Origin of the sequence: Pseudomonas sp. S31 (assembly GCF_016648105.1) — a bacterium.
Classification (GTDB): Bacteria; Pseudomonadota; Gammaproteobacteria; order Pseudomonadales; family Pseudomonadaceae; genus Aquipseudomonas.
In genome coordinates, this window is sequence record NZ_JACVVE010000001.1 from 56871 (window position 1) to 113647 (window position 56777).

49 protein-coding genes and 1 pseudogene (2 of these 50 cut by a window edge) are annotated in these 56777 nt (G+C 66.0%); 24 read left to right on the top strand and 26 right to left on the bottom strand.

Annotated features, from left to right (window positions below):
• From IAE37_RS00250 to IAE37_RS00265, 4 genes are all read left to right on the top strand, one after another.
• Positions 1-518, top strand: the 3' end of a protein-coding gene (locus IAE37_RS00250) for a lipopolysaccharide biosynthesis protein (RefSeq protein WP_201167044.1). It extends 787 nt beyond the left edge of the window; only the last 518 of its 1305 coding nucleotides appear in the window; its start codon lies off the left edge, out of view; its stop codon occupies positions 516-518.
• Positions 519-651: 133 nt separating this feature from the next.
• Positions 652-1341: a GNAT family N-acetyltransferase gene (locus IAE37_RS00255; RefSeq protein ID WP_201167046.1), complete on the top strand. Its 690-nt coding sequence runs from the start codon at positions 652-654 to the stop codon at positions 1339-1341.
• 3 nt (positions 1342-1344) lie between these two features.
• The gene (locus IAE37_RS00260; RefSeq protein ID WP_201167048.1) at positions 1345-2511 is read left to right on the top strand and encodes a GNAT family N-acetyltransferase; all 1167 of its coding nucleotides are present in this window, start codon (positions 1345-1347) and stop codon (positions 2509-2511) included.
• Positions 2483-3253: a ChbG/HpnK family deacetylase gene (locus IAE37_RS00265; RefSeq protein WP_201167051.1), complete on the top strand. Its 771-nt coding sequence runs from the start codon at positions 2483-2485 to the stop codon at positions 3251-3253. The genes IAE37_RS00260 and IAE37_RS00265 overlap by 29 nt, the downstream gene beginning before the upstream one ends.
• Positions 3254-3273: 20 nt before the next feature.
• Here the strand turns inward: IAE37_RS00265 and IAE37_RS00270 are convergent, their stop codons facing one another.
• The 3 genes from IAE37_RS00270 to IAE37_RS00280 form a co-directional block, all read right to left on the bottom strand.
• Positions 3274-3597 carry an HU family DNA-binding protein gene (locus IAE37_RS00270; protein WP_328822684.1) on the bottom strand — a complete coding sequence of 108 codons (324 nt, stop codon included), beginning with the start codon at positions 3595-3597 and terminating at the stop codon, positions 3274-3276.
• A gap of 95 nt (positions 3598-3692) precedes the next feature.
• Positions 3693-5324: a putative bifunctional diguanylate cyclase/phosphodiesterase gene (locus IAE37_RS00275; RefSeq protein ID WP_236409709.1), complete on the bottom strand. Its 1632-nt coding sequence runs from the start codon at positions 5322-5324 to the stop codon at positions 3693-3695.
• Positions 5325-5385: 61 nt separating this feature from the next.
• Positions 5386-5844 carry a hypothetical protein gene (locus tag IAE37_RS00280; RefSeq protein WP_201167058.1) on the bottom strand — a complete coding sequence of 153 codons (459 nt, stop codon included), beginning with the start codon at positions 5842-5844 and terminating at the stop codon, positions 5386-5388.
• Positions 5845-5982: 138 nt separating this feature from the next.
• Between IAE37_RS00280 and IAE37_RS00285 the strand changes: the two genes are divergently transcribed.
• From IAE37_RS00285 to IAE37_RS00295, 3 genes are all read left to right on the top strand, one after another.
• Complete coding sequence (locus IAE37_RS00285; RefSeq protein WP_201167061.1) at positions 5983-7602, top strand: NADP-dependent glyceraldehyde-3-phosphate dehydrogenase; 1620 nt, start codon at positions 5983-5985, stop codon at positions 7600-7602.
• Between the two features lie 137 nt (positions 7603-7739).
• Entirely contained in the window at positions 7740-8210 is a 471-nt protein-coding gene (locus tag IAE37_RS00290) for a VOC family protein (protein WP_201167064.1), read from the top strand.
• Between the two features lie 103 nt (positions 8211-8313).
• Positions 8314-9492, top strand: coding sequence for a hypothetical protein (locus IAE37_RS00295; protein WP_201167066.1), 1179 nt, complete (start codon positions 8314-8316; stop codon positions 9490-9492).
• 138 nt (positions 9493-9630) lie between these two features.
• Here IAE37_RS00295 and ilvA read toward each other — a convergent pair whose 3' ends face one another.
• Both ilvA and IAE37_RS00305 read right to left on the bottom strand, forming a co-directional pair.
• Positions 9631-11193, bottom strand: a complete 1563-nt coding sequence (ilvA, locus tag IAE37_RS00300; protein WP_201167068.1) for a threonine ammonia-lyase, biosynthetic — start codon at positions 11191-11193, stop codon at positions 9631-9633.
• A gap of 181 nt (positions 11194-11374) precedes the next feature.
• The gene (locus tag IAE37_RS00305) at positions 11375-11806 is read right to left on the bottom strand and encodes a PACE efflux transporter (RefSeq protein ID WP_201167084.1); all 432 of its coding nucleotides are present in this window, start codon (positions 11804-11806) and stop codon (positions 11375-11377) included.
• Positions 11807-11997: 191 nt separating this feature from the next.
• On the opposite strand from IAE37_RS00305, the gene wecB reads away from it, so the two are divergent.
• The 5 genes from wecB to IAE37_RS00330 are packed head-to-tail and all read left to right on the top strand — an operon-like array spanning position 11998 to position 20254.
• Entirely contained in the window at positions 11998-13152 is a 1155-nt protein-coding gene (gene wecB, locus IAE37_RS00310) for a non-hydrolyzing UDP-N-acetylglucosamine 2-epimerase (RefSeq protein WP_201167087.1), read from the top strand.
• Positions 13149-15323, top strand: coding sequence for a cyclic di-3',5'-guanylate-activated glycosyltransferase NfrB (gene nfrB / locus IAE37_RS00315; RefSeq protein ID WP_201167090.1), 2175 nt, complete (start codon positions 13149-13151; stop codon positions 15321-15323). Before wecB ends, nfrB begins: the two co-directional genes overlap by 4 nt.
• The gene (locus IAE37_RS00320; protein WP_201167094.1) at positions 15320-18322 is read left to right on the top strand and encodes a phage receptor; all 3003 of its coding nucleotides are present in this window, start codon (positions 15320-15322) and stop codon (positions 18320-18322) included. The genes nfrB and IAE37_RS00320 overlap by 4 nt, the downstream gene beginning before the upstream one ends.
• Positions 18322-19161 carry a DUF4434 family protein gene (locus IAE37_RS00325; RefSeq protein ID WP_201167096.1) on the top strand — a complete coding sequence of 280 codons (840 nt, stop codon included), beginning with the start codon at positions 18322-18324 and terminating at the stop codon, positions 19159-19161. The genes IAE37_RS00320 and IAE37_RS00325 overlap by 1 nt, the downstream gene beginning before the upstream one ends.
• A 16-nt stretch (positions 19162-19177) precedes the next feature.
• Complete coding sequence (locus IAE37_RS00330) at positions 19178-20254, top strand: GGDEF domain-containing protein (protein WP_201167099.1); 1077 nt, start codon at positions 19178-19180, stop codon at positions 20252-20254.
• Here the strand turns inward: IAE37_RS00330 and IAE37_RS00335 are convergent.
• Positions 20251-21549: an ATP-binding protein gene (locus IAE37_RS00335; RefSeq protein WP_201167102.1), complete on the bottom strand. Its 1299-nt coding sequence runs from the start codon at positions 21547-21549 to the stop codon at positions 20251-20253. The two genes, IAE37_RS00330 and IAE37_RS00335, sit on opposite strands and share 4 nt — an antisense overlap.
• Before the next feature lie 6 nt (positions 21550-21555).
• A complete protein-coding gene (locus IAE37_RS00340) occupies positions 21556-22257 on the bottom strand; it encodes a response regulator transcription factor (protein WP_201167105.1) in 702 nt (233 codons plus the stop codon).
• Between the two features lie 186 nt (positions 22258-22443).
• On the opposite strand from IAE37_RS00340, the gene IAE37_RS00345 reads away from it, so the two are divergent.
• The 5 genes and pseudogenes from IAE37_RS00345 (at position 22444) to mobA (ending at position 28375) form a co-directional block, all read left to right on the top strand.
• On the top strand, positions 22444-23616 hold the full coding sequence (locus IAE37_RS00345; RefSeq protein ID WP_201167108.1) for an efflux RND transporter periplasmic adaptor subunit: 1173 nt from the start codon (positions 22444-22446) through the stop codon (positions 23614-23616).
• Between the two features lie 10 nt (positions 23617-23626).
• Positions 23627-26752 (top strand): efflux RND transporter permease subunit, encoded by a 3126-nt coding sequence (locus IAE37_RS00350; RefSeq protein WP_201167111.1) that lies wholly within the window; start codon positions 23627-23629, stop codon positions 26750-26752.
• 64 nt (positions 26753-26816) lie between these two features.
• Positions 26817-27086, top strand: a complete 270-nt coding sequence (locus IAE37_RS00355) for a hypothetical protein (RefSeq protein ID WP_201167113.1) — start codon at positions 26817-26819, stop codon at positions 27084-27086.
• Between the two features lie 83 nt (positions 27087-27169).
• Positions 27170-27523: pseudogene (locus tag IAE37_RS28975) on the top strand (Fic family protein); the annotation flags it as partial.
• A 282-nt stretch (positions 27524-27805) separates the two neighbouring features.
• Positions 27806-28375 carry a molybdenum cofactor guanylyltransferase MobA gene (gene mobA / locus IAE37_RS00365; protein WP_201168473.1) on the top strand — a complete coding sequence of 190 codons (570 nt, stop codon included), beginning with the start codon at positions 27806-27808 and terminating at the stop codon, positions 28373-28375.
• 106 nt (positions 28376-28481) lie between these two features.
• Here mobA and IAE37_RS00370 read toward each other — a convergent pair whose 3' ends face one another.
• From IAE37_RS00370 to peaA, 5 genes are all read right to left on the bottom strand, one after another.
• Positions 28482-30158 carry a fatty acid CoA ligase family protein gene (locus IAE37_RS00370; RefSeq protein WP_201167116.1) on the bottom strand — a complete coding sequence of 559 codons (1677 nt, stop codon included), beginning with the start codon at positions 30156-30158 and terminating at the stop codon, positions 28482-28484.
• 118 nt (positions 30159-30276) lie between these two features.
• Positions 30277-31398: a quinohemoprotein amine dehydrogenase subunit beta gene (gene peaD, locus IAE37_RS00375; RefSeq protein WP_201167119.1), complete on the bottom strand. Its 1122-nt coding sequence runs from the start codon at positions 31396-31398 to the stop codon at positions 30277-30279.
• Between the two features lie 32 nt (positions 31399-31430).
• Positions 31431-31754: a quinohemoprotein amine dehydrogenase subunit gamma gene (gene qhpC, locus IAE37_RS00380; RefSeq protein WP_201167128.1), complete on the bottom strand. Its 324-nt coding sequence runs from the start codon at positions 31752-31754 to the stop codon at positions 31431-31433.
• A 1-nt stretch (position 31755) separates the two neighbouring features.
• Positions 31756-33186, bottom strand: coding sequence for a quinohemoprotein amine dehydrogenase maturation protein (peaB, locus tag IAE37_RS00385; RefSeq protein ID WP_201167130.1), 1431 nt, complete (start codon positions 33184-33186; stop codon positions 31756-31758).
• Positions 33187-33235: 49 nt separating this feature from the next.
• Entirely contained in the window at positions 33236-34861 is a 1626-nt protein-coding gene (peaA, locus tag IAE37_RS00390; protein WP_201167145.1) for a quinohemoprotein amine dehydrogenase subunit alpha, read from the bottom strand.
• A gap of 443 nt (positions 34862-35304) precedes the next feature.
• Here peaA and IAE37_RS00395 point away from each other — a divergent pair, with 443 nt between their 5' ends.
• Positions 35305-36798 carry an aldehyde dehydrogenase family protein gene (locus tag IAE37_RS00395; protein ID WP_201167147.1) on the top strand — a complete coding sequence of 498 codons (1494 nt, stop codon included), beginning with the start codon at positions 35305-35307 and terminating at the stop codon, positions 36796-36798.
• 159 nt (positions 36799-36957) lie between these two features.
• Positions 36958-38271, top strand: a complete 1314-nt coding sequence (locus IAE37_RS00400; RefSeq protein ID WP_201167149.1) for a hypothetical protein — start codon at positions 36958-36960, stop codon at positions 38269-38271.
• 39 nt (positions 38272-38310) lie between these two features.
• Here IAE37_RS00400 and qhpG read toward each other — a convergent pair whose 3' ends face one another.
• Genes qhpG through IAE37_RS00420 form a run of 4 tightly spaced genes read right to left on the bottom strand, consistent with a single transcriptional unit; the run spans position 38311 to position 43908 of the window.
• Positions 38311-39603, bottom strand: coding sequence for a flavin-dependent monooxygenase QhpG (gene qhpG, locus IAE37_RS00405; RefSeq protein WP_201167151.1), 1293 nt, complete (start codon positions 39601-39603; stop codon positions 38311-38313).
• Positions 39596-40273, bottom strand: coding sequence for a subtilisin-like serine protease QhpE (gene qhpE / locus IAE37_RS00410; RefSeq protein WP_201167153.1), 678 nt, complete (start codon positions 40271-40273; stop codon positions 39596-39598). The genes qhpG and qhpE overlap by 8 nt, the downstream gene beginning before the upstream one ends.
• Entirely contained in the window at positions 40263-41996 is a 1734-nt protein-coding gene (locus tag IAE37_RS00415; protein WP_201167155.1) for an ABC transporter ATP-binding protein, read from the bottom strand. Before IAE37_RS00415 ends, qhpE begins: the two co-directional genes overlap by 11 nt.
• A gap of 1 nt (position 41997) precedes the next feature.
• Positions 41998-43908: a sigma-54-dependent Fis family transcriptional regulator gene (locus IAE37_RS00420; RefSeq protein WP_201167157.1), complete on the bottom strand. Its 1911-nt coding sequence runs from the start codon at positions 43906-43908 to the stop codon at positions 41998-42000.
• A gap of 340 nt (positions 43909-44248) precedes the next feature.
• On the opposite strand from IAE37_RS00420, the gene IAE37_RS00425 reads away from it, so the two are divergent.
• The 5 genes from IAE37_RS00425 to alkB all read left to right on the top strand — a co-directional run bounded on the left by IAE37_RS00425 (position 44249) and on the right by alkB (position 50591).
• The gene (locus IAE37_RS00425) at positions 44249-45577 is read left to right on the top strand and encodes a hypothetical protein (protein WP_201167168.1); all 1329 of its coding nucleotides are present in this window, start codon (positions 44249-44251) and stop codon (positions 45575-45577) included.
• 32 nt (positions 45578-45609) lie between these two features.
• Positions 45610-47847, top strand: a complete 2238-nt coding sequence (locus IAE37_RS00430) for an Ig-like domain-containing protein (RefSeq protein ID WP_201167171.1) — start codon at positions 45610-45612, stop codon at positions 47845-47847.
• Positions 47848-47862: 15 nt separating this feature from the next.
• Positions 47863-48333, top strand: a complete 471-nt coding sequence (locus tag IAE37_RS00435) for a curlin (RefSeq protein ID WP_201167173.1) — start codon at positions 47863-47865, stop codon at positions 48331-48333.
• Positions 48334-48349: 16 nt separating this feature from the next.
• Positions 48350-49795, top strand: a complete 1446-nt coding sequence (locus tag IAE37_RS00440) for a curlin (RefSeq protein WP_201167176.1) — start codon at positions 48350-48352, stop codon at positions 49793-49795.
• Positions 49796-49946: 151 nt separating this feature from the next.
• Positions 49947-50591, top strand: coding sequence for a DNA oxidative demethylase AlkB (gene alkB / locus IAE37_RS00445; protein WP_201167179.1), 645 nt, complete (start codon positions 49947-49949; stop codon positions 50589-50591).
• Between the two features lie 111 nt (positions 50592-50702).
• Here alkB and IAE37_RS00450 read toward each other — a convergent pair whose 3' ends face one another.
• The 10 genes in view from IAE37_RS00450 to IAE37_RS00495 are tightly spaced (at most 34 nt apart) and all read right to left on the bottom strand, a layout consistent with a single transcriptional unit that may run on beyond the window.
• Complete coding sequence (locus tag IAE37_RS00450) at positions 50703-51545, bottom strand: CsgG/HfaB family protein (RefSeq protein WP_201167182.1); 843 nt, start codon at positions 51543-51545, stop codon at positions 50703-50705.
• Between the two features lie 34 nt (positions 51546-51579).
• Positions 51580-51993: a curli assembly protein CsgF gene (locus IAE37_RS00455; protein WP_201167186.1), complete on the bottom strand. Its 414-nt coding sequence runs from the start codon at positions 51991-51993 to the stop codon at positions 51580-51582.
• Positions 51990-52391, bottom strand: a complete 402-nt coding sequence (gene csgE / locus IAE37_RS00460; RefSeq protein ID WP_201167201.1) for a curli production assembly/transport protein CsgE — start codon at positions 52389-52391, stop codon at positions 51990-51992. Before csgE ends, IAE37_RS00455 begins: the two co-directional genes overlap by 4 nt.
• On the bottom strand, positions 52388-52915 hold the full coding sequence (locus IAE37_RS00465) for a type II secretion system protein (RefSeq protein ID WP_201167204.1): 528 nt from the start codon (positions 52913-52915) through the stop codon (positions 52388-52390). The genes csgE and IAE37_RS00465 overlap by 4 nt, the downstream gene beginning before the upstream one ends.
• Positions 52890-53264 carry a type II secretion system protein gene (locus IAE37_RS00470; RefSeq protein WP_201167207.1) on the bottom strand — a complete coding sequence of 125 codons (375 nt, stop codon included), beginning with the start codon at positions 53262-53264 and terminating at the stop codon, positions 52890-52892. Before IAE37_RS00470 ends, IAE37_RS00465 begins: the two co-directional genes overlap by 26 nt.
• A gap of 5 nt (positions 53265-53269) precedes the next feature.
• A complete protein-coding gene (locus IAE37_RS00475; protein ID WP_201167210.1) occupies positions 53270-53743 on the bottom strand; it encodes a type II secretion system protein in 474 nt (157 codons plus the stop codon).
• On the bottom strand, positions 53740-55602 hold the full coding sequence (locus tag IAE37_RS00480; RefSeq protein WP_201167213.1) for a secretin N-terminal domain-containing protein: 1863 nt from the start codon (positions 55600-55602) through the stop codon (positions 53740-53742). The genes IAE37_RS00475 and IAE37_RS00480 overlap by 4 nt, the downstream gene beginning before the upstream one ends.
• Positions 55599-56099, bottom strand: a complete 501-nt coding sequence (locus IAE37_RS00485) for a hypothetical protein (protein ID WP_201167216.1) — start codon at positions 56097-56099, stop codon at positions 55599-55601. The genes IAE37_RS00480 and IAE37_RS00485 overlap by 4 nt, the downstream gene beginning before the upstream one ends.
• Complete coding sequence (locus IAE37_RS00490) at positions 56099-56662, bottom strand: GspMb/PilO family protein (protein WP_201167219.1); 564 nt, start codon at positions 56660-56662, stop codon at positions 56099-56101. Before IAE37_RS00490 ends, IAE37_RS00485 begins: the two co-directional genes overlap by 1 nt.
• Positions 56649-56777, bottom strand: partial view of a pilus assembly protein gene (locus IAE37_RS00495; RefSeq protein ID WP_201167222.1) — the 3' end only. It continues 414 nt past the right edge of the window; the window shows 129 of its 543 coding nt (coding positions 415-543); its start codon lies beyond the right edge, outside the window; the stop codon is at positions 56649-56651. Before IAE37_RS00495 ends, IAE37_RS00490 begins: the two co-directional genes overlap by 14 nt.

The window sequence follows — 56777 nt, forward strand, 5'->3', positions numbered from 1 at the left end:
TCGTCCCCGAAGCCGTCACCACGCCCCTGATGAAGCGCCTGCTGCAACAGGACGAAGGCATGGACAGGCTCACCCCGCTGGCGTTGCGCCTGACCGCCACGGTGATGCTCGGCGCCTGCCTGGGCATGGCACTGATCGGCGAGTGGCTGATCGTGACCCTGTTCGGCGCGGCCTACCAACCGGCCTACCCAGCGCTGCTGGCGCTGCTGCCCGGCCTGCTCGGGCTGTGCTACGCGAGCATCCTGCGCCTCGACCTGCTGGGCAAGAACCGCCCCGGCACGGTGTCGCTGATGATGGGGGCCGGCGCTGCCCTGAACCTGCTGCTCAACGTACTGATGATCCCCGCCTGGGGCATCGTCGGCGCGGCACTGGCCTCGTCCATCGCCTACCTGGTGGTGACCGTGGCGATGCTGGTGCTGTATTGCCGGCTCAGCGGCGTGCCGCTGGGCCAGACCCTGATCATGCTGCCCAGCGACTTCACGCCGTTGCGCCAGATGCTGCAGCGCAGGCCAGCATGAGCATACCTTCACCGGCCCCGGCGCACGCGCGCAAGGCCTACCGCTTACTCAACCCCCGCCAGGGCGCACGACGTTGCCCTGACATGGACCGCGTCATGAGACGCACCGCGACCTGCCGTAAACAGGAGGCACCATGCGCGTATTGAGCAAGATCAACGACCGTATCAAGCGCAAAGGACTGCGCAATACCTTCAACGCCGCGTTCAAGCGTTTCGTCTTCTATCACTGGGAGCTCGTGTGGATGGAGCGCGATCTGGTCAGCCCGGTCCCGCCCCACCGGCTCAAACCCTACCCGCCGCTGCGTGTCGAGGCGATCACGGTGAACAATGTCAAAGCCTTCGCCCGGCATTTCGGCGACCGCGTCGAGACCATGCGCGAGCTGGCCGCCGAGGGCCACACCGGGCTGATGTTCCTCGACGACGCAGGCGACGTGGTGGCGTTCATCTGGGGCAGCGCCCGGCACTACCACGACCGCCACTTCTATGGCTGCTGGTTCCCGGTGGGGCCTGGCGAGTTCTTCGAGTTTGGCGGCGAGCTGACCCGCAAGTACTGGGGCACCGAGCTGTCCGTCGACCTGCAGCTGGCGCTGTGGAAAGCCATGGCGGCCCAGGGCTGCACCAAGGTGGTGGACGTGTGCGAGCAGCACAATATCCCGGCGCTCAAGCTGCACCTGCGCATGGGCTACCAGGAGCAGGGACGCATCATGAACGTGTACTGCCTGTTCGGCCGCTGGAAATTCTTCCGCGAGTCTCGCTACAGCGACTCACGCCTGGAACCGTTGCGCAAGCCCACGGCGGAAACCGCCCCGGCCGCGGCCTCCTGAACCATGGCCTTGCGCTTGAGCTGGTGCGCCTCGCTGCGCACCCCCGACTTCCCCGCTGCCGACTATGAGGCGCTGCGCCAGCGCCTGCCCGGCAGCACCCCGTTCAACCACCTGGCCTGGCTGCAGGCTGCCGAGGCGGCCCTGGGCCCAGGCCAGCAACTGCAGGTACTGCTCGGCCACCAGGGCGAACGACTGTGCCTGTGCCTACCCCTGGTCCGCGCCCGCGAGCCTTTCGGCCCGCTGCATGTGCCGGTGGTGCGCCACCTCGGCTACCCACTGGCCGACCGCATCGCGTTGCTCATCGACCTGCCCGTCGCCTACGCCAGCCGGGTGCTGGCCACGATCCGCCAGCAGTTGCCGCACGCCCTGCTGCAACTGAGCGAGGTGCCGGGTGAGGCCGATGGCTGGCTGCGCCAATGGGCGGCGCAGAGTTCGATGTTCGAGCGGCGCCTGACCTGCAAGGTGCCGGTGCACCGCATCAGTGACGCCGACCGCCAGGAAATCAGCGGCGACCCGCGCTACAAGCTGCGCCGCGCGCGCAAGCGGATCAAGGCCTGTGGCGCCCAGGTACGGCGGGTGATAGCCAACCCCGACAACATCCGCGCACTGCTCGACGCGGTCAGCGCGGTCGAGGCGGCCAGCTGGAAAGGCGACGACGAGGTCGGCATCTTTTCCGCTGAACAGCATCGCCAATGGATGTACCAGGCGTTCACCGCGCTGGCCGCCGAGGGCTTGGTGTGCCTGGTGCTGCTCGAACTCGACGGGCGCTGCATCAGTTATCGCCTGGGCCTGCTCGAACGCGGCCGGGTGTACGACTACAACCTCGCCTTCACCCCCGAGTACCGCGACCTGGGCAGTGGCCGGGTGCTGCTCGAAGAATTCATCCATTGGGGCCTGGACGAAGGCTGGAGCTGGGTCGACGCTTCGCGCGTGAGCCTGAGCAATTCCAGCCACCAGCTCCACGAACGCATGACCGACGCCATCGAACAGTGGCGCCTGAGTTGCTACAGCTGGCGTCTCGACGGCTTGCTGCTGGGCCTGGCCCTGCGCACCTGGCAGCGGCTCAAGCCGCACCTTCGCAAGGGCACGCCGGCCAAGCCCGCCGACAGCACTGCCCCCATCCCGCAACAGGAGAGCCCGAATGCCATCCCAGGTCATAGTCAACGCTGACGATTTCGGCCTCAGCGCCCATACCAACGCGGTGATCCTGCGTGCCTTCCAGGCCGGGCTGATCAGCTCGGCGACCATCATGGCCAACATGCCGGCCTTTGCCCCTGCCTGTGTGCTGGCCCACCAACCGGCGCTGCGGGGGCGCATCGGTCTGCATTTCAACCTGACCTACGGCCGTCCGCTGAGCCAGGCGATCCTGGCCGAACCACGTTTCTGCACACCCCATGGCGAGTTCGACCTGCGCCTCAAGCGCCGCGCCCTGCGCCTGAGCCCGCGCGAGCGCGGCGCAGTGCAAGAGGAGCTGCGCGCCCAATGGCAGCATTGCCTGGACCACGGAGTGCTGCCCAGTCACCTAGACTCACACCAGCATGTGCACAATATCTGGCCGATCGGCGACCTGGTGGCCCGCTTCGCCCGCGAGCAAAGCGTGCCGGTGCGCCTGGCACGCAACCTGGGGCACAACATCGGCCCGCTCAAGCGCGCCTTCAAGACCTTGCTCAACCTGCGTCTGCGCCAGCTCAGCGGCGCTACCGCAGATTACGTCTGCACCCCTGCCGACCTCAAGGCTGGGCTGGCCCCTGCAACCGGTGTGCTGGAAGTCGTCGCCCACCCCAGTGCCCTGGGTGGCCGCGACTTCGGCGATGCCTACCTGGATTCCGGTGAGTCCCTGCAGGCGCTGATCGAGCAGCGCTTGCAAGCGGTGGAGCGGATCAGCTACGCGGCGATGCCAGACGTGGTCTGATCCCAGGCCTGATGTCGGGCTCAGGGGTTGATGGAACCTTTGAGCCCCTTCCCCGCCTTGAACTTGGCAGCGCGCACGCCGGGGATCTCCACGATGTCACCGGTCCTCGGGTTGCGCCCCTTGCGCGGAGCCCGCGGCGTGGGCGAGAACGTACCGAAGTTGACCAGCGTGACCGTCTGGCCCTTGGCCAAGGCCTGGGAAATACAGTCGAGGAAGCTGTCAAGCGCTTCCCGGGCGATCTTCTTCTGGATATTGGCTTTCTTCGCGACGTTTTCGACCAGGTCTTTTTTGTTCATTGGGCTGTCCTGTGAGCTGGATGCAAAAGCCCGGCATTCAGCGCGAATGCCGACGCAGCCTGCATTTCAGAGGCTGGGCGTGCAGATCGCAACTGGTAAAAATGTCAGTAGCCAAACGGCTTCAGGACCGTTATGCAGGTGCTTCAACGACTGCCAGAGTGACGCTGCCGGTGGTTGTCCAGCCAGGCTTGCAAGGCCTCGGCAGGCATTGGCCGACCGAGCAGGAAGCCCTGGCCCTGGTCACAACCGGCATTGCGCAGAAAATCGTATTGTTCCTGGGTTTCGATGCCTTCGGCGGTGATGTGGTAGCCCAGGGCATGGCCAAGGTCGATGATCGCCCGGGCGATGGCCACCGCGTCGTCATCGCCCGGCAGGTCCTTGATGAACGCCCGGTCGATCTTCAAGTGGTCGATCGGCAAGGCGCGCAGGTAGGCCAGCGATGAATACCCGGTGCCGAAGTCGTCGACCGCCGTCGCCACACCCATCGCACGCAGTTGCGCCAGGGCGGCACAGGCCTGCTGCTGGCTTTCCATCAGCAGGCTCTCGGTGATTTCCACTTCCAGCAGGCTGGGGCTCAGGCCATGGCGTTCGAGGGCCACGGCCAGGCTCGAGACATAGTCGCTGCGCTCGATCTGCAAGGGCGCCACGTTGATCGCCAGCGGGCCCGGCAGGCAATCCTTGGCGCGCCAGGCGGCCAATTGCGCGCAGGCCAGTTCCAGCACCCGCTCCCCCAAAGGGATGATCAGACCGGTACGCTCGGCCAGCGGGATGAACTCACCAGGCGACACCAGGCCATGGTCCGGGTCGCGCCAGCGCAGCAGCGCCTCGACACCCTCCACGCGGCCACTGAACAGGTCGAGCTTGGGTTGGTACCACAGTTCGAATTCATTGTGCTGCAGCGCCCGGCGCAGGTTGCGTTCCAGCTCCAGGCGCTGCTGCAGGCGCTGGGTCATGTCCGGGTGGTACGGGCGCCAGGCGTTGCGCCCGCTTTCCTTGGCCACGTACATGGCGGTGTCGGCGTGACGCAGGAGGTTGACGACGTCTTCGCCGTGCTGTGGGCACCAGGCCAGGCCGATACTGCCGGTTACCAGCGCGGCGTTGCCGTTGAGGTCGAACGGCCGTCGCAAGCAGCTCAGCAGATGGCGCACCTGGTGGTTGATCTGACCATGGGTGCCCTGGAGCATGAACACGAATTCATCACCCCCCAGCCGACACACCCGGTCCGAGCTGTCGAGTTCCTGCAGGAAGCGCGCCGTGGCCTGCTGCAGCAACAGGTCGCCCATGGCATGGCCAAGGCTGTCGTTGACCTGCTTGAAGCCGTCGATATCGAGCATCAGCACGGCCAGGCCATGGCCGTGGGCGATGGCCTGGGTCAGCTGTTGCTGGAACAGTACCCGGTTCGGCAGGCCGGTGATGGTGTCGTAATGGGCCAGGCGCTCGAAGCGGGCCTGCGAGCGGCGCAGCTCGCGGTTGCCCTGCTGCAATTGGCGCTGCTTGCGGTTGAGCTGGGCGACGAACAGGCTGAACAGCCCAGTGCAGCCCAGGGCAAGCCAGAACAGCGACGAACCGAACAGGCTCAATACCGGCCAGCCGCCGCGCGGCTGCGCCACCATCTGCCAGACACCGCCGGGCACATCGACGCTGACCGTGGCGTGGGGCGATTCGAACAGACGGGGGTCGCCCCAGATCATGCCGCCTTGCGCGCCCTGGCCGTCGAGGCCCCGCACGGCCAACTCGAAATCGGTGTCGGGACGAAGGCCCGTTTCAAGCAACAAGCGGTCTACATCAGCGACAATCGATATGTTTCCCCAATAGAACAGCACGTTTCGCTTGCCGCTAACGAACACCGGCCGGCGACTGTTCCGGCAGTCGGCGATAGTCCAGGCCGATCAGGCCTTCGTTGCCTTGCAGGGGAAAGATATCGCGCACCACATCGTCCGGGGCCAAGGCGATGGTGCGCATGTACGACACCGAGCTCAGTGCATCCTCGGCCATGTTGCGAAAATGCTCGACACTGATCGCACCATCGACGGTGATCAACTGGGCGATCCCCTCCGCCTCGCCGAAGGCGGCGCGCAGCTGCGCCTCCAGGGCGCCACGCACACCCGCCAGACGTGCATCGACCTGGGCCAGCTGTTCGCTGTACCGGCGTTGCGTGTCCAGGTGCCCGAGGGCCAGCGACAAGCCGATGCCGGCCAAGGCGAACGTGACCGGCAGCAGGCGCTGGAACGAACGCCTCAGGCAGCCGGACGCCGCTGGCTGAGGGTCTGAATAGGGGGAATGGGGGCTGGTCATAGGCCTGCAGGTACTTGCGATTGCTCCTGTATCGGCGCAAGGCCAGCAATATTGAGCCAGACTGGTGTTTTTCTGCGGCTGAGCGCATGCTCGAAGCTGAATCGCTTCATCAGCCCACTCCTATGAGGTGCAGTCGCCATGGATCCAATGCTCGATTCGCTGTTTCCCAACGCCGATGCCATTCCTGAGCCCTGGCGCCTGGATGCGCCCATGGAGCAACGCGATTATCTGGTCGACGGCACCTTGCGGCGCTGGGACGGCCCGCTGGCCACGGTACGCAGCCCGGTGTGGCTCAAGCAGGCCGACGGCGAGCGCCAGGTCATCCTCGGCAGCGCCCCGCTGCTGGACGCCGACACCGCCCTGACCGCCCTGGACGCCGCCGTGCAGGCCTACGACAAAGGCCGCGGTGCCTGGCCAACGCTGCGCGTGGCCGAACGCATCCAGCACGTCGAGGCGTTCCTGGCGCGCATGCGCGAACAGCGCCAGGCCGTGGTGAAGCTACTGATGTGGGAGATCGGCAAGAACCTCAAGGACTCGGAAAAGGAATTCGACCGCACCTGCGACTACATCGTCGACACCATCAATGCACTCAAGGACCTCGACCGACGCTCCAGCCGCTTCGAGCTCGAGCAGGGCACCCTCGGCCAGATCCGTCGCGCGCCGCTGGGCGTGGCGCTGTGCATGGGGCCCTACAACTACCCGCTGAACGAGACCTTCACCACCTTGATCCCCGCGTTGATCATGGGCAACACGGTGGTGTTCAAGCCCGCCAAGTTCGGCGTGCTGCTGATCCGCCCGCTGCTCGAAGCGTTCCGCGACAGCTTCCCGCCGGGAGTGATCAACGTCATCTATGGTCGTGGTCGCGAAACCGTGAGCGCACTGATGGCCAGCGGCAAGGTCGATGTGTTCGCCTTCATCGGCACCCACAAGGCCGCCAGCGACCTCAAGAAGCTTCACCCACGCCCCCACCGGCTGCGCGCCGCGCTCGGCCTGGATGCCAAGAATCCAGGCATCGTGCTGCCCCAGGTCGACCTCGACAACGCGGTCGAGGAAGCGGTCACCGGCGCCCTGTCGTTCAATGGCCAGCGCTGCACTGCGTTGAAGATCCTGTTCGTCCATGAACAGGTGGTCGAGGCGTTCCTCGACAAGTTCCAGCGCAAGCTGGCCGCGCTCAAGCCCGGCATGCCCTGGGAGCCTGGCGTGGCGCTGACGCCGTTGCCCGAGGCCGGCAAGATCGACTACCTCGATGGCTTGGTGGCCGACGCCACCGCCAAGGGGGCGCGGGTGCTCAACCCTGGCGGTGGGCAGAGCCGCGGTTCGTTCTTCTACCCCGCCCTGCTCTATCCGGTGACCCGCGACATGCGCGTGTACCACGAGGAGCAGTTCGGCCCGGTGGTGCCGGTGGTGCCATACCGCGACCTGGAAACCGTGGTCGAGTACGTGCTCGACTCCGACTACGGCCAGCAGCTGAGCCTGTTCGGCAACGACCCGGCGACCATCGGCGCGCTGGTCGACACGTTCGCCAACCAGGTCGGCCGTATCAACATCAATGCCCAATGCCAGCGTGGGCCGGACACCTACCCGTTCAACGGGCGCAAGAACAGCGCCGAAGGCACGCTCTCGGTGCACGATGCGCTGCGCGTGTTCTCCATCCGTACCCTGGTCGCCACCCGCTTCCAGGAGGCCAACAAGACGCTGATCAGCGAGATCATCCGCAATCGCCAGTCGAGCTTCCTGACCACCGACTACATCTTCTGAGGACCCACGCGTTATAGGAATTCGTTCTAGCCAGCCTGTCGATTTTCCCGCCAGGCAGACGACTCTAAGCAACAGGGCGCCCTGCTTGCCTGCACCAGCGGGCGCCCCGTCGTATCCACCGCAAAGGAGAGTCGAACATGCCAGTCAAAGCCATCCCCGAAGGCCAGCGCAGCATCACCCCGTACCTGGCCATCCAAGACGCTGCCAAGGCCATCGAGTTCTACAAGCAGGCCTTCGGTGCCAGTGAAATGTTCCGCCTCGAAGGCCCGGACGGCCGGGTCGGCCACGCGGAACTGCGGATCGGCGACTCGTCGCTGATGCTGGCCGACCCTTGCGACAACATGGAAGGCGGCCTGACCGCCAGCCAGAAACTCGCCGGCGCCGCCGTCGGCCTGCATCTGTACGTCGAGGACTGCGACCAGGTCTACGCCCAGGCGCTCGCCGCCGGCGCCACCCAGCTGCGCCCGGTCACCGACCAGTTCTATGGCGATCGCAGCGGTACCTTGAAGGATCCGTTCGGCAACCTGTGGTTCGTCTCCACCCACAAGGAAGACCTCAGCCCGGACGAAATCCGCGCCCGCGCCGCCAAGCTGTTCGGCGGCCAGTGAATCGCACCGCTACCGTGCCACAGTGACCGGGCCACGTGCTTCGAGTTGAAAGCCGCGTCACTTTGCTTGAAGCTTGAGGCTCGTAGCTTGGAGCTGCCTTTACATGCGAATCATCGACAAGACCGCCGCGCAGGTGCGCAGCCTGACACCGGCAGAAGAAGCACTGCTGGTCGAGTTTGCCACCGGCAGCCTCAACGGCCCGCGCCTGTTGCAAGCCAACCAGTTGCTGATGAAGGTGCGCAGCGCCAACCAGTGGTTGGCCTGCGACTGCCGCAAGGATGCCTTGCCAGTGCTCAACGTGACCCTCAACGGCAGCACCGGCACGCTGTTTCTCAAGAACAACCCCGGGACCGCCGAACATGCACCCGGCTGCCCGTTCACCAAGGACGAGCGCGAGGCCGAGGAACGCGAAGCGCAACCGACGCCCCCCGCAGCCTGGTTGCCACCGGACACGCCGCTGCGCCTGATCGGGGATTTTCGCAAGGCCAGCGAGGGTACCGCCGAGGCTGGTGAGCGCCGCGAACAGCAACGCTTGCTGTCGCTGCTGCTGACCTGGATCGAGATCAGCGGCCTCAACCTGTACGCCACGCACCTGAAAAAGGACCTCACCGGGCAGTTCGCCGAACTGCGCAGCGTCGCCAGTCGCTACCCGCTGGTCGAACGCGTGCCGGCCGGCAATTACCTGGAAACGCGCCTGGACATGAAGCACATGATGATGCTCAAGGCCCGCCTGCGCGAGACTACGGCGTTCGGCAACCATCGCCGGCATGGCCTGCTGCTCGACTGTATCGACCAGGTCAAGGGCCGCAAGCTGCTGAACAACCGCAGCGCCGACGGCTTCGATTTCCAGGGCCACCATCTGTACTGGGGCGGCAGCCGGGCTTCAGGGCCGCTACTGGCGTTGGCGCTGTATTCCCCGACCAGCGCCGGCAGCCATTTCTATGAATTGATCCACGTGGCCAGCGTCCCGGTGCTGTCGCGGGCGCATCTGTTCCCGGTGTACCGCGACGAGGAGCGCGAACCGCTGAAGGCGCTGGTGTCGTTGATCGACTGGATGGCGGGTAAAGGGGTGAAGGTGCAGATGCGCCGACCGGTGATCGGCGGCCAGGTGATGGATGAACTGGTGTTGACCTCGGACCAGGACCGAGTCCTCTCGGTATCGCTGCTGGAACAGCCGATCGGACCGGAGCCCGATGCCGAGAATTTCAAGCGCTTTGCCGACTTCAAGAGCCTGGAGACCTTCCGCAAGTACGTGGCTGGCTTCTTCATGCGCGAGCGCTGACGGCCGGCCACGTTCACGCGCTCAGAAAGCGGCCTTGAAGGCAGACTCGGCAGCGCAGGCTTTCGCGGGTAAACCCGCTCCTACAGAGGAACTGCGTCACTCCTGTAGGAGCGGGTTTACCCGCGAAAGCCCCTCCGATCAGCCCAGGAACAACCGATACGCCGGATTCTCCGTCTCATCCCAATAGTCGTACCCCATCTCATCCAGCGCCTGCGGCAAGCTGGCCAGCTCGTCGTCAGGCACTTCCAGCGCCGCGAACACCCGCGCCACCGCCGCGCCATGGTTGCGGTAATGGAACAGGCTGATGTTCCAGCGCTTGCCCAACCGCTCCAGGAAGCCGAGCAAGGCCCCCGGCCGCTCGGGGAACTCGAAGCGCAGGACCCGCTCATTGGCCCCTGGCGCCGCATGACCGCCCACCGTATGCCGTACGTGCAGCTTGGCCAGTTCGTTGTCGGTCAGGTCGAGCACGCTGTAGCCCTGCCCCTCGAGGCTGGCCAGCAACTGCTGGCGCGGGTCCTGCACGGGGTGGGTCTGCACGCCGACGAACAGGCGCGCTTCCTTGCCGGGGTAATAGCGGTAGTTGAACTCGGTGATCTGGCGCTTGCCCAGGGCCTGGCAAAAGCTGCGAAAGCTCCCCGGCTGCTCGGGGATGGTCACGGCGATGATCGCCTCGCGCTGCTCGCCCAGCTCGGCACGCTCGGCGACATGGCGCAAGCGATCGAAGTTGATGTTGGCACCGGAATCGATGGCCACCAGGGTCTCGCCCTGCGCGCCTTCGCGGGCCACGTAGCGCTTGATGCCAGCCACCGCCAGCGCGCCGGAAGGCTCGGTGATCGAGCGGGTATCGTCATAGATGTGCTTGATCGCCGCGCACAGCTCGTCGCTGCTGACCGTGATCACCTCATCGACGAAGTGCCGGCACAGCTCGAAGCAGTGGGCACCGATCTGCGCCACGGCGACGCCGTCGGCGAACGTCCCGACCTGCGGCAGGATCACCCGCTCACCCGCAGCCATCGCTGCCTGCAGGCAGTTGGAGTCTTCCGGCTCGACGCCGATCACCTTGACCTCTGGGCGCAGGTACTTGACGTAGGCGGCGATCCCGGCGATCAGACCGCCACCGCCGACCGGCACGAAAATCGCGTCCAGCCGCCCTGGGTGCTGGCGCAGCACCTCCATGGCCACCGTGCCCTGCCCGGCGATCACGTCCGGGTCGTCATACGGCGGGACGAAGGTGGCGCCCTCGCTGTCGGCGAGTTTCAAGGCATGGGCCAGGGCATGCGGGAAGCTTTCGCCCTGCAGGACCACATGGCCACCGCGCGAACGTACGCCCTCGACCTTGAGCGAGGGCGTGGTAGTGGGCATGACGATGGTGGCCTTGATACCCAGGTGCGACGCGGCCATGGCCACGCCCTGGGCGTGGTTGCCGGCCGACGCGGTGACCACGCCGCGCTCGCGCTGGGCCTGGCTCAAGCGTGACAAGCGGGTATAAGCGCCGCGGATCTTGAAGGAGAACGTCGGCTGCAGGTCCTCGCGCTTGAGCAGTACCTGATTGCCGAGGCCGGCCGACAGCGCAGGTGCCAGCTGCAATGGGGTCTCGATGGCCAGGTCGTACACCGGCGCTGCGAGAATGCGCCGCACCTGCTCCGACAGCAGTTGCTGGGGGGTCGAGGCGGTACGTGGGCTGACACTGAGGTTGGTCATCGATGACTCCTGGCTGTTTTCGTGTTTGCCCAGGAGTCAGAGAGAAGAAACCCGCCTCCAGGGCGGGTTCGGTGCACGTACGCGCTAACCCGCCAAACTGATAATGGCGGTAATAATAATGGCGTGGACGTGCGGGAATGGATTCATGGAACGGGAAGTTATCCTGCCGCCAGGGCCCAAGTCAACACTTGGCTTGCTGGGCCGAGAGCGGCACGTCGAAGACCTTGTCGAAGCCCCACTGGAACACGAAGGCATAGACGAAGAAGAACGCGAACAACGCCAGGTTGGTGAGCAACGCCGCCCACAGGCTGATGTCCAGCCAGTACGCCACCAGCGGCAACAACAGCACCACCAGCCCGCCTTCGAAGCCCAGCGCGTGCAACAACCGGCGCAGGAACGTGCGCTCGCGCACGCGCTGGCGAGCCTCCCAACGCTCGAACGCCCAGTTGAAGCCCATGTTCCAGCTCATGGCCACGCCCGACATCAATACCGACAGCACCGTGGAGTGAGCCATGCCGGCGTCGAACATCAACGACAGCGCCGGGGCGACGCAGGCCACGGCGATGGCTTCGTAGAGAATGGCCTGGACGATCTTGCGGGCCTTGCCTTGCATGAGGGGCTCCTGTGCATGAGGAGCGCAAACGGTACGCCTGTCCGAAGGCCTGAGCAACCTTCGGCCTCTGGCGTCGGAAAGCCGACGTCAACAATCTGAACGGATTGGACAATCCGCCAGTCCACTGCTTGTATCTAACCCCTACGCTAGCAATGTAGATCTCGGACAGGGACCAGGACGAGGAGTACAGCATGCCCCATACCGTGATGATGGTCTTTGGCACCCGCCCCGAAGCGATCAAGATGGCTCCCTTGGCCCGGGTACTGCGTCAGTGGCCTGACATCGACCTGCACATCTGCTCCACCGGCCAACACCGCGAAATGCTCGAGCAGGTCCTTACGGCGTTCGGCCTGAGCGTGGACCAGGACCTCAAGGTCATGACCCAGAACCAGACCCTCAATGGCCTGGCCCGCGACCTGCTGGACAAGATCGACAGTGCCTACGAGCAGGTCCAGCCGGAAATCGTGCTGGTCCACGGCGACACCACCACCAGCTTCGTCGCCGCCCTCGCCGCCTTCCACCGGCACATCCCGATCGGCCACGTCGAGGCCGGCCTGCGCACCGGCAACCTGCAGCAGCCCTGGCCCGAAGAGGCCAACCGGCGCCTGACCGGGGTGCTGGCGGACCTGCACTTCACCCCCACCCGCGACTCGGACGCCAACCTCATCCGCGAAGGCGTGCCCCCCGAGCACATCGAGGTCACTGGCAACACCGTGATCGACGCCTTGCTGTGGATGCGCGACCACCTCGCCGAGCGCCAGTGGCGGCCTGACGCCGACTCGCCGTTGAGCGCGCTGCGCGAGGACCAGCGCATGGTCCTGATCACCGGCCACCGCCGGGAGAACTTCGGCCCCGGCTTCGAGCGCATCTGCCAAGCCCTCGCGCAACTGGCCGAACGCTACCCCGACGTGCAGTTCGTCTACCCCGTGCACCTCAACCCGCAGGTGCAGAAAGCGGTGTACGGCGTGCTGTCGAATCGCGACAACATTCACCTGATCGCTCCTCAGGACTACCCGCATTTCGTCTGGTTGATGGCCCGTGCCCACGTCATCCTCACCGACTCCGGTGGCGTCCAGGAGGAAGCGCCAGCCCTCGGCAAGCCTGTGCTGGTGCTGCGCAAGGTCACCGAGCGGCCGGCCGTGCTCAAAGGCGGCACGGTCAAGCTGGTGGGCACCCTGACCGAGCAGATCGTCAACGAAACCAGCCGCCTGCTCGACGACCCTGTCGCCTATGAACGCATGGCGCGGGTCTACACGCCGTTCGGCGATGGCACGGCCAGTGAAAAGATCGCCGAGCGGCTGAGCCGCTGGTTCGAGGAAACCGCTGCCCAGCGAGACGACGCATGAGCCTGGTCTTCATCGATTTCCTCACCTATGTCCTGTTCGGCCTGAAAATCCTGGCGATCATCCTCGCCACGCTGATGTTCCTGCTCGGCCTGGACGACCTGTTCATCGACCTCTGCTACTGGGGCCGCAAGCTGATCCGACGGTTTCGCATCTACGACAAGTACGAGCGCGCCGACGAGAAACGCCTCTATGAAATCGCTGAGAAGCCCCTGGCGATCATGGTCCCGGCCTGGAACGAGGTCGGCGTGGTCGGCGAGATGGCGCGCCTGGCCGCTTCGACCATCGATTACGAGAACTACCAGATCTTCGTCGGTACCTATCCCAACGACCCGCAGACCCAGGCCGACGTCGACGCCGTGTGCCTGCACTACCCCAACGTGCACAAGGTGGTGTGCGCCCGCCCCGGCCCCACCAGCAAGGCCGACTGCCTGAACAACATCATCGATGCCATCCTGCGTTTCCAGGAGGATGCCCGTATCCAGTTCGCCGGGTTCATCCTGCATGACGCCGAGGACGTCATCTCGCCCATGGAACTGCGGTTGTTCAACTACCTGCTGCCGGCCAAGGACATGATCCAGATCCCGGTGTACCCGTACGCCCCGGAATGGAAAGGCTTCACCGCCGGGCACTATGTGGACGAGTTCGCCGAAAACCACGGCAAGGACGTGATCGTGCGCGAAGCGCTGACCGGCCAGGTGCCCAGCGCCGGGGTCGGGACCTGCTTCAGCCGCCGCGCCATCGCCGCCCTGCTCGAGGACGGCGATGGCATCGCTTTCGACGTGCAGAGTCTCACCGAAGACTACGACATCGGTTTTCGCCTGAAGCAGAAAGGCATGAAATGCATCTTCGCCCGCTTCTCGATCACCGACCCGGCACTGGCGCTCAAGCAAGAATGGCGCTTGGGCATGAGCCGCTCGTTTTCCCAGGTGATCTGCGTGCGCGAGCACTTCCCACGGGACTGGCAGCACGCCATCCGGCAGAAGTCGCGGTGGATCGTCGGCATCGTGTTCCAGGGCACCAGCAACCTGGGCTGGAGCCGCAAGGGCGCGCTCAACTACTTCCTCTGGCGTGACCGCCGCGGGCTGTTCGCCTACCTGCTGAGCTTTCTCGTCAACCTGCTGCTGTTGGTGCTGCTGGCGATGTGGCTGGTCACCGCGATCGCACCGGATGCCTGGCACTTCATGTCGATCCTCGGCGACAGCTGGATACTTTCCACCCTGCTCTGGCTCAACGGCCTGATGCTGCTCAACCGCCTGTTCCAGCGTGGCTGGTTCGTGACCCGCTACTACGGCATCGGCGAGGGCCTGCTGTCGGCGCCACGGATGATGTGGAGCAACTTCGTCAACTTCTTCGCCAACCTGCGCGCCCTGCGCCAGGTCATGGAGATGGGCGACTCGCGCCGCGTGGCCTGGGACAAGACCACCCATGAGTTCCCCGCCCTCGCCGAACCGGCCCGCCAGCCCCTGGGCCAGCGCCTGGTGGCTCAGGGGCTGCTCGATGAAGACCAACTGCAGGAGGCCATCACCAGCCCGGTACGCCGGCGCCTGGGGCGTGAGCTGTTGCTGCGCGGCTGGCTGAACAGCGAGCAACTGGTCAAGGCCCTGGCCGAGCAGTTCGACCTGCCATGGGCGCCGCTGAACCCGTTCAAGCTCGACGCGCAGCTGATCGCCAAGCTGCCGCGGCGCCTGGCCTCGCACTATGGCGTGCTACCGGTGGATGAAGAAGGCGAGACGTTGATCCTCGCCAGCGAGAGCCCGGTCAGCCAGGTGTCCCTTGGGGTGATCAGTCGCCAGCTCAAACGCCCGGTGCGCGCCCGCCTGGCGCCCCAGGGCCGGGTCACGCTCGGCCTGCTGCAGCACTACCCGAGCCCCTGGCAGAAGCCGGAAACCCGGGCAATGCTCGACGTACTGCAACGCAACCAGGACGATCCCGAGTTGATCGAGCGCGTCTGCGCGCACCTGGTGATGCTCGGCACCCTGCTGCAAGTGCGCGGCATGGTGCCCGTGGCTTTGTTCAACCAGGCGCTGATGGACTTCGACCCCGAGTCGCAGACCCTCGGCGAACACCTGGTCGCACGCGGCATCATCACCGAGCAGGTACTGCAACACGCACTCGAAGAACAGGCCAGCGAGCAGCAGGCCGCCTACGACCTGACCCGGGAGGTGGCATGACGCGGCGCATTACCCTGACGTTCACCGGCCTGCTGTTGTGCTCCACCGCGCTGCCCACCTGGGCAGCGCCGATGACCGACTTCCAGCGCTTTACCAGCTACCCGTTCATGGAACGGGGTTTTCGCGAAGCCAAGAAGCAGAACTGGGCCGAGGTCGAACGCCTGACCCGTCACGTGCTCGGGCGAGTGCCCAACAACGATGAGGCCCGCGCGTTGCTGGTCGAGGCCCTGGCCGGTCAGCGTCGTTACCAGGAGGCCGAGGCCCAGGCCGCGCAGCTGCAAGCCAGCCCCGAACACGCCGATGCCCTGCTCGAGCTGCGCCTGGCCTGGATCGAGCAGGGTCCGCCCGCACAGGGCCAGGTGGACCAATGGCTGGCAGCCAGCGGCGGCAACCAGCGGGTGCGCCTGTGGCAGGCCTACAGCATCAGCCTGGCCAAGTCCGACGGTGCCGCCAAGGCCCTGGACTGGCTAAACCAGCTGCCGCCCCAGGGCGATGGCCGGGTGCTGCGGCTGGCGCGCGGCAATTTTGCCGAGCAGTTGCGCGACTGGAACGAAACCGTCGAGCAACTCGAGCCACTGGCTGCCAAGGGCCAGCTGCCGGCCGAAGACTGGCAGCGCCTGGCCAATGCCTACGTGCAGCAGGTCAATGAAGAAGGCCTGAACACGCTGCTGCCCAGCGCGCCCTCGCCCGAGGCGGCCAACCAGGCGCGCCTGGCCATGGCCAACCGCGCCATCGCCGTCGACCATGACCAGCAGGCCAAGCGCTGGCTGCAGTCCCTACCGAAGGAGCAACTCGACCAGCCTCAGCAACGCCAGCAATTGTGGGAACTGGCCCGGCAGAGCGGCGACGCGCCGCTGGTACGGCAATTGAGCAACGACCTGCAACGCCCGTGCCTGGAGACCGTCGACTGGCTGTCGCAACACGACCCGGACCTGGCCCGGACTCAATTCAAGGATTGCGCGCCCAGCGCCGATGCCCGGACCTACGCCGTGCTCAAGCAACGCCTGTATGGCGACCCGCCGCAGCCCCCCCAACCGCGCACCGCTGGCGAGTGGGAGGCGCGCTATCGCCAGACCGGCGATCTTGCAGCCCTCGAACAGGCCAGCTACCTGCTGTTGCGAAACGGCCAGGAAGGTCATGCCCTGCAGCTGCTGGAGCAGGCCTACGACCGCCGCCAAGGTCGCCTGAGCCCTTCCCTGCTGCAGCGTCTGGGCAACCTCTACGCGCGCGACGATGGCCCACTGTCCACTCCGCGCATGCTCAGCCTGATCCCCCGGGTCGATGCCCCTACTCGCGGGCAACTGCTCGGCCGCCTGGCCGAAACCGGGCAATGCCAGGCGGTGCGCCACGCAGTACCGGCCAACCCCAGCGAGGCCGGCCAATACCGTGCCCTGGGCCGCTGTGCCATGCCTGACCAGCCCGGTGAAGCCGTGGTCTACTACCAGGCCGCCGAGCGCCTGGATCCAGGCGCCAGCCGCTTGCCTCTGGCCTACTCACTGGAAGCGGCCGGCGACTCCGAAGCAGCGCTGCCGATCTGGCGCAGCCTGCCGCCTGACGCCTGGACCGACAACGCCCGCCTGACTGCCGCCAGCGGCGCGCTCAACGCCGGTGACGCCGACGCTGCGCGCCGCTACTGGGACGCCGCGGCCCACCACAGTGCCGACGATTGGGCCCTGGGCGCCGCCATCGCCCAACGCCAGGGCGACCTGCCAGCCGCCCTGGACATGCAGCGCCAGGCCCTGGCCCACAACCCACGCGCCGACCACTACTACGCAGCGGCCAACACAGCGCAAATGGCCGGCGACACCGCCCAGAGCACCGCCTGGATGGCCGAGGCGGTGCGCCTGGCACCCGACCAGCCGCGTTACCGCGCCGACTACGGCATGCGCCTGGCGGGTTCGGCCGAACCCGCCCAGCGACGCCAGTCGATCCCCTACCTTGAGCGCGCCACCCACGACTTTCCCGAGGACTATCGGCTGGGCGAAACCCTGGCCCTGCGCTATGACGAAGTCGAGGACAGCGCCGCGGCGCGCCGCGAACTGCGCCGGGTGATCGACGTCGAGCAGGATCTGGTCGACGGCGATGACGAGTACGGCAGCCTGGAAGCCCGCAAGTACCGTCAGCGGCGCGCCCACGAAGCCCTGTCGCGACGCGACACCATCACCCTGGCCAGCACCTGGTCTCCGGCCGGCACCTCGACCAACGACCGCTTCCTCGACAATGGCGTGCGCAGCGGCAGTGACCGCCGGGCCCAGTCACAGAACGTGCAGCTGGCCATGTGGGACCACGCCCTCGGCGAAGAGCCCAGCCGCAACGGCCGTACCCTCTCGGTCTACGGTCGGGTGCTGTTCGGCGGCCAGAGCCGCACCGACTACGCGCAGAGCATGGGCACCGGCATCGGCCTGCGCTACAAGCCCTTCGGCCAGGCCAACCTCAACCTCTACGCCGAGCTCTACCACCAGCGGCAGATCGACAGCGAGCACGACAACGGCTTGAGCCTGGGCGAGTTGCTCAGCCCGAGCAAGGTCGGCGACAACTGGGGCGACCTGCGCAGCCATGCCGAATCGAGCAACGACCTGTTGCTGCGCGCCACCGCCTCGTTCCTCGACCAGGGTGATTGGCGCAATGACTGGCGCATCGACGAAGATGACTGGAACGAGCGCTTCCTCTACCTGGACGCCGCCTGGTGGACCCGCGCTGGCGACCATGCCTGGTTGTCGCGCTACCAGCAGGGCCATGCCTGGAAGCTCCCCGGCAACTCGCCACAGACCATCATGCCCTACGGCTTCCTCGAGTTTTCCGCCCAGGACCCGAGCAACGACTGGCGCGAGGACGCCCGGGCCGGGGTTGGCGTGCGCTGGCAATGGTGGTTCGACGACGATCGCTACAACGCCTACCGCGGCTCGCTGAAAGTGCGCGCCGAATACCAGCAGTCGCTGGGTGGCAATCTCTATGAGCGCGCCAACGGCGTGCTGGTGGGTGCGGAGCTGACCTTCTGATGCGTACGATCCTGGCAATCCTCCTGCTCGCCTTCGGCCTCCCCGCCGTGGCCGACCAGCGGCTGTTCTATCAACCGCTGAACAGCGACGCCGCAGTCACCCCGGCGCAATGGCAACAGCTATGGCGCGCCACCGCAGCCCAGGGGGGCAAGACCCTGATCGTGCAGTGGAGCGCGTACGGTGACAGTGACTTCGGCGGCGCCCACGGCTGGCTCGCCGACAGCCTGCGCGCCGCGCGTGCCGAGGGCCTGGAGCTGGTACTCGGGCTGTACATGGACCCGGCCTATTACCAACGCATCGAGGAGCTCGACGACGATGGCCTGAGCAACTATTGGAAGGCCCAGTTGGGGCGCTCGTTCGCGCAATACCAGACGGTGCGCAAGGACTGGGACCTGGCGGTGAGCGGCTGGTACCTGCCCCTGGAACTCGACGATTGGCACTTTCGCCAACCCTCGCGGCGCGAGGCCCTGCAGCGCCAGTTGCAGGCCTTCAACCGACAGCTGGACAAGCCGCTGCACATCAGTGCCTTCAGCGCCGGCAAGCTGGCTCCTCGGGTCAATGCCCAGTGGCTCGAGCAGTTGGCCGGCCTGGGGCTGAAGGTCTGGTGGCAGGACGGTGCCGGTACCGGACGCCTGCCACCGTTGGTCCGCCAGGGCTACGAGCAGGCCTTGCCGTGCCAGGTGGGCGTAGTGCGCGAGGCGTTCCGCCAGGTCAGCGCGCCGGGCCAGCCGTTCCGTGCCGAACCTGCGCAACCGCAGCTCACTGGCGGCTGTCACGCCGAGGCGGTGTTCGCCTTGCGCTATCGTTCATGGACGCAGGGCATTCTGCGGCGCGATTGACCAGCCGGAGTTCCCCATGTTCAAGACCATCGAAGCCCATGTGCGCAGGCAGGTCGCCCCGGCAGCCCTGCGCGCGGAATTCCGCCAGCATGAGTTCGAGGCGTTGCGCCCGTTCTGCCTGCTGATCTTCTGCGTCAGCATCGGGATCTGGCTGGTGTTCGACCTGATCGTCAGCTTCCTCGGCGGTCAGGAATTCACCTGGCGCTCGTGGCTGTTCCTGAGCTTGCTCGGCTGCCTCACCGTCGTGCTGCGCTTCACCCGCCGCAGCCATCACTTCGACGTGCTCAACCTGCTGTTCGTGGCCGTCATCACCTTGGGCATGCGCCTGGTCATCGAGGGCATCCCGATCCAGCTGCGCCCGGTGTGGCTGGTACTGGGGGTATCGATCGTACTCTATGCGGTGTCGGTACTGCCGGTGCGGCGCTGGTCGTTCTTCAGCGCACTGGCGATCAGCTGGTCGCTGCTCAACCCGTTCTACCACACGCGGATCGACATCGATGACCTCGAAGGCACGATGCTGCTGGCCTACGCGGTGTTCCTCAGCGGCCTGGTGATCTACAGCTACTTGCAGATGCGCCGGGCCAAGCTGCACAACTTCTACCTGTCCAAGGTGCTGCTCGACCAGGCCTACATCGACGCGCTCACCGAGATCCCCAACCGCCGCGCCTTCATGGCCAAGGCCGAACGGCAGATGCGCAGCTTCGATCCGGGGCAATACCTGGCGATGATCGATATCGACAACTTCAAGCAGGTCAACGACCGTTTCGGCCACGATGTCGGCGATGTCGTGCTCAAGCGCGTGGCCATGCATATCAAGGCGGCGATGGAACACCACGAATTTGCCCGCCTGGGCGGCGAGGAGTTCGCCATCTTCTTCGAGGGCATGGCCGAATCTGCCGCAGAACGTGAAGTGCAAGCCCTGTGCAAGCGGGTACGCGAAGACCTCGGCGAACCCCCGGTGACCATCAGCATCGGCCTGGCCAGGGTGATCCAGGGCGACAGCCTCAGCGCGGCGTTGACGCGCGCGGACCAGGCGCTCTACAGCGCCAAGCACAGTGGCAAGGACCGCTTCGTGTTGTGGGTGGCGCCCTAGGCTGCCGGCAAGCGGATCGTGAACCGCGCGCCACCGAGCGCCGACTGGGCCACCGTCAGCGCGCCGCCCTGCCCCTCGATGGCACGACGGCTGATCGCCAGGCCCAGGCCAAAACCACCGGTGCTTCTATCACGGCTGCGGTCCAGGCGGTAGAACGGCTGGAAGATACGTTCGCGCTCCTGGGCCGGAATGCCGATGCCATCGTCCTCCACCGTCAGCAGGCAGGCGCCGTCCGGGTCCAGGCTCAGGCGCAGCAGCAGGCTCTGGTCGCAGTAGCGCATGGCGTTACGCACCAGGTTCTGCACCGCACGGGCGGTCAGCCTGGGGTCGAGCACGAAGCGCGGCAGCTCGCTTTCAGCGCGCACTTCCCAATGAATGCTACGGCTGTCGAGCTCCTCGGCGAAGCCGCCGAGCACGCTGTCGACCAGCTCGAGCAGCGACACCTCGACCCGCTCACGGGCCTGGTCGGCGTTGTACAGGCGGCTGTAAGACAACAGCTCCAGGACCAGTTCGTCCAGCTCGCGCACATGGCCGACCAGCTCCAGCAGGCGCTTGCGGCTGGACGGCGGCACTTCGTCGAACAGTAGCACCAAGCCGAAATCCAGGCGCGTGAGTGGCGTGCGCAGCTCGTGGGAGACCGCGTCGAGCAGCTCGCGCTGCTGGTTGACGTGGCGCTCCAGGTCGCCAGCCATGGTGTCGAACACGCCGGCCAACTCGCCGATGTTGGAATGCGGGGAAATCTGCGTGCGCTCGGCCATCTGCCCCTGGCCCAGGCGCCGCGCGGTCTCTTTCAGCCGCTCCAGGTCGCGCCAGTGTGGCCACAGCCAAAGCAGCAGGCAACCGAGCATGGCAGCGCCGATCAGCACGGTCACCCCCCACGACAACAGGTTGATGTCCAGCGGGTCGGGGGGCGCATGCAAGCGCACCATCCAGCCGTCGCCCAGCGGCGCCAGCACGGTTTCGTAGTAACCCCACTCGGCGATGCGCACAGCGTGCAGGCCCTGCTCCAGGCGTGCTTTTTCCTGGGCGCTCAGCCCGGCCTGGTCGATGCGCAGCAGCTTGACTTCGAGCGGCGCGAAGGTTTGCGCCAGCTCCTGCTCCACCGCCGGCCAACGCTCGTGCGGGGTCTGCTGGAACTGGCGCACGATCAGCGCCTGCACGCCCTTGGCCTGGTCCAGGTTGTAGGCGGTGTAGCGCTCGTGGAAGAGCCCGACGATGGCCTGGGGAATGAGCAGGATGGCGCCGGCATAGGCGACGATGATCACCAGGTACAGGCGCACCAGAAGTTTCAGCATGGCCCCTCAGCACTCCCACTCGACGCGGCTGAACAGGTAGCCCTTGCCCCATACGGTCTTGATCTTGCGCGCTTCGCCGGCATGGTCGTCGAACTTGCGCCGCAGCTTGGAGATCGCCACGTCCACCGAGCGGTCGGTGCCATTGAACTCGATGCCGCGCAGTTGCTGGAGGATGCGGTCGCGGCTGAGCACCTCGCCGGCATTGCGCGCCAGCACCACCAGCAGGTTGTACTCGCCGCTGGACAGTTCCACCTCCTCGCCACGCCAGCGCACCAGGCGCTCGGCCAGGTCGATGCGCAGCCCGCCGATGAGGATCTGCTCGCTATCCAGGCGCGGCTCGTTGACACTGCTGCGGCGCAGCAGAGTGCGGACGCGGGCCAGCAATACTCGCGGTTCGCAGGGCTTGGTGACGTAGTCGTCGGCGCCCATCTCCAGGCCCAGCACCTGGTCATGGCTGTCGTCACGGGCGGTCAGCATCAGAATCGGCACGCTGTGCGAGGCCTGGCGCAGCAGGCGGCAGACCTGCAGGCCGTCCATGCCCGGAAGCATCAGGTCGAGAATCACCAGGTCGGGCTTGTCCTGGCGGAACGCGTCCAGCACGTGGTCGCCACGGGCGATCACCCGGACATGGAAATCATTGCGTTGCAGGTAGCTGGCGATCAGCTCGCAGAGCGCGCTGTCGTCTTCGACCAGGAGGATATTGGGCATGGTGGCATGGCTGGCATTGGGGAGAAATCGCCCGGCGATCAGGCGGGCACAGACACCGCAGAATATAGAACCCTGCGACGCCACAGGACCATTCTTCACACTTTTTCACACACATCCTACAGGTGGTAACAGCCACCCGGGGCAGGCTTGCCTTAGCATAGCTGCGGTCATCATCGGAAGATCCGCATGCCTATCATTCGCCCCGCCCGCCTGCGCCACCTGGCGCTCATGGCGCTCTTCACCCTGCCCCTCGCCGGTTGCGACGACGCTGGCGAGGAGGAACGACAACCCACGCCCCAGGTCAGGGTCGAAACCCTGCAGTTGCAGCCGCTGGCCATCAGCACCGAGCTCAGCGGCCGCCTGCTCGCGCCGCGTACCGCCGAGGTCCGCGCGCGCGTGGCCGGGGTGGTGCTCAAGCGCGTGTACCGTGAAGGCAGCGACGTCAAGCAAGGCGACGTGCTGTTTCTCATCGACCCGGCGCCGTTCAAGGCCGATCACGACAGCGCCCGCGCCACCCTGGCCAAGGCCGAGGCCAACCGCTACCAGGCGCGGCTGCAGGAGCAACGCTACCGCCAGCTGGTCGACGACAAGGCCGTCAGCCGCCAGGAGTACGACAACGCCCGTGCCACCTTCCTTCAGGCCGAGGCCGAAGTGGCTGCAGCCAAGGCGGCGCTCGAACGTGCCCGGCTGAACCTGGGCTACGCCACGGTCACGGCGCCAATCTCCGGGCGCATTGGCCGTGCCCAGGTCACCGAGGGGGCTCTGGTCGGGCAGAACGAAAGCACACCGCTGGCGACCATCCAGCAGCTCGACCCGATCCACGCCGACGTCACCCAGTCGACCCGCGAACTCACAGCTCTGCGCCGCGCGCTGCGCGCCGGCGAGCTCGACCAGGTGGGCGACGGCCAGGCCCGGGCGACCCTGGTCCAGGACGACGGCAGCGCCTACCCGCTACCGGGCAAGCTGTTGTTCTCCGACATCAGCGTCGACCCCAGCACCAACCAGATCACCCTGCGCAGCGAGTTTCCCAACCCCGACCTCGACCTGCTGCCCGGCAGCTACGTGCGCGTGCGCCTCGAGCAGGCAGTGCAGCCCAAGGGCATCAGCGTGCCGCAACGGGCGATCCTGCGCGACAGCGCGGGTGTGCCGAAGGTGCTGGTGGTCGATGACCAGGCCCGCGTCAGCGAACGTCAGGTGGTGCTGGGCAGCGCCCAGGGTGACCGCTGGCGGGTGACCGAGGGCCTGGCCGCAGGCGAGCGCGTGGTGATCGAAGGCCTGCAGCACGTCAAGGCCGGTGACCAGGTGCAGGTCGATGCGGCGACGGCCGCGCAGCCCGTCGCCCAGCGCAACGCCCCGTGAGGACCTGACCATGCCACAGTTCTTCATCGACCGGCCGATCTTCGCCTGGGTGGTCGCCTTGTTCATCCTCCTGGCCGGCGCCCTGGCCATCCCGCAACTACCGGTGGCGCAGTATCCCAACGTGGCACCGCCGCAGGTGGAGATCTATGCCGTGTACCCAGGCGCCTCGGCGGCGACCATGGACGAAAGCGTGGTCAGCCTGATCGAGCAGGAGCTCAACGGCGCCGACAATCTGTTGTACTTCGAGTCGCAGAGCAGCCTGGGTAGCGCCACCATCACCGCCACCTTCGAGCCTGGCACCCTTCCCGACCTGGCCCAGGTCGACGTGCAGAACCGCCTCAAGGTGGTCGAGTCGCGCCTGCCGCGCCCGGTGACCCAGCAGGGCCTGCAAGTGGAAAAAGTGTCCACCGGCTTCCTGCTGCTCGGCACCCTGACCTCCGATGACGGCAGCCTCGACGAAACCGCGCTGTCCGACATTCTCGCGCGCAACGTGATGAACGAGATCCGCCGCCTCAAGGGGGTCGGCAAGGCCCAGCTGTATGGTTCCGAGCGGGCCATGCGGATCTGGATCGACCCGCGCAAGCTGATCGGCTTCAACCTCACGCCCAACGATGTGGCCGAGGCCATCGCCGCGCAGAACGCCCAGGTCGCCCCCGGCAGCATCGGCGACCTGCCAGCCCGCGACACCCAGGAAATCACCGCCAACGTGGTGGTCAAGGGTCAGCTGAGCACGCCCGAGGAATTCGCTGCCATCGTCCTGCGCGCCAACCCGGACGGCTCCAGCGTGACCATCGGCGACGTTGCCCGGGTCGAGATCGGCGCCCAGGAATACCAGTACGGCACGCGCCTGAACGGCAAGCCGGCGACCGCCTTCAGCGTGCAGTTGGCACCCGGTGCCAACGCCATGGAAACCGCCACCCTGGTGCGAGCCAAGCTGCAGGAGCTTGCGCGCTATTTCCCCGAAGGGGTGAAGTACGACATTCCCTACGACACCTCGCCGTTCGTCAAGGTGTCGATCCAGCAGGTCATCAGCACCCTGTTCGAGGCGATGTTGCTGGTATTCGCGGTGATGTTCCTGTTCCTGCAGAACCTGCGCTGCACGCTGATCCCGACCCTGGTGGTGCCGGTGGCCCTGATGGGCACCTTCGCCGTGATGCTGGCGCTGGGCTTCTCGATCAACGTGCTGACCCTGTTCGGCATGGTGCTGGCCATCGGCATCCTGGTCGACGACGCCATCGTGGTGGTGGAGAACGTCGAGCGGATCATGGCCGAGGAAGGCCTGCCACCCAAGCAGGCCACGCGCAAGGCCATGGGCCAGATCAGCGGTGCGATCATCGGCATCACCCTGGTGCTGGTGGCGGTGTTCCTGCCCATGGCGTTCATGAAGGGCTCGGTGGGGGTCATCTACCAGCAGTTCTCGGTGTCGATGGCGGTGTCCATCCTGTTCTCGGCGTTCCTCGCCCTGAGCCTGACCCCGGCCTTGTGCGCCACCCTGCTCAAGCCAGTGGCCAAGGGCGAGCTGCATGGGCGCACAGGCTTTTTCGGCGGGTTCAACCGCCGCTTCGAGGGCTTGAGCGACGGCTACCAGCGCTGGGTGGCGCAAGCGCTCAAGCGCAGCGGCCGCTACCTGTTGCTGTACGGCGCGCTGTTGGCGGTGCTCGGCTACGGTTTCAGCCAACTGCCCACGGCGTTCCTGCCGACCGAGGACCAAGGCTACACCGTGACCGACATCCAGCTGCCGCCGGGGGCCAGCCGCCTGCGCACCGAGCAGGTGGCCGCGCAGATCGAGGCGCACAATGCCGAGGAGCCCGGCGTTGGCAATACCACGGTGATTCTCGGCTTCAGCTTCTCGGGCAGCGGGCAGAACGCGGCCCTGACTTTCACCACGCTCAAGGACTGGTCCGAGCGCGGTGCCAAGGACAGCGCCCAGTCGATCGCCGACCGCGCGACCCTGGCCTTCAGCCAACTCAAGGATGCCATCGCCTACTCCGTGCTGCCGCCCCCCATCGATGGCCTGGGCGAGTCGACCGGGTTCGAGTTCCGCCTGCAGGACCGCGGCGGCATGGGGCACGCGGCGCTGATGGCGGCCCGCGACGAACTGCTGGGCAATGCCCGCAAGAGCAAGGTCCTGACCAACGTGCGCGAAGCCTCGCTGGCCGAAAGCCCGCAGGTACAACTGGAAATCGACCGCCGCCAGGCCAATGCCCTGGGCGTATCGTTCGCCGACATCGGTACGGTGCTGGACGTAGCCGTAGGCTCCAGCTACGTCAACGACTTCCCCAACCAGGGCCGTATGCAGCGGGTGGTGGTGCAGGCCGAGGGCGACCAGCGCAGCCAGGTCGAAGACCTGCTGAAGATCCATGTGCGCAACAGCAGCGGCAAGATGGTGCCGTTGGGCGCCTTCGTGCAGGCTCGCTGGGTCAGCGGCCCGGTGCAGTTGACCCGCTACAACGGCTACCCGGCGGTGTCGATTTCCGGTGAACCGGCGGCGGGCTACAGCTCCGGCGAGGCCATGGCCGAGATCGAGCGCCTGGTGGCGCAACTGCCAGCCGATACCGGCCTGGAATGGACCGGCCTGTCGTTGCAGGAGCGCTTGTCCGGCAGCCAGGCGCCCCTGCTGATGGCCTTGTCGCTGCTGGTGGTGTTCCTGTGCCTGGCGGCGTTGTACGAAAGCTGGTCGATCCCTACCGCCGTCCTGCTGGTGGTACCGCTCGGGGTGCTGGGTGCAGTGCTGGCGGTGACCCTGCGCGGCATGCCCAACGACGTGTTCTTCAAGGTCGGCCTGATCACCCTGATCGGCCTGTCGGCGAAGAACGCCATCCTGATCATCGAGTTCGCCAAGCACCTGGTCGACCAGGGCGTGGACGCCGCCGACGCCGCCCTGCAGGCCGCCCGCCTGCGCTTGCGGCCGATCGTGATGACCTCGCTGGCCTTCATCCTCGGCGTCGTACCGCTGGCCATCGCCAGCGGCGCCAGTTCGGCGAGCCAGCAGGCGATCGGTACCGGCGTGATCGGCGGCATGCTCAGCGCGACCCTGGCGATCGTGTTCGTGCCAGTGTTCTTCGTGGTGGTGATGCGTTTGGCTGGGGGGCGTCAAGCGAGCCGTGGAACCCACGCGCACGAGCGCACGGCGTAACGAAGGCGCCCTCGCGTGCACGAGTCGGTATGTTAAGATTGCTGGCATCGATGGAGGATCTGCAATGAAAGAAATGTGCGATGCCAGCATCAAAAGCCAAGTCCAGGAGCTTGCCAGGCTGCATGCGGTCACTGGCGGCAAGAATCGTTTCAGCGACTTGGCAACGACGATTACCCGACTGTCTGGCGATTCCGTTGCCCTCGACCCCGTAGAGAGAATGCTCGTGTCGCTCAAGAAAAAGGGGGTACTGACCAAACAGCAGATTCTTCAAATGGAAGCCGCCTATCTGCTCGAGCAATCGAATACTGCGAACGGGCGGACCCTCGGCGCATGATTTTCGACCCATTCGATGACTATGAGTCCGCGGGTTATCTGCGCAATGCCTTCAAGTTGAAAGACCCCGAACAAATCAAGAGGATGGAGCACCTGGCTTTCGAGGCTAGCCTGGAAGAAGCGATTGCTCTACTCGCCGCGCCAACGCGCATTACCTACGAAACACTGCTTGAACTGCATCAACTGCTGTTCGCTGATTTCTACCCCTGGGCAGGCAAGGACCGTGCTCAGGTGGCCCCCAGGCTCGCGGTTTTCAAAGGTACCGACACCGATCCACGCCACACTGCATTCTGCCCTCCTGATCAAATAAGGCATTGGGCTTCGCACGCCTTGCAACTTGGCCAGGATCACGCTCGGTTCACACAACGGCCTGGGGAGGTGCTTGGCTTGCTCGCCGATGCCCATCCTTTTCTGGATGGCAATGGCCGAACGATCCTGTTGGTGTTCATGGAACTTTGCCACCGTGCCGGATTTGCCATCGATTGGGCCGGTACATCGAAGCAGGATTACCTGGCCGCGTTAAGCGCAGAGATCAACCAACCCGCCCAGGGGCACCTCGACCGTTACCTGAAGCCCTTCTTGCTCAAGGTTTCAGACAGACAGGCGTGGCCGGAAGTCATCGGCTCGATCAAAGGGCTGGATGGCCTGGACAAGGAGAACATCCGGTACGAAAGCCTGGATGATCCTGACGTGCGCAGACTGTATACGGGCTATCGGGCAATCCCTATACCCGTGCCCTCGATTCTCATCCTCGCCGGTGGCCGCGGCCAACGTATGGGCGGGCGCGACAAAGGTCTACTGGAGTGGCGTGGCGAGCCGTTGATCGCTCACATCCAGCGCACGGTGCGACCGCTCTGCGACGACCTGGTGATTTCCTGCAACCGCAACCAGGAGGCGTATGCCGCCTATGCCGACCAGTTGGTCGGGGATGCCGAGGCCGACTACCCCGGCCCCTTGGCTGGCGTGATCGCCGGGCTTGCCGTGGCACGGCATGACTGGGTGGTATTGCTTGCCTGCGATGCGCCGATGGTGGACCAGGCGCTGATCGACGACCTGCTGCGCTTGGCGGTGGCCGGCGACTGTGTGGCGATGGTCCGCCAGAGCGGTTATTGGCAACCGCTGTTCAGTGTGTTGCCCCGGCGCGTGCTACCAGTGCTCGAGCAGGCCTGGGCGGCGGGTGAGCGCAGTTTGCAGAAGGCGTTGTTGCGCGAGGCGGTATCAGCGCTGGAGTGTGCCGAGGGTGACTTGCGGCTAAGTAACTTCAACAGCCCAGATTTGCTGCGTAGCTGATGGCGCCTTCGCGGGTAAACCCGCTCCTACAGGGTCTGCGCGGACTTTGTTGGAGCGGGTTTATCGCAGCGGCGAACCGCCGCGAAGAGGCCGGCGCAGAAGCACCTCACCGCCCAGCCAACTCCTCGACACTGATCTCGCGCATCCTGAATTTCTGCACCTTGCCGGTCACCGTCATCGGGAATTCGTCGACGAAGCGGAAATACCGCGGCACCTTGAAATGCGCGATCCGCGCCTTGGCCCACTCGCGCAACTCGTCCTCGCTGGCGACATGCCCCGGATGCAGACGCACCCAGGCGACGATCTCTTCGCCATACTTACCGCACGGCACACCGATCACCTGCACGTCGGCCACCGCCGGGTGGGTGAAGAAGAACTCCTCCAGCTCGCGCGGGTAGATGTTCTCGCCGCCACGAATGATCATGTCCTTGCTGCGCCCGACAATGCTCACGTAACCCTGCTCGTCCATCACTGCCAGGTCACCGGTGTGCATCCAGCCATCGTCGTCGATGCTTTCCGCCGTGGCCTTGGGGTTGTTCCAGTAGCCCAGCATCACGCTGTAGCCACGCGTGCACAACTCGCCGACCTCGCCACGCGGCACGGTCTCGCCGTCGCTGTCGATCACTTTGCTCTGCAGCCGTGGCTGGGTCCGGCCGACGCTGGTCACCCGGCGTTCCAAGTCGTCGTCGGCACCGGTCTGCAACGACACCGGGCTGGTTTCGGTCATGCCATAGGCGATCTGCACCTGGGCCATGTGCATTTCGTCGATGACTCGGCGCATCACTTCGATCGGGCAGGTAGCGCCGGCCATGATGCCGGTGCGCAGGCTCGACAGGTCGAATTCGCCACGCTGGGGATGGTCCAGTTCGGCAATGAACATGGTCGGCACGCCATACAGCGCGGTGGCCCTTTCCTCGGCCACGGCACGCAAGGTAGCCAATGGATCGAAGGCGTCACCGGGGTAGATCAGGGTACTGCCATGGGTCATGCAGCCGAGGTTGGCCATGACCATGCCGAAGCAGTGATACAACGGCACCGGCACCACCAGGCGGTCCTGCTCGGTGAGGCCCAGGCTCTCACCGACCAGGTAGCCGTTGTTGAGGATGTTGTGGTGGCTGAGCGTGGCTCCCTTGGGGAAGCCCGTGGTGCCCGAGGTGTACTGGATGTTGATCGGGTCGTTCCAATGCAAGCCGGCCTGTCGCTCGGCCAGGGTCCGGGCGCTGACCGCCTCGGCGTGGGCCTGCAACTGGTGCCAGGGCAGGAAGCCCGGGGGCGGCGCAATGGCCAGGCTGACCACCCCGCGCAGTTCTGGGAAGCGTTCGCAGGCCAGCGCCTGGCCGGCTTGCGTGCTGGCCAGGCCAGGCACCAGGCCCTGCAGCATGGCGTGGTAGTCGGAGGTCTTGAAGGCATCGGCGCAGATCACCCAGCGGCATCCGGACTGGCCCAGGGCATAGTCCAGTTCGCTGGAGCGATAGGCCGGGTTGATGTTGACCAGGATCGCGCCGATCTTGGCACTGGCGAACTGGGTGATGCACCATTCGGCGCAGTTGGGTGCCCAGATGCCCAGGCGGTCGCCGGCTTGCACGCCCAGGGCCATCAAGGCGCGAGCATGCTGGTCGACGGCGTCGGCCAGTTGCCGCCAGGTGTAGCGCAGGGCCTGGTGGCGCACCACCAGGGCGTCGCGGTCGGGGTAGCGGGCGACGGTGGTGTCGAAGGCATCACCGATGCATTGGTCGAGCAGCGGTTTGTCCTGGCTGCCCTGGGAATGGCTTGGCTGGGGCATGGGGGGTCTCTTGTTGTTCTTGTGTTGTTTGACCTGGCCTCTTCGCGGGTAAACCCGCTCCTACAGGTGATGCACTCCCTGTAGGAGCGGGTTTACCCGCGAAGGAAGCAACGCCGATCTAGCGAACGAACACCTGCGGCGTGGTGGTCGACATGTCACCGCCCGGCAGCTTGATGTTCTTCACTTTTTCCAGGGTCACCGGGTCGAACACCGCCAGGTCGTTGAAGGTCCCGCCCAGGTACAGCTTGTCGCCCTTCTTGTCGAAGGTCACACAATAATAGGTGTGTTCGAGGTTGGCCGCCTTGATCAGCTTGCGCTGCTTGATGTCGTACTTGGCCAGGCGGTTGAGCACGCCGTACATCTGGTTCGGGTCCTTCGGCGAGCGCAGGCCGGTGAAATACAGCTCGGTGAGGTCGGCGAACTCCTGGGTGTGGGTCTTGCCGGTCTTGAGGTCGACGCTCAGGTAGCCGTACAGCAGTTCAGCTTCGTTCGGATCCTGCTTGGCATCCTTGAACTTGGCGATGGTGTAGAGCATCGAGAACTCGTGGCGCGGGCTCTGGTGCGGCCAGAAATACAGCACGTCCGGGGCGCTGTAGCCCTTGCGGTTCCAGTTGCGCAGCGGCAAGGCGACGCTGTACTTGCCGGTGTTGACGTCCATCTTGTAGAGGTCGGGCCCGGCGACGAACAGGCTGCCGTCATCGGCAGCGCGCATCAGGTAGACCTGGCGCGGCATCGGGAAGGTGCGCACCGGCTTGGCGTCCAGGCCATCGGCGGTCTTGTACACCTCCAGGCGTGGCGGCTTGACCACATAGTGGTCGTTGAGGCGTTGGGTCGGGTTGACCGTGGCGTAGACTTCCTTGCCATCGGGGCTCAGGGCGAACGAGTACATCGACTTGCCGACTTCGCCGGGTACGCTGGACAGGTTGGCGTGGAAGGTGGTCTTGCAGGTGTCCAGGTCGATGCCGTAGATGTCGGCATAGTGGTTGTTGAGCACGTAGGCGGTGCGGTTGTCCGGCGCCATCATCGCGGTGCCGGGGCCGAACCTGTCGGGCATCTGGCAGCTCTTGTACAGCGTGTCGCTGGCCACGTCGATGACGTGCAGGTTGTTCGGGTAGTTGGTGGTGATCAGGTATTCCTGGCCGGCCTTGAGGGCAGGCCCGGTATCGTCGGCCTGTGCCGCCCAGGCGCAGGCCGTGGCGGCGATGGTCAGCGCGAGTTGCGCGCAACGTCCAGCATTCATGCGGTTTCCCCTTGTCATTCTTGTCAGGCCGGTCACTTGTCTTTCGGGAACACAGTGCCCAGGTTGCGCCAGTCTTCCTGGGAGTTGCTCGCCTGGGCGTTCCAATCCTGGTAGGTACTCATCATGTCCGGCACCTGGGCTGGCCACCAGCACGGGTCGGAGCAGCCGTACAGGTCGGCTTCCATCGGCTGGCACAACGAGCTGACGCCGCCAAAGGCGTCCACTTCCCAGCCCGGGTCGGTGGTGGCGGTACAGCCGGCCACCGCACTCATGGCCACCACTTCCTCGACACGGTCTTCGGCGGCGGCTTGCTCGAGGATGTGCGCCTTGTTGTTCAGGGGCTTCAAGTGCTTCATGTCAGTGCGCCTTCCGCGGAGTGATGTAGCGATCGATGAAGGCCGGGTTGGCGGCCATGATGCGGCTGTAGACCTCGATGCCGAAGTCGACCCAGTCGCGCATCAGTTCGCAGTAGTGGTAGGTCGGGTGCTGTGGGTCGCCGTAACGGGCGTAGCTCTCGTGGTAGCAACCGCCGGAGCACAGGTTGCGGATGCGGCAGCTGTCGCAGCCGGTATTGCTGCGGTCGAGGCGCTGGGACAGGAAGTCGTTCAACTGCGCCTGCTTGACGCCCTGATGCACGTTGCCGAAAGTCGGCAGGCTGGAACCGGTGAAACGGTGGCACAGGTTCAGTTCGCCCTCATGGTCCACCGCCAGCATCTTCAGCCCGGCCCCGCACGGCAGGGCCTTCTTGTGGCCCTCGTGGATGTCGGTGATCAGCTGGTGCAGATTGGAGAAGCCGATGTTGCGGTGTTCCAGCGCCGCTTCCAGGTAGCGCCGGCCGAGGGCCTTCATGTTGGCGAAGACCTCTACCAGCTCTTCGCCCGTGAGGTTGAAGTCGGCCATGTCGCCGGAGGTGACCGGGGCGAAACCGACCTCGGCGAAGCCCATTTCGTTGAACAGGTGGTTCCAGATGGTCTCGACATCGGTGATGCCCCGGGTCAGGGTCACCCGGGCGCCCACCGGGCGGCTGGTGTAGCGCGACAACAGCAGGTCGGCCTTGCGCCGCACCACGTCATAGGTGCCCTGCCCGCCCACGGTGATGCGGTTGCGGTCGTGCACGGTCTTGGGCCCGTCGATGCTGATCGACAGCCCGAAGCGGTGGGCATTGAGCCAGTCGATGATCTCTTCGGTGAGCAGGGTGGCATTGGTGGTCATGATGAACTCCACCTGCTTGCCGGCCTCGGCGAAGCGCCGCTCGCAGTAGGCCACCATGTGCTCGATCAACGGCCGGTTGGACAACGGCTCGCCGCCGAAGAACACCACGCTGTAGCGCTGCTCGTCGGGTGATTCCTTGAGCAACATCTCCACCGAGGCCTCGGCGGTGGCGGCGCTCATTTTCTTGCCAGCGGACGGTTTGTCCAGGTCTTCCTTGTAGCAGTAGGTGCAGCTGAGGTTGCAGCCGGTGTTGACGTTGAGCACCACGGTGTTGAGCGCGGTGCGCTCGACCTGGCGCAAGGCGATCTCCGGGGTCAGCGGCGAGCCGTCGCTGACCAGCTCCAGGGCGATCAGCTCGCGCAGCGTCTCCTGGATGTCCTGGCCGGCGAAGCGCTGGCCAAGGCGCTGCACCAGCTCCTCGGCGGAGCAGCCTTGCTGGCGCAGGGTGTCGATGATGCCGCCAGTCACCGCGTCGGCGGTGAACAGCGAACTGCTGGGGATGTGGAAAAGCATGCGGTCGGCATCGACCTGCACTTCGTGCAGGTTGCGTTCGACCAGGTTCAGTAGTGCGCCCATGGCGACCTCCCGATAAACGATCCGATGGAAAACCCGTTGTGCCCTGCCCTTATGGCAGCGGCGGATTGTTCCAGCGTTGCACGGTGACGATCATGTGGCCTTCGCCGGTCTGGCCGCCGTCGGCCAGCGTGGCGATGACCTTCAGGTTGCCCGCGTTGTTGGTCATCATCTTGCGCGCAGGATTGGGCCCGGCGCCGCCTGGCACGAACACGCCGTCGGCCTGCATCTGGCCGGCGAACTTGACGTCCTCGTCCTCGACCGCGCGCTCGTTGAACGGCTCGACCTTCCAGGTCGCCGGCAGGTAGCCGATGCGCAGCGGCTGGCCGCTGGCGTCCTTGCCCCAGGCCTCGGCCTCGAAGCGGCCCTGGACCTTCGGCACCGACGCGCCGTTTTCACCGATGCGGGCGATGGAGAACGCGGGCACCACCTTGACCTCGTCGACCTTCTCGTACACCGCCAGGCTGCCGCCCTTGAGCTCACCGATCGCGACCTCGCGCTGGCCAGGCTTGGCATCTGCCGCAGCGCGTGCCTTGACCCGCACCAGGGTCGGGGTCTGCTCCAGCACCTCGGTCACCTCGACGCCGGTACCCAGTTCGGGCTTGCCCGACAGGCCCGTGCCGACCAGGGTGATTTCGCTTTCGCCACCGGCCTTGATGAACGCCGGTTGTACCGCCAGCAGGCGCGCCTTGCCGTCCTTAACCGCGGTGAAGTCCAGGCCGCGCTCGTCGTGCTCGGCCTCGAACATGCGGCCTTTCATCTCGCCATCCAGCGCAGCGAAGACCTGGCGCAGGTTGCTGTCGCCGACCTTGACGTTGCCGCGCCATTCATAGCCGTTGTAGAGGATCGCCGAGCCACTGCCGTTGAACGGCGTACCGTCGGCGTAGGTACCCTTGACCTCGACCTTGAAGGTATCGCCCTGGTCTGCGCTGACGCTCATCACCCCGCGCACGTCGCCCTTGGCGAGCATGTGGCCGCTGAAGGCCCACTGCCCCGGCAACGTGTTGGCCTTGGGCTTGGCCTTCTCCCAGGCAGCCCAGGCCGGGCTTTCCAGCGGGAAGCGCTTGGCGAGTTCGGGCACCACCTGCTTGAGGGCGATTTCCAGCCAGTCGCGGTCACGCGCCTGGGCCTGGTATTCGAGGGACGGCCACTGGCCGAGGTGGAAGTTGACCAGGTGCTCCCATTCCTGCGCCGGACGGCGCTGCAGGGCCACGCGGGCACCGGAGTGGCAACGGCCGCAGGTTTCGCTGAGTTGGGTGTCGAAATGCTCCACGGTATTGAGCCGGCGTTCCATGGCGTAGCGCACGCCATCGGTTTCGCTCGGCGCCAGGCCCTGCTTGTCGGCCAGGTACTTGACCAGTGTGCGGCGGTCGTCATCGCTGATCTGCAGGCCGTGCATGACCTGCATGCGGGCGATACTCATCAGCCAGCCTTCGGGGGTCTTGCGCTGGTGGCTGATTCGGCTGTAGGTATCGTTGCCTTCGGGGATGTGGCACCCCATGCACTTGTTCTGCAACAGGCTCGGGCCCTGCTCGGCCGCCATGGCCTGGGTGCCCAGCAGTGCGGCGGCGATGAGCGCCAGTTTGCCCGCATGCCGCCGGAGTCGAGTCGTCTTCAAGGTCAGACCTCCACGGTTGTTATTATCGTTCTTGCACGCTTTGGTACAGCAGGTGTGCATGTGACACGTTGTGATACAGAAACTGTGCCAGGTGCTGCAAAAGTGTTGTATTTCAGGCGCTTATTGGTTTTTCTCAGGCCCGTTCAGGCGTTGACTGGTGAGTGCGAGCGTGCCATTTCGCGACTGGGTGTTTCATCTTGAGACAGGGCCTCAGGGCGACACTCGTCCTGTAGGAGCGGGTTCACCCGCGAACCAGGCGGCGCGGTGCCTGGCACGGGCTAGCCCGTGTTCGCGGGTAAACCCGCTCCTACAGCCGCGCCTGTGTGCTGCGAGATGTTTCATCACCGTCTCACACCGTCTCAATGTGCAACAGCGCAGCCTTGCAATCACCCCATTGCACGATGACAAAACCCAACCCACTCAATGCCTTGCACTCATCAGGCCAGCTTGGCACGACCATTGCGCCATGCCCGGGCACATCCAATGACAAGAGGCACAGCCCCATGCTTTCCGACCTGCCCATCCTGCCCGCCACCCGCGCCTTTCTCGAACGCAAGCTGAAGATGCGCATTGGCGCCGACTGGCAGGACGCTGCCAGCGGTCGCACCCTGGCGTTCCGCAACCCAGCGACCGGTGAGGTACTCGGCGAGGTGCCCGCCGCCGAGCAGGAAGACGTTGACCGCGCCGTGCGTGCCGCCCGCCAGGCCTTCGACGATTCACCCTGGAGCCGCATGCGCCCACGCGAACGGCAGAACCTGCTGTGGCGCCTGGCCGACCTGATGGAGCGCGACGCGCAGCAGCTGGCCGAGCTGGAGTGCCTGAACAACGGCAAGAGCGCCGTGGTGGCCAAGGTCATGGATGTGCAGCTGGCCATCGACTTCCTGCGCTACATGGCCGGCTGGGCCACCAAGATCGAGGGTAGCACCGTCGAAGCGTCCATGCCGTTGATGCCCAACGACCAGTTCCACGGGTTCGTGCGCCGCGAAGCCATCGGCGTGGTCGGCGCCATCGTCGCCTGGAACTTCCCGCTGCTGCTGGCCTGCTGGAAACTCGGCCCGGCCCTGGCCACCGGTTGCAGCGTGGTGCTCAAGCCCGCCGACGAAACCCCGCTGACCGCGCTCAAGCTCGCCGAACTGGTGGACGAAGCTGGCTATCCTGCTGGCGTATTCAACGTCATCACCGGCACCGGCCTCAACGCTGGCGCCGCGCTGAGCCGTCATCCCGGCGTCGACAAGCTGACCTTCACCGGTTCCACCGAGGTCGGCAAGCTGATCGGCAAGGCGGCCATGGACAACATGACCCGCGTAACCCTCGAACTGGGCGGCAAGTCGCCGACCATCGTCATGCCCGACGCCAACCTGCAGGACGCCGCCGCGGGCGCCGCCACCGCGATCTTCTTCAACCAGGGCCAGGTGTGCTGCGCCGGCTCCCGGCTGTACGTGCACCGCAAGCACTTCGACAATGTAATCGCCGATATCGCCGACATCGCCAACGGCATGAAGCTGGGCAGCGGCCTGGACCCTGCGGTACAGATGGGGCCGTTGATCTCGGCCAAGCAGCAGGACCGGGTCACCGGCTACATCGAGCTGGGTCGCGAGCTGGGTGCCACCATCGCCTGCGGCGGCGAGGGCTTTGGTCCCGGTTACTTCGTCAAGCCGACCGTGATCGTCGATGTCGACCAGCGTCATCGCCTGGTGCAAGAGGAAATCTTCGGCCCGGTGCTGGTGGCGATGCCGTTCGACGATGTCGACGAGGTGATCGCCATGGCTAACGACAATCCCTACGGCCTGGGCGCGAGCATCTGGTCCAACGACCTGGGGGCGGTGCACCGGATGATCCCGCGAATCAAGTCGGGTTCGGTGTGGGTCAACTGCCACAGTGCACTAGATCCGGCGCTGCCGTTCGGTGGCTACAAGATGTCGGGGGTCGGTCGTGAAATGGGCGCCGCTGCCATCGAGCATTACACCGAGCTCAAGTCGGTGTTGATCAAGCTCTGATCTTCCGCCTGTACCGGCCTCTTCGCGGGTAAACCCGCTCCTACAAGAGCACCGCCGCCATCGCGGTGGCACGGGCCTGTAGGAGCGGGTTTACCCGCGAAGAGGCCGGCACAGGCGACCGGACAACAACAATAACAACAAAAACCCTTGGAGCCCCCCATGCGGCACACCCTCGCCTGCACCTTGGCCCTGCTGATCGCAGCCCCCCTCACCCACGCCCACGAACTCTACAACCACGACGGCACCATCCTCAACGCCGACCTCGAAGCCCTGTTCGGCGCCTTCCACAGCGACGAAAGCTACAACATCGCCGGTAACCGCAGCCCAGGCAGCAGCGCCTGGCGCGAAGGCTACATCAAGTACGGCCTCAGTGGCAGCCAGGCCCTGCAAGGCAGCGGAACCCTCTATGGCGCCTTCAACCTGGTCAGCTCGGCCACCTGGGGCGATGGCGATGCCGCCGGCCTGACCTTGGGCGACGAGCGTCGCACGGGCATCGAGGAACTCTACCTGGGGTGGCGCTCGGGCACGCTGTTCCCGGCGCTGGGCGAAGATGGCGTCGACATCTCCGGCGGCCGCCAGGTGGTGACCCTGGGCGATGGTTTTCTGATCCAGGGCGACTCGGTCAATGTCGGCGAGGCCGACCTGGGCGCCAACTTCGACCGCGGCGGCGCCTATTACCTGGCCGCGCGCAAGGCCTTCGACCGCACTGCCGTACTGCGCCTGGGCGGTTCCCAGGGCTGGCGTGGCGACCTGATGTGGCTCAAGTCGGACAACCACTTCCAGGCCGATACGTCGCTGGCGGTGGGCAACCTCGAACATGTCGGCGATGCCGGCACCGTGGGCTTGAGCTGGATCCACGGCCTGGATGTCGACCAGCGCTATGCCAGCCTCCTGGGCCTGGAGGACCGCGACGGCATGGACACGGTCAGCCTGCGCGGGCGTGGCAGCCTGGGCGTCAAGGACCTGGAGCTGGCCGGTGAGTACGTGACCCAGGACCGCAGCGGCGGGCGCGAGAATGCCTGGTACCTGGAGGGCAACTGGACCTTTTCCGAATTGCCCTGGACGCCCACCGCCACCTACCGCTTCAGCCGTTTCTCGAAAGACTTCGACCCGTTGTTCTATGGCCTGAGCCGCGGCTATGGCACCTGGTTCCAGGGCGAGGTGGCAGCCAACTATGCTGGGCCGTTCAACAGCAATACCCAGGTGCACCACGTGGCGTTCAAGGCCAAGCCACGGGATAACCTGACACTGGGTGCGCTGTACTTCGATTTCGACACGCTGGACACCGACCAGGGCAACCTGGGCGGGCGCGAGCTGGACCTGTATGCCGAATGGATGATCAACGAGCACTGGCTGATCAGCCCGCTGGTGGGTTTCTACAAGCCTGAGCGCAGTGCGGCGGATGGCGGGACCCAGCTGGGTGGGCGTGATACGGGCACCTACGTGCAGTTGGTGGTTGGTACGTTTTTCTGATTTCAGGACGCCTGGGGCTGCGTTGCAGCCCCAGGCATCTCACCGATACCCCTGCTCCGCCAGCCACCGCCGCAGCATGAACTGCTGCTCCCTGGGACGCTCATGCAAGACCGCGTCAATCGACCCGCCTCCCAACAGCCCGCGCACCACCGGCGCCAGTTCCACACCCTGCAGGTGCCATATCCCCAACGGCTGGTCAGCCGTCACCACCACCTCCGCCTCATCCACCAGCCCATCGCGCAGCACCGGCCGCCGCGCCACCTGCACCGTTTGCCACGCCGCCGCCTGGTGCATCGGCTGGTTATCTGGCCAGCCCTGGCGACGCGCCCAGAATGGCTGCCCGACCCGCGTCAGCTCCTGGATGTAGAAATCCCGCCCCAGGCGGGCAAAACGCAGGAACAGCTGCTCGATCCGCTGCTGGTGGAACTGCTTGGCCAAGCCGGCCCGCTCAGGCCGGCGCAGTAAGGTGTTGATGACCACGGGGGCCTGTAGCGCTGACGACAGCGACTGGAAGATGCCATTCCCCGACAATGGGTCAACGGCCATGGCGGCATCCCCCACCCGCAACCAATCATCGCCCACGCACTCGCCGGCGAGGATCGCCGTGCTGCTGCGCGCATGTACCTGGGCAGCTTCGAGGGCACGCTGATCGAACAATTCGGCGACCAATGCCGAAGTGCTTCGGCGCTCGGCACAGTACCCCGGCAGTGCCGCCTTGCCTGGCAAGCGTTCGGCATCCAGGGTCACCTGCCAATAGCAGCGGCCATCGGCCAGCCTGGCCATCCACGCCCAGCCATCGTCCAGGCTTTCGACCGCCGAGGCCGGATCGCCCGGCTCGCCGTGCCAGAGGTTGAGCAGGCTGACCGTCTCTGGCCCGCGCAAGCGATCCGCCGCCAGCGGCGCCTGGCGGCCTCGCGCCTCGACCAGGAAGCGCCCGCGCAGCAACTGGCCATCCTCCAGCCGCACCTCATGCCCGCCAACGTGCGCCACCTCACGTACACGCCCTTGCACCAGCGTCACGCCCGCCCGCGCCAGGTCATCGCGCAAGGCGCGGTCGAAGCGTTGGCGGTCGAGCAGAAATTCCTGGTTCAGGTGCGAATGCTGGCCGCTCCAGCGGACCTGGCGCGTCGCCGGCACTGCCGCTTCGGCCAGCGCCTCGCCCAAGCCGGCATGGCGCAAGCCGTCCAGCACCCGTGGCGAGACCCCTTCGACGGCAGCGAAACGGCGCCAGTCGGACACCACGGTCACCGGGTAGCCCAGGCGCCGCAGGCCGATCGCGGTAGCCGCCCCCGCGGGCCCGGCGCCGAGCACCAGAATATGCGGCTCAGGCATCCGCCGCCCCTCGCCGCTCGGGGCCGATGAAAGCTGCATTGGCCTGCAGCCAGGCCACCAACTGCGCGCGGTCCAGGCCCGGCTGCTGCTGCAGCAAGGCAGCAATCCGCCCGCTGAGCGCCGCGCAGCCCAAGCTGGCCCCGGCCATGCCACGCTCACCGACGTAGCCACCGAAGTCGGCCTGGGCGCTACCCAGCCATGACCATTGCCCCGGTGCGCAACGGGCATCGCCGGTCACCCGGATGACGTCCGGGTAACTGGCCGGATACACCGGGCCGCCGCGGGCCGGGCTGGAGGCGCACAGCAGCACGCCGGCCGCCTGCGCTTCGGCACAGGCCCGACGCAACACCGGACGATCCTGCTGCAGCCCGAGGCTGAGGTTGACCAGTGTCGCGCCCTGCTCCGCCAGCCACAGCAGCGCCGCCGCCACCTGCAAGGCACTGGTGGCGCCCTGCCCGTTGAACACCTGGGCCAGCAACAGCGGCGCCTGGCCAGCCTCGGCTTGCAGGCTGGCCAGCACGGCGCTGCCGTGGCCGAGCCGATCGGGCTGCAGTGGCCCGTGGTGCAGCGTGCCGTCCTCCAGCCAGAAGCGCCGTCCTGCCAGCACCGCTCCGGCCTGGGCTGGCGCGCAGCCGCTGTCGATCACCCCGATGCGCAGGTCATGGCGCATGCCTGGCCACCTCCTCGGGCAATACGCGCAATACCCCGCCCTGCAAGTGCAGGTGCAGGTCGGCATCGGCCAAGGTCGAGGGCCGGTGACTGATGAGAATCCGCGTGCGCCCGGCGAACAACTGGTCGATGGCGGCGATCACCTCGCGCTCGGTGGCTTCGTCCACCGCTGAGGTAGCCTCGTCCAACACCAGGATCGACGGCGCCTGGAGCACCGCACGGGCAATGGCGATGCGCTGTTTCTGCCCGCCCGAGAGCTGCTGGCCGCGCTCGCCGAGCAGGCCATCGAGGCCCAGCGGCAGGCTCTCGACCAAACTTTCCAGATGCGCCAGGCGCACGACCTGTTCGAGCGCGTCGCGGCTGGCCTGTGGTGCGCCGTAGGCGAGGTTTTGCGCCAGGGTGCCGCGAAACAGCACGATATCCTGGCTGACCACGGCAATGCGCTGGCGCAAGGCGGCCAGGTCGAGTTCGCGCAGGTCGACGCCATCGAGCAGGATGCGCCCGGCATCGGGGTCGTAGAAGCGTTGCAACAGGTCGATCAGGGTCGACTTGCCGACACCGGAGGCGCCGCTGATGGCGACCTTGAGGCCACCGGGAATGCCGACATCGGCGTCGGCCAGCACGGCCCCCTGGCGCCCATCATGGGCGAAGTGCACGCCTTCGAGGCGCAATTCGCCGGGCCCGTCGGGCATCGGCCGGGGTGACTCGGCTTCGCGTACCGCCACGGTCTCGCGCTTGAGTTCCATCACCCGGCCCAGGCTCACCGCCATGCGCTGCACCGCCACGTACAGGCCCAGCAGGCTCTGCACCGGGCCGACCGCCATGCCCATGTAGGTGGAGAACGCGATCAGCGCACCGAGTTGCCAGGTGCCCTGGATCACCCACCAGCCGCCGACCAGGAAGGCGCAGGCGCGGCACCAGGAGGTCAAGGTGCCGGGCACCGCCTGGGTGAAGAACTCAGTGACCTGGACCTTGAGCAGCTGGCGCATGTAGCCCTGCCCCAGCTGGTCCAGGCGGCTGGCCTCACGGCCTTGCTGGCCGGTGGCCTGGATGAATTTCATCGCTGGCAGGGTTTCCACCAGGAACGACGACACATCCGCCGAACGCTCGCGCAGGCTGCGCACTTCGCGCTCGACCTTGCGCCGCATCCAGCGCAGCCATAGCACCTCGATCGGTACCAGCAGCGCCAGCAGCAGCGACAGTTGCCACGACAGGGTCAGCATCAGCACCACCGAGCCCACCAGGCCGATGATCGCCGACACTGCCGAGAACAACGAATCGACGGCAAAGCGCTGGATCTCGGCGACGTCGCCGTCCAGGCGCGAGAGGATGTCGCCCGTGCGCCGCCGCCCGTAGAACGCCGGCGACAGCTGCTGCAGGTGCCGGTACAGGTCGTCGCGCAGGGCGAACAGGATGCGCCCGGACAAGCGCGTGTGCAGGTAACGGTTGACCCCCGACAGCACCGTGCCGAGCACACCAGCGACGATCATCACCATGGCCATGTGCCAGAGGGTCTGGTAGTCCTTGGCCAACAGGCCCTCGTCGATCAGCGTCTTGACCAGCCAGGGTTGCACCAGCGCCAGCAGCGTGGCGCCCAGTGACAGCAACAGCAGCACGGCGATGGCGGCGCGCTGCGGGCGCACGAAGCTGTACAGCCAGGCCAGGGCCTGGCGCATCAGCACAGGGTCGCTGGAGTCCACCAGCCTTGCGAATAGTCCGCCCATGTCAACCGCGCAACTGCTTGAGCTTGCGGTACAAGGTTGCCCGGCTGATGCCAAGGGCCTCGGCGGCGGCCGAGACGTTGCCCTGGTGACGCGCAAGAGCGCCACGGATCAGTTCCAGCTCGTTGTCCTTGAGGCTGCCGGAGGGCGCGCCGCCACTGACCAACTCGTCGAGCAGGCAGTCGGTGAGGTGATCGAGGGTCAACACCTGCTCATCGTCCTCGCGCATGGCCAGGGCGGTGCGCACCACCATTTCCAGCTGGCGGATGTTGCCGGGCCAGTCGAAGCCCTCGAGCAAGGCGGCCAACGACGGGTCGAGGGTCACATTGCGGGCGCCGAAGCGGTCCAGCACACCCTGCACGATGGTCGCCAGGTCCTCACGTTCACGCAGCGCCGGCAGGCGCAGCGAGACACCGTTGACGCGGTAGTAGAGGTCTTCGCGGAAGTGTTCCTCGCTGACCAGGCGCTTGAGGTCACGGTGGGTGGCGCAGATCAACGCCACGTCGATGTCCTGCTCCTCGCCGGCGCCCAGCGGGGCCACCCGGCGCTCCTGCAGCACGCGCAGCAGGCGGGCTTGCAGGGCCAGCGGCATGTCGCCGATTTCGTCGAGGAACAGGGTGCCGCCATGGGCCTGCATCAGCCGCCCGACCATGCCGCCACGGCGCGAGCCAGTGAACGCGCCGTCGCGGTAGCCGAACAGTTCGGACTCGATCAGCCCCTCGGGAATGGCCGCGCAGTTGACCGCGACGAAGGGTTTGTCGGCACGCGGGCTGGCCTGGTGCAAGGCGCGCGCGACCACCTCCTTGCCCGTACCGGTTTCGCCCAGCAGCAGCACCGGCAGGCCGCTGCCCAGCCCCTGCCGGGCCATGCGCAGGTTGCGCGCCAACCGGGCATCGCCACCGGCCAGTGCTTCCAGCGCCGGCGACTTGTTCGGCTGCGCCGGCTTGGCTACGGCGGCGCCTGGAATCTGGCTATGGCGTGGCAACTGCAAGGCGCGGAAGAAGAATTCCCCCTTGGCCGTGTGCACGCTGCTCACCCCGCCTTGCCACAGGCGGGCGATGAAAGCCGGTGAGCGTTCACCGAGCAGGTCGCTGCTGCGCCGCCCCAGCAGGTCCGGGCGGGCTATCTGCAGCAGCTGGCAGGCATTGTCGTTGGCCGCCAGCACTTCGCCATCCAGGCTCAGCGCCAGCAGGCCGTGCCAGGCACTGTTGAGGTACTGCGGCCGGCTGTGGAAGGCCAGCACCAGATGCTCTGGGTAGCACAGGCCGAACATTCGGCTTTCGATGTTGCCAGCCGCCAGCATCAGCATCGACAGGCTGTCCTGGGGCTGCGCCAGGGCGCCTTCGCGGGTGATGTCGAGCACGCCGATCACCTGGCCACACGGATCGCGCAGCGGCACCGAGGTGCAGGAGAACGGGCTGAGCCGGTCGAGGTAGTGCTCGCCGCAGTCGATCAGGGTCGGCCGGCCTTCCACCACGGCGGTGCCGATGGCATTGGTACCGCGCAGCGACTCGCTCCAGCAGCTGCCGGGGTGCAGGTCGCGCAGGCCTTCGCGTTCGAGCACGTGGGTCTGGCCTTCGATGGCCAGCAGGTTGGCCTGGGCATCGCCGAGGATGACGATGCCCGCCTTGCCTTGGCGTGCCGCCAGGTAGTCGAGTTCAGGGGTGACCGCGTCGACCAGCAGGCGGTTGTGTTCGAGCAACTGGCGCAGGTCGTGGCGCTGGGCCAGGGTGGTGCCGAGTTGCTCGCCCTGCAGGCAATCCAGGCCGTGGCCGAGGCTGCGCCGCCAGGAGGCGTCGATTTCTTCGCGCAGTACACCGATCGGCAGTTCGCCTTCGCTGGCCAGGCGCAAACGGGCCTGGCGGGACTGGTGCAGCGTGTCTTGGGCGTTTGTTATGGGAAGTTGTCGCGCCATTTATCGCTCCAGCTATGCCCTATCAGGTCGAGGGCAACGTGCTTGGTATTTTTTCCGCAGTGTGCGGGAGATTTTTCTGGGCGTCGAGGTGTTCGCCTTGGGGGTTGTGCTGGGGCTGAGATCGAGCGCCGCCCCCAAACCAGACACTTGTCAGCCCCACCACCCACCCCAAACCTGGGGAACACCGCCCACCGAAAAACCTTTCCCAAACACCTCCCGCCACCTCAAAGCCCTTGCACCACAAGCCCTGCAGAGCTTTTTCACAAACCTGGCACGGCTGTTGCCGATCTCCTGCCAAACGCCCCAAGTCCATGGGCCCGTTTGCAGGAGGAATAGACTCATGCACCGACCGAAACTCCACCCGCTGGCACTGGCGATCTTCGCCGGCCTGCTCCAGGTTCCGGCACAGGCTGCGCTGTATGCAGTCGAACCGGGTGACTACAACATCGCCAATGGCAATTTCCCAGCCTGGTACCAGGATAGCCACGGGCGCACGCTCGACCTGTGCCTGAGCAAGGCCGTGAGTTCTCGGGTCGCCGGCACACCAGGCGCACCGTCGTACATGTGCACCCTGCTGCCGACACCCGGCGTGTTCGACGACACCCAGGCTATCGTCTTCCCTACCAACTTCCCCGACGAAGCCTTCTGGTTCACCGCCGACGCAACTATCGTCGATGCTGCGCGTGGCATCGACCTGCGCTTTGGCACCGCCATCGAAGCAGCGTTCGCCGCCGAGGAGCCGGTGGAGGGCGACCAGGTCAGCTTCGCACGCGTTCGTATCCGCGTCGATGTACCGACTGCCGGCACCTACGTGATCACTCACCCCTACGGCGTCGAAGTGTTCGACGTGCCAGCCGCCGGCCGCCGAGCGATCAACATGACCCGCGACATCGGTATCGGTGGCGCTGGCGACTTCACCGGCGCACTCAAGGGCGACGTCGGCCCGTTCCTGCGCAGCGTCAACGGCCCCTACACCGAGGCCGGCCAGCGCTTCATCGGCGACCCGAACCTGAACGAACGCGTCACCGGCAGCCCGTTCAACACCAACTTCGTACGCATCGAAGGCCCCAATGGCCTGGACTTGCGCACCGACCTGTTCTCCATCTCCGGCAAGCTGTCCGACGTAGTCCGGCCGACGCCGCTGATCCCGTTGCGCAGCACCTACTCGCGACGCAACGACAACGGCGACCTGCGCGCCCAGCAGGACGTGTTCGTCCTCGCCCCGCCGCCACCGGCCACCGTCACCCTGACCAGCCAGAGCCCGACCCTGGCCCTGACCGAGGCCAACGGTACCGGCACCTGGTACGCCCAGTCGGCGCTCAACCCGGCGCTGCCCAGCGTGTTGCTGGTCAACGCCGACAACAGCGTGGCCATCCCCAGCAGCACCGCCACCGAAGCCGGCCTGCCACTGACCGACCTGGTCACCATCACCCGCGCCGAATACAGCATGGCCAGCGGCATGCTCAGCGTGGTGGCCAGCAGCAGCGACGAGACCGAGCCGCCAGTGTTGAACGCAGTCACCGGCGACGGTGTGGTCATTGGTGAGTTCATCGGCCAAGGGCCGGTGAAAACCCTGAACCGTTCGATCACGCCGCTGCCGCCAGCCAAGGTGCAGGTCACCAGCACCCACGGCGGTAGCGACACCGAAGACGTGGTGCTGGTGCCATGAACAGACAAAGGCTCCGCCTTCAAGGAGGCAGCATGAACACTTGGTCGCGCCGCGCGCTGTTGGCCGCCGGTTTCTCCCTCACTGTCAGCAGCGCCGCCTGGGCTGCGCTGTCCGACGTCGACCCTGGCCCCTACACCTTCGCCACCGGCGGCTACCCGCTGTGGTACAAGGATGCCGATGGGCTGTCGCTCGAGCTGTGCCGTTCGCGTGCCGTGAGCACCCTGGTGGCTGGCGCTCCAGGGGCACCGGCGTACCTCTGCACCCTGCTCCCGGAGCCGGGCGTCTACGACGATACGCTGCCGCTGGTGTTCCCCGACAACTGGCCACCGGAGATGTTCTGGTTCCTGGCCGAGGCCTCCATTCCGGCAGTTGGCAACAGCGGTTACGAGCTGGATGTCTATGTGGCCGGCCTGGAAGCCGCGTTCGCCGCGGAAAACCCGGTGGACGGCGACCAGCAGAGCTTCGCGCGCATCCGGATGCGCATCTCGGTCCCTACCGCTGGGGTCTACACCATCACCCACCCCTATGGTGTGGAGCGGGTGACCGTCAATAACCCTGGGCGCCGGGCGATCAACATCACCCGCGACATCGGCATCGGCGCGCCGGGTGTGTTCAGCGGCGCACTGAACGGCGCCCTCGGCCCGTTCCTGCGTGGCGAGGGTGGTCCCTACCTGGCGGTGAACCCCGACACCGGCATCACCGACACCTTCATCGGCGATCCCAACCGTACCGAGCGTGTGCTGGGCAGCCCATTCGGCACCAACTTCATCCGCATCGAAGGCCCGGCCGGGACCATCCAGACCGACCAGTTCACCGTGTCTGGCAAGGTCCTCGACCAGCGCCCGCAACTGCCGGCGTCGATGCAACGGGCGACCTACTCGCGCAACGCCAACGGCACCCGCATCGAGGTGTTCGCCAAGGCGCCGGGCAACGCCAGCGTGTGCATGCGCAACGGCCTCGCCCTGGTCGGCACGCCCGCCTCGCCTTGCCAGTTCACCCTCGCAACCGATAACAACGGGCGGTTCTTCACCCAGCAACTGAGCCAGGCAGCGCCACCTTCGGTGGTGGTGGTGACCGCCAGCAGCAGCGACCTCAATACCCAGCCAACGGCCATCTCGAGCAAGCTGTCCGACGTGGTCAAGGTCAGCACCGCACGCTACGACTGGACCAACAAGCGCCTGGTCATCGAAGCCCGCTCCAGCGATGAGGTGGTGATTCCAGACATGGTCGCCCAGGGCTATGGTCGCCTGTCCAAGTCCGGTACCTTGCAGACCCTCACGGTCAATGACGTGTCCCAACCACCGGCCACCGTCACGGTGAAATCGAGCCACGGCGGCAGCGACGTGGAGCCGGTGATCGTCAACGGTACAGCGCCGGTCGAGGCTGCCAACCAGCCACCGCTGGCCCAGGCCGACAACGGCGCGACCAGCATCGGCGTGCCGCTGACCCTCAACCTGCTGCAAAACGACAGCGACCCGGACAACAACGTGCCGCTGACCATCACCGACCTGACCCAGCCCGGCGCCGGCCAGGGCAGCGTGGTGCTCAATGGCACGACCTCGGTCACCTACACCCCACCGACCGAGAACGTGCCCGTGGTCGCCACCTTCACCTACCGCGCTATGGATGCCAAGGGCATGAAGTCCGAGGTGGCCACGGTGACCATCAACGTCGCCGCCAACCAGGCACCGACCGCCAACCCGGAAACCGTCGCCACCCTGGGCGTAGCGCTGCCGATCAACGTGCTGCAGAACGACACCGATCCAGAAGGCAACCTGCCGCTGACAGTGGCCAGCGTCACACCTCCGACCGGCGGCCGCGGCACCGTCAGCATCGACCCCGACGGCACCTCGGTCACCTACACCCCACCGGCAACCATCACCGCGGCGTTCACCACGACCTTCACCTACGTCGCGCGTGATTCGCTGGGTGTGCTGTCGGCACCGGGCACGGTCACCGTCAATGTCTCGCCACGCCCGGCAGCGACGGAAACCTTCGCGGTCACCGCGGCCACGGTCACGGCGCGTTCCAACAACCGTTACAACTGGGATATCAGCGGCACCTCGTCGGTGACCACCGGCAACACCATCACCATCAAGGTGACCACCCCGAGCGGGCTGGTGACCCTGGGTACCACCACGGTGCCGGTGACCGGTCGCTGGCGCCTGGCGGTGAGCAACAGCACCACGGTGATCCCGACGGCCAGCCCGACAGCCACCGTGACCAGTAGCCAAGGCAGCAGCCGTACCGTCGCCGTAGTCGTGCAGTAACACCAGGAGAACGCCATGAAACGCTTGCTGCCCCTGTTGCTCTGCCTGGCCGCCTGCGGCCAGGGCTGGGCCGACGACCTGATGGACAACGCCGACCTTGCGGTCGGCAGCGACCTCGGCGAACCGGTGATCATCCGCCTGCTGCCAGCCGGTTCCGGCCAGGTGGCGGTGATCGAGCAACAGGGCAGCGGCAACCGCGCTGCCCTCGACCAGAACGGCCAGGCCCTGCTGGGCCGCATCGTCCAGGCCGGGGGCGCGCAGGAGGCGTTCATCTTGCAGGAAGGTTCGGACCTGATGGCCAGCATCAGCCAGCAGGGATACGGCAACAGCGCGTCGATCCGCCAGAGCGGCAGTGGCAACAGCGCCTCGATCGAGCAGATCGGCAACCACAACAGCGCCAGCATCGAGCAGGCCGGCACGGGGCTAACCAGCGCTGTGACCCAAGCCGGCAATGGCCAACACGTTCAGATCTCCCAATACCGATAGACCTGGAGGCACCACCATGTTCAAGCTCGCCCCCCTCAGTGCCGCTATCGTCCTGGCCTTGGCCGGCCAGGTCATGGCAGACGACAGCACATCGACCCAGTCCCAGACCGGTAACGACAACATCGCCGAGGTCAAGCAGGTCCTTTCGCCATATGCCTCGGCCACGCAGACCCAGGCCGGCCATGACCATAACCACATGGCCGAGCAGAACGACAGCAGCAGCGTGATCCAGCAGAGCGCGACGGGTTCGTACAACGCAGGCTACGCCGGGCAGTGGTCGGAAACCGGCAGCATCATCACTCAGCAGGCCGGTGGCGAGTTCAACGATGCGTTCACCAGCCAATCCTACGGTGTGGAGAACCAGGCCACGCAAACCCAGCAAGGCAGCGGCAACCATTCGACCATCTGGCAGGACGGTGAGATGGGCAGCCAGGGCACCACCGCTCAGTATGGTGATCGCAACGAAGCGTTCGTCGAGCAGCAGTTCGGCGGCACCAACAACCAGAGTTCGATCACCCAGGGTGGCGCCGACAACTACGCTGCCGCCGAGCACCTGGCCTACACCGACGGCAACGTGCAGATCTACCAGGAGGGCAAGGAAAACTGGGCCTATGGTGACCAGCGTGACGGTACTGGCGGCACCATCGGCATCGACCAGTACGGCTCGGGCAACTCGGCCGAAGTGTGGCAGGACAACCAGATCGGCAGCACCGTCAGCGTCGACCAGAACGTCAACAACAACGAAGGCTACATCGACCAGAGTTTCGGTCAGAGCAACGTCGCCAGCCTGTACCAGCACGGCAATGCCAACGCCAGCTGGTCGGACCAGTACGAGACCGGCAACGCCACCGTGACCATCTCCCAGGGCGGCAGCAACAACCTGAGCTTCACCTACCAGGAAGGCGACAACCACAGCCTGACCGTGACCAGCCAGGGCAACGGCAACCAGGTGATGGCCAGCAACTGGAAGGGTGACAAGCCGGGTGGTCAGTTCGGTGACAGCCAGACGGCGGTGATCAACCAGACCGGTACCGGCAACAAGGCCAACCTGACCCAGGACGGCGCTTTGCAGACCGCGCAGTTGAAACAGAAAGGCACCAACAACTCCACCCAGACCAACCAGGTCGACAGCAACAACGAGCTGTACTTCGAGCAGAACGGGAGCGACAACACCCTCATCGCCGCCCAGCGTGGCACCGACCAGTACGCCTATGGCACCACCCAGGGCACTGGCAACGTGGTCAACGTGGATCAGTCCGGCTATGCCAACCAGAGCTACACCTACCAGCTTTACGGTGGGGGTAACGAGGCTCACATCACCCAGACCGACGGCGTCAACCTGGCCACCGTCACCCAAGGTGGTCATTACAACACCGCCACTGTCGACCAGAGTGGCTACAACCAGAACGCCACCATTACCCAGCAGGGCACCGGCAACATGGCCACTGTCACCCAGCAATAATCCTCTCCCCCCTTGGACCGCGGCGCATTCTCTCCCTGGCGCCGCGGTCCCTTTTTCCTTTCCAGCCTGTTTCCCATCCAGCCATGCAAGGCTCCCACAAGGGCCGTGCAAGGTCCTACAATAACGGGCACACACCTGACCCCTCGACACCATGATCCAGTCCGACCTCGACCTGTTCGGCAACCAGCCACAACGCCTGGCCAGCCACACCGTACTGCTGCCCGGCTTCGCCCTGGCCGAGATCGAACCGCTGCTCGATGCCCTGCGCCCGGTCTTGCGCGCCGCACCGTTGCGGCACATGCGCACACCCGGCGGCCTGCACATGGCGGTTGCCCTGACCAACTGTGGCGAACTGGGCTGGGTCAGTGATAAGCGCGGCTACCGCTACAGCCCCACCGACCCGGCCAGCGGCAAGCCCTGGCCCGCACTACCCCAGGTATTGCTCGACCTGGCCGGGCGCGCTGCGGCGGCAGCCGGGTTCGAGGGTTTCGTGCCGGATGCCTGCCTGGTCAACCACTACCTGCCGGGCACGCGCCTGAGCCTGCACCAGGACCAGGACGAGCGCGATTTCGGCCAGCCGATCGTGTCGATTTCACTGGGGTTGCCGGCGGTGTTCCTGTTCGGCGGGTTGCAGCGTTCGGATCGTACCGAGCGCATACCGCTGAGCCATGGCGACGTGCTGGTGTGGGGAGGCGAGGATCGCTTGCGGTTTCACGGGGTGATGCCGATCAAGCCGGGAGTGCACCCGCGGATGGGCGAGCGGCGGATCAACCTGACCCTGCGCAAGGCGGGGTGAATGGGCTGGCAGTGCGGGCCCCTTCGCGGGTGAACCCGCTCCTACAGGTGCCCCACCGCCCTTGGAAACGTGTAGGAGCGGGTTCACCCGCGAAGAGGCCTGAAAAGGCTATCACTGCTGCTGATTCTGGCTCAGGAACTTGTCCACCTCGGCCTTGCCCTCGGCGGTCTCTCCCGCCACCTGCCACAGCCGACGCTCGATGCCTTGGGCCAGCAAGTGCCCCACTGCCGCCTCGATCGCCGAGAGCACGCACAACTGCGCCGGTTCGTTGGTGGTGTACCCCACCTCGGCTTCGAGCAGCTTCTTGAACTCGATGAACTTGAACACTCCGGCGCTACGTCCCACCGAGTAGATGGTCTTGCTGGTCATCACGTTGGCCAGCACCTGGCCAGTGCGCACATCCACCGCGCGCAGGTTGACCGTCACCTGGTCGACCCGGTACTCGCGAGAGATGTCGATGCCCAGGTAGCGTGCGCCCTCCCCACCACTGCGCACATTGGTGTCGTAGGCGATGATGCCGCCTTCGAGCATCAGGTTGGCGGCCTGCAGGGGCGGCAGCTCGGCAGCGATGTTCTGCGCCACGTCGGGCTTTTTCTGCGAGGCGCGGATGATCTTGCGCTCGGTCAGCAGGTTCTGCAGCCCTTCGCGCTCCAGCACCACGAACCAGCCGCTGGCATTCAAGGCATCCATCAACATGCTCGCCGCGCCCTGGGTGACGCTGGTGGAGAACGAGCTGGCCGGGGTCGGTTTGTACTGCCCGGTCTGGTCGCGGAAGCCGTACACCACTGCCATCAAGCGGCCCTTCGGCCGGGGCATGTTGAGCAGGTCGTAATAGGTCGAGGCCCGTGGTGTCAGGGTCGGGGTCGCGGAATCCTGCTCGGCCGGCATCGGCTCACGCAGGCCGCAGCCTTGCAGGGTGGCGAGGATCAGCAGGGTGCTCAGCAGACGTTTCATGGTTTCTCTCCCCAAAAAATTCAGCCAGTCCCTCTCAGGGGTTCAGGCCGCTGACCTCGATGATCGAGATTTCCCCGGTCGCCCTGTCGGTGACCTTGATGCTCAGGGCTCCTGAGTCGTCGATCACGTCGATCAGGAAGGCATCGGTGGACATGCTGCCGGTGTTGCCATTGCTGATGTTGTCCAGCAGTTGCGACAACATCCGCGACTCCAGCTGGTTGCTGAAGCGTTCCAGGGCGGTGGTGCCGGTGAAGGCCGAGGCACGGTCCTTGAGATCGGGGTCGTCGTAGTCGTTCTGCGCCTGGGCGTTGTTGAGCAGCCAGGTGCCGTTGAGCGGGTTGCCACCGAAGGCCGGATTGACCGGGGTGTACACCAGCTCGGTAGCCTGGGTCGCGCAGGCGCTGGCCAGCAGGCAGGCGGCGATGCAACGGGAAATGCAGGTGTTCATAGCTCGTCCCTCTCCAGATCGGTGGTGTCTTGCAGCAGGCGTTGCAGCTTGCGTTGGATGATCTGTTGCTTGACCAGGTCGGCGGCCTCGACGGCCTCGTCCTTGAGTTCGGTGGTGTTCGGCGGCAGGAAGCGCCGGTACAGCACATCACGCTCGAACTCCACGGTCACCAGGCTGCCCCAGCGGGCATCCGGGCGTTCGCGCACCACCAAGTTGAAGTCCAGGCGGCTGGTGGCCCGCAGGCGGTCGGCGAAGTAGTAGTAAAAGTCGTGGCCGATGTGCGAGATGGTGTTGTCGACGATGAAGCCCATCATCTCGCTCTCGCCGTTGTCCTGCGCCGCCCCTGGCAGGGGCGCCAGCAACAGCAGGGCCAGGGCCAGGCCTGCCAGGCGGTTCATGGCAACGCTCCGGCGCCGCTGTGGGTGCGTACGTCGCCAGCGCTCTCGGCGAAGGGTTGTTCGGCGACGAACTGCCAGTCGCTGTAGTGCTCGAGCCCCTCGAAGCTCGACCATTGGGTGTCGAAGCCGGCGCGCTTGAATGGCGTGGCGTCCGAGCGGCTGTACACGCCGGTGATGCGACCGTCGATGGCGCGCACCACGCCCCACTCGTCACGACCGGTGATCGGGTCGGGGTAGAGCCTGCGAATGTGCCGGCGGGCCTCGGGGAAGCGGTTGTCCTGCAGCAGGTCGGCAAGCTCCTGCGGATACTGGGCCAGCCCGGGAGAGGCTCGGTAGTAGCTGCGCAGGGCCTGGGCATACTGGCCCCCGACCCACAGCAACTGGCGCTCGTGCTCACGCTGGGCGACGCTGCTCCACAGGGTGCCGCTGGCGGCCAGGGCCACGCTGCTGACCGCGATCAGCAGCAGTACGCCCAGGTAGGTGAAGCCAGCGCAGGCCTTACCATTCTGCATAGAGGCTGCCATCACGCGCCCTCCCCGTTGCACCGCTCTTGATATCGGCCACGCCACCGGCCACGCCTTCTGGCGGTGGAACCATCTGCCAGGCGTCGCTGCGCTCGGTGATCGGATCGACCGGGGTGTTGCGCAGGTAGCGCTGTTCGACCAATTGCTCCAGCGACTCGGGGTACTGCCCGGTGTCGCCGTAGTAGTGGTCCAGCGCCTCGCGCAGCACCGCGAGGCTCTGGCGCAGGGTGGCCTCACGGGAGCTTTCCAGGCTGTTGAAGTAACGCGGCATGGCGATGGTCATCAGGGTCGCGATGATCGCCATGACCACCAGCAGTTCGATCAGGGTGAAGCCTCGGCTGCGTTTCATGGCCGTCACCATTGCCCGTAGGGGATATTGTTGAGGCCTTTGCCACGGGCCTTGGAGTACACGTCGAACACATCCTCGCCTTCGCGTGGGCTGTCCGGCTCGCTGTCGTAGGCGCGCAGGCCCCAGCCGCCCTGGTCCTCGTCCTTGCTGGCGAGGAGCGGGTCGTGGGGAATGCGCCGCAGGAAATAGAATTTCGCCCCCTTGGCACTGCGCACATCGCGCACGCCTTCCACCAGCACCTGCAGGCTCGGTGGATACCCACTGGCATTGAGGCGCTTTTCGATGAAACCGGCATCGAAGGCGCGTTTGTAGGCATCGATGGCGTCGCGGATCTGGTACAGCGCCTCACGTAGTTGCTGTTCCTTGCCACGGCGCACCACCGTTTCGGTCAGCGGCGCGGCCATGCTGGCGAGCAGCCCGAGCAGTGCCAGGGTCAGCACCACCTCGATCAGGCTGAAGCCGCGCTGGGCGCGTTTCATGGCCGTGGGCCCACAGGCACGGGTACCGCAGCCATCTGGCTCTCGACCACCGGGGCGCTGTCGCCTTCGTCGCTGGGCACGTCACGCACCGGCAGCGGCGCCACCTGGCGCACCTGCAAGCTCGATTCGGTACCGGTGGCGAACTCCATGTCCGACGGGCTCTGGTACGGCAGGTTGCGCACGATGCGCGGGGTGATCGCCAGCACCAGTTCGGACTTGCTCATGTCGTCGCGGTTGCTGCCGAACAGCCGGCCCAGGCCCGGAATGTCGCCCAGGCCCGGGATCTTGTTGCCGCTGGCGTTCTTGTCGTTGCGCACCAAACCGGCCAGCACCTGGGTCTCGCCGTCGTGCAGGCGCAGGCTGGTCTGGGCGTTGCGGGTATCGACCTGGACCGGAATGGTGCCCTGGCGGGTGGCCTCCAGGGGCGTTGCGTTGCTCACTTCCAGCGCCACCTTGATCGCCACTTCGTTGTTCAGGTGCACGGTGGGCTGCACTTCGAGCTTGAGGCCGACGTCCAGGTAGGTGACGCTTTCGGTGATTACCGGGCCTTGGGTGGAGGGCACCGAGGTGGCGCTGATGATCGGGACCCGCTGGCCGATGTGGATGCGTGCCTGCTCGCGGTTGCTGACGCGGATCACCGGGCTGGCCAGGGTGTTGATGTCCTTGTCCGAGGCGTTGATCTTGGCCTGCGGGGCCGGCGAGATGCTGATGCGGCTGGAGTCGATACCGCGCAGTTGGTCGAGCACGCTGACCGACTTACCGGCGGAATCGAGCACGCCGAAGGTGTTGGGCCACTGCAGGCCGAGGTCGAGGATGCGCTGGGTAGCCACTTCCATCACCTCCACCTCCAGCACCACCTCGGGGTTGGACTGGTCCTGCGACTGCAGCAGCTTCTCGGCCATGCGCACGGCATCGGGCGTGTCGCGCATGGTCAGGGTGTTGAGGCGCTCGTCGACGAACACGTCACGGGTTTTGAGCATGGTCTTGACCATGTTCAACGCGGTGTTGGCATCGATGCTGGTGAGGTAGAAGGTGCGCATGACCAGTTCCTGGTAGTCCTTGGTCTTTTGCGGCGAGTCGGGGTAGATCAGCAAGGTGTTGTCATTGACGATCTTCTGGCGCAACTGGTTCTGTTCCACCAGCAGCGCCACGGCATCCTCGATGCGCACATCGCGGACGAAGATGGTGGCTTTCATGTCCGGGCGCAGGTCTTTGTCGAAGATGAAGTTGATCCCGGCGACCTGCGACAGCACTTCGAAGATGGTCTTCAGGCCGGCCTCGCGAAACTCCAGGGTGACCGGGCGTTCGAGCTTGCTGCGCAATTGCGGGAACGGCTGCGCGGTGCGGGCCTGGACGTTCTCGATATCGCTGCGCAGCATGATGCCCTTCTGGTTCTGCGGGTCCAGGCGCAGCACTTCGCGCATGTAGCGCTCGGCACCGAACAGGTCGCCCTGGCGCAGCGCCGCCTGGCCCAGGGCCACGCGTTCGTCGAGGGTACGGATCAGTTCCAGCTGGCGGATGCCTTCCTGGGCGCGGCGGTTGTTCGGCTCGATGGTCAGCACCCGGCCGTAGCCTGTGCGCGCGCCACCGAAGTCGTGACGCAGGCGATCGCTGTCCGCCTGGCTCAGCAGCGCCTCCACCGCAGCCTGACGGCCATGCGCCAAGGCGATGTTGAGCTCGGTATCGCGGGGGTCTTCCCGCAGGGCCTCTTCCAGGCGGGCGATGCCGGCCTCGTACTGCCCCTCTTTCATCAGCTCGGCGCTGTCTTGGCGCACCGCGCTGGAACCGCAGCCGGCGATTGCCGCGCACAGCGCCAGGAGCATGAATGGAGCAGTCCTGCACGACTTCGATGACTTCATGGTGCGCTCCCTACAGACAAGGTCTGTGACTGATGCAAGGGCAGGTAAACCAGGTCCAGCTCGTTGGCCGAGACTCTGTCGAGGCGATAGGTGTCGTCGATCACGTCGCCCTGGCGCACGACGTAGAGCTTCTCGCCGCTCTGCAGGAAGATCTGCAGGTCGTCACGGTCGCCCATGCGGCCGACGAACTGGAACGGCAGCAGCGGCGCGGTGGGTGCGGCGACCATCACCGGCGCGGTGTCGACCGGTTGTTCGGTGACCGTGGCCAGGGCTTGCGGGGCGGTCCATTGCTGGGCGGGGAACAGGTCGCGGGAGGCCTGTTCGGGCCCCTTCGCGGCTAAAGCCGCTCCTACAGCCGGCGCCGCACCTGTAGGAGCGGCTTTAGCCGCGAAGGGGGCCACCTCGTCCTCCTGCCAGAACCAATGCCCCGGCGCCCAAGCCAGCACGGCGCTGACCCCGAGAAACCCGACCCACATCAAAGTGCGTTGAGTGTTCATCACGACCTCGACAGGTAGAGAGTCATGCGCAGGCGGCCGTTGAGTTCACGGTCCCCGATGCGTTTGCGTTGCAGTTCGAGGTCTTCCAGGACCAGGGTCGGCAGTTGCCCGATCAGGCCGCGCAGGAGGCCGCGGATCTGCGGGTAGCTGCCACGCACCGGCAGTACGATCTGGTAGCGCGCCAGTTGCGTCTTGGGATCCACGCCCAAGGCGTACTCGCCACGGGCCAGGCTGATGTGCTCGGCGCCGGCCAGGTGGTACAGGCGCTCGATCAGCTCGCTGGCCTCGGGTTGCCCAGGCAGTTGCTGGCGCAGGCTGTCCAGTGCCTGTTGCTCGGGCTTCACGGCAATCTTCAGCTCACCGCGCCTGACCCGCTCCAGCTGGACACTGGCATCGGCCTCGCTGGCGCGCAGCTCACGCACCGCTTGCCACTGCGGCAGCACACCGGCCACCGCTACTCCCAGGGCCAGCACGGCAACGGCAGCGGCGCCCAGGCCGACCCGGCCGACCCGGCGCAATTGCTCGAGCACAACCAGGCTGTTCAACGCTTCAGGGACGCGCATGGCCGGTCTCCCAGGTGGCAGTGAGGGTGAAGCGCACGGGATGCTCGGGCTGGCTCGCCATCACCTCGTGGTTGAGCAGCGACACGTCGCTGAGCTCGGCGCTGCGCTCCAGCCG

What these genes read in the sequence shown, in the direction of transcription:
- IAE37_RS00255 (WP_201167046.1), top strand. Translation starts at nt 652, where the DNA reads ATGCGCGTATTGAGCAAGATCAACGACCGTATCAAGCGCAAAGGACTG.
- IAE37_RS00260 (WP_201167048.1), top strand. Translation starts at nt 1,345, where the DNA reads ATGGCCTTGCGCTTGAGCTGGTGCGCCTCGCTGCGCACCCCCGACTTC.
- IAE37_RS00265 (WP_201167051.1), top strand. Translation starts at nt 2,483, where the DNA reads ATGCCATCCCAGGTCATAGTCAACGCTGACGATTTCGGCCTCAGCGCC.
- IAE37_RS00280 (WP_201167058.1), bottom strand. Translation starts at nt 5,844, where the DNA reads ATGACCAGCCCCCATTCCCCCTATTCAGACCCTCAGCCAGCGGCGTCC.
- IAE37_RS00285 (WP_201167061.1), top strand. Translation starts at nt 5,983, where the DNA reads ATGGATCCAATGCTCGATTCGCTGTTTCCCAACGCCGATGCCATTCCT.
- IAE37_RS00290 (WP_201167064.1), top strand. Translation starts at nt 7,740, where the DNA reads ATGCCAGTCAAAGCCATCCCCGAAGGCCAGCGCAGCATCACCCCGTAC.
- IAE37_RS00295 (WP_201167066.1), top strand. Translation starts at nt 8,314, where the DNA reads ATGCGAATCATCGACAAGACCGCCGCGCAGGTGCGCAGCCTGACACCG.
- ilvA (WP_201167068.1), bottom strand. Translation starts at nt 11,193, where the DNA reads ATGACCAACCTCAGTGTCAGCCCACGTACCGCCTCGACCCCCCAGCAA.
- IAE37_RS00305 (WP_201167084.1), bottom strand. Translation starts at nt 11,806, where the DNA reads ATGCAAGGCAAGGCCCGCAAGATCGTCCAGGCCATTCTCTACGAAGCC.
- wecB (WP_201167087.1), top strand. Translation starts at nt 11,998, where the DNA reads ATGCCCCATACCGTGATGATGGTCTTTGGCACCCGCCCCGAAGCGATC.
- nfrB (WP_201167090.1), top strand. Translation starts at nt 13,149, where the DNA reads ATGAGCCTGGTCTTCATCGATTTCCTCACCTATGTCCTGTTCGGCCTG.
- IAE37_RS00320 (WP_201167094.1), top strand. Translation starts at nt 15,320, where the DNA reads ATGACGCGGCGCATTACCCTGACGTTCACCGGCCTGCTGTTGTGCTCC.
- IAE37_RS00325 (WP_201167096.1), top strand. Translation starts at nt 18,322, where the DNA reads ATGCGTACGATCCTGGCAATCCTCCTGCTCGCCTTCGGCCTCCCCGCC.
- IAE37_RS00330 (WP_201167099.1), top strand. Translation starts at nt 19,178, where the DNA reads ATGTTCAAGACCATCGAAGCCCATGTGCGCAGGCAGGTCGCCCCGGCA.
- IAE37_RS00335 (WP_201167102.1), bottom strand. Translation starts at nt 21,549, where the DNA reads ATGCTGAAACTTCTGGTGCGCCTGTACCTGGTGATCATCGTCGCCTAT.
- IAE37_RS00340 (WP_201167105.1), bottom strand. Translation starts at nt 22,257, where the DNA reads ATGCCCAATATCCTCCTGGTCGAAGACGACAGCGCGCTCTGCGAGCTG.
- IAE37_RS00345 (WP_201167108.1), top strand. Translation starts at nt 22,444, where the DNA reads ATGCCTATCATTCGCCCCGCCCGCCTGCGCCACCTGGCGCTCATGGCG.
- IAE37_RS00350 (WP_201167111.1), top strand. Translation starts at nt 23,627, where the DNA reads ATGCCACAGTTCTTCATCGACCGGCCGATCTTCGCCTGGGTGGTCGCC.
- IAE37_RS00355 (WP_201167113.1), top strand. Translation starts at nt 26,817, where the DNA reads ATGAAAGAAATGTGCGATGCCAGCATCAAAAGCCAAGTCCAGGAGCTT.
- IAE37_RS00370 (WP_201167116.1), bottom strand. Translation starts at nt 30,158, where the DNA reads ATGCCCCAGCCAAGCCATTCCCAGGGCAGCCAGGACAAACCGCTGCTC.
- peaD (WP_201167119.1), bottom strand. Translation starts at nt 31,398, where the DNA reads ATGAATGCTGGACGTTGCGCGCAACTCGCGCTGACCATCGCCGCCACG.
- qhpC (WP_201167128.1), bottom strand. Translation starts at nt 31,754, where the DNA reads ATGAAGCACTTGAAGCCCCTGAACAACAAGGCGCACATCCTCGAGCAA.
- peaB (WP_201167130.1), bottom strand. Translation starts at nt 33,186, where the DNA reads ATGGGCGCACTACTGAACCTGGTCGAACGCAACCTGCACGAAGTGCAG.
- peaA (WP_201167145.1), bottom strand. Translation starts at nt 34,861, where the DNA reads ATGCACACCTGCTGTACCAAAGCGTGCAAGAACGATAATAACAACCGT.
- IAE37_RS00395 (WP_201167147.1), top strand. Translation starts at nt 35,305, where the DNA reads ATGCTTTCCGACCTGCCCATCCTGCCCGCCACCCGCGCCTTTCTCGAA.
- IAE37_RS00400 (WP_201167149.1), top strand. Translation starts at nt 36,958, where the DNA reads ATGCGGCACACCCTCGCCTGCACCTTGGCCCTGCTGATCGCAGCCCCC.
- qhpG (WP_201167151.1), bottom strand. Translation starts at nt 39,603, where the DNA reads ATGCCTGAGCCGCATATTCTGGTGCTCGGCGCCGGGCCCGCGGGGGCG.
- qhpE (WP_201167153.1), bottom strand. Translation starts at nt 40,273, where the DNA reads ATGCGCCATGACCTGCGCATCGGGGTGATCGACAGCGGCTGCGCGCCA.
- IAE37_RS00415 (WP_201167155.1), bottom strand. Translation starts at nt 41,996, where the DNA reads ATGGGCGGACTATTCGCAAGGCTGGTGGACTCCAGCGACCCTGTGCTG.
- IAE37_RS00420 (WP_201167157.1), bottom strand. Translation starts at nt 43,908, where the DNA reads ATGGCGCGACAACTTCCCATAACAAACGCCCAAGACACGCTGCACCAG.
- IAE37_RS00425 (WP_201167168.1), top strand. Translation starts at nt 44,249, where the DNA reads ATGCACCGACCGAAACTCCACCCGCTGGCACTGGCGATCTTCGCCGGC.
- IAE37_RS00430 (WP_201167171.1), top strand. Translation starts at nt 45,610, where the DNA reads ATGAACACTTGGTCGCGCCGCGCGCTGTTGGCCGCCGGTTTCTCCCTC.
- IAE37_RS00435 (WP_201167173.1), top strand. Translation starts at nt 47,863, where the DNA reads ATGAAACGCTTGCTGCCCCTGTTGCTCTGCCTGGCCGCCTGCGGCCAG.
- IAE37_RS00440 (WP_201167176.1), top strand. Translation starts at nt 48,350, where the DNA reads ATGTTCAAGCTCGCCCCCCTCAGTGCCGCTATCGTCCTGGCCTTGGCC.
- alkB (WP_201167179.1), top strand. Translation starts at nt 49,947, where the DNA reads ATGATCCAGTCCGACCTCGACCTGTTCGGCAACCAGCCACAACGCCTG.
- IAE37_RS00450 (WP_201167182.1), bottom strand. Translation starts at nt 51,545, where the DNA reads ATGAAACGTCTGCTGAGCACCCTGCTGATCCTCGCCACCCTGCAAGGC.
- IAE37_RS00455 (WP_201167186.1), bottom strand. Translation starts at nt 51,993, where the DNA reads ATGAACACCTGCATTTCCCGTTGCATCGCCGCCTGCCTGCTGGCCAGC.
- csgE (WP_201167201.1), bottom strand. Translation starts at nt 52,391, where the DNA reads ATGAACCGCCTGGCAGGCCTGGCCCTGGCCCTGCTGTTGCTGGCGCCC.
- IAE37_RS00465 (WP_201167204.1), bottom strand. Translation starts at nt 52,915, where the DNA reads ATGGCAGCCTCTATGCAGAATGGTAAGGCCTGCGCTGGCTTCACCTAC.
- IAE37_RS00470 (WP_201167207.1), bottom strand. Translation starts at nt 53,264, where the DNA reads ATGAAACGCAGCCGAGGCTTCACCCTGATCGAACTGCTGGTGGTCATG.
- IAE37_RS00475 (WP_201167210.1), bottom strand. Translation starts at nt 53,743, where the DNA reads ATGAAACGCGCCCAGCGCGGCTTCAGCCTGATCGAGGTGGTGCTGACC.
- IAE37_RS00480 (WP_201167213.1), bottom strand. Translation starts at nt 55,602, where the DNA reads ATGAAGTCATCGAAGTCGTGCAGGACTGCTCCATTCATGCTCCTGGCG.
- IAE37_RS00485 (WP_201167216.1), bottom strand. Translation starts at nt 56,099, where the DNA reads ATGAACACTCAACGCACTTTGATGTGGGTCGGGTTTCTCGGGGTCAGC.
- IAE37_RS00490 (WP_201167219.1), bottom strand. Translation starts at nt 56,662, where the DNA reads ATGCGCGTCCCTGAAGCGTTGAACAGCCTGGTTGTGCTCGAGCAATTG.